Origin of the sequence: Pseudoalteromonas sp. SWXJZ10B, from assembly GCF_015864475.1 — a bacterium.
In the GTDB taxonomy this organism is placed as follows: Bacteria; Pseudomonadota; Gammaproteobacteria; order Enterobacterales; family Alteromonadaceae; genus Pseudoalteromonas; species Pseudoalteromonas arctica.
Genome location: NZ_JADYXD010000029.1, coordinates 1 through 49,004 on the forward strand (window position 1 = coordinate 1; position 49,004 = coordinate 49,004).

The window sequence follows — 49,004 nt, forward strand, 5'->3', positions numbered from 1 at the left end:
AGTTAGTTTCCTAACTACGGATTTTGCATGATCGTTTGGATCGGTCAACCGGTCATTTTCTTAACTGATCGGCATTAAGCGCATGCGCTCCTTTTTGCTTTTAATATAGTTTTATAAATTAACTACTTCTGACATCTACTTTAAGTTTTAGCTTTTGGCCAGGTTGTAAGTATTTTTGACCGGCTAAATTATTCCACTTAATAATTTCGTTAACGCTTAGATTAAACTTAGACGCAATACGTGCAAGTGAGTCACCACGGCGTACTTTGTATGTAATAGTACGGTTGGTGCTTGCCGTTGCTTGTGGTTTATTAGCTGACTTATACACAGTTAGTTTTTGATTTAGGCGCAATACAGAGTTTTTCTTTAGTTTATTCCATTTAGCTAACTCATCCATAGTTACGTCATATTCACGGCTAATATCCCATAACGTGTCGCCACTTTTAACTGTGTGCGAAAGCTTTGTGCGAGTTGCTTTATTAGCAGCTAAACGCATCTGCTTTGGTAAATGCTCGCTATTTATAGCGCCATCAGTAAGCGGGACTAATAACTCTTGGCCTACATTAATCGTATTTGATTTGAGTTTATTAAGCGATCGGATTGCACTTGAGCTAGTTGTAAACTTTTTGGCAATTACTGATAAGCTGTCACCTCGAGCCACAATATAACGTTGCCAGCGTAATCTGTTTTTAACATCGGTGTTGGCTAGTTTTTGGCTAAATTGCTCTGCTTTGTCAACGGGCAATAATAAAGAGTGTGGTCCGTTAGGATCAGTTGCCCAGCGGTTAAAACCAGGGTTTAATCTGTATAGCTCTGTAAGCGTCATATCAGCCATGTCAGCGGCAAGCGCTAAATCTATTTGAGAGCCTACATCAACCACTTCAACCACTTGTGCATTAATTACTGGTTGCCATGTAACGTTAAAGTCATCTGAGCGCTTTAATAAATCGGCAAGCGCTAATAACTTTGGTACGTAGGCTGTTGTTTCGCTTGGTAAATCAAGAGACCAAAAATCTGTAGGTAAATGCTTTTTACGATTATTTTTAATCGCGCGCATTAAACGCCCTTCACCTGAGTTGTAAGCCGCAATTGCATTTAGCCAATCGCCGTCAAGTGTTTTATGTAAATACGACAAGTAATCAAGTGCTGCACGAGTCGACTGCACTATGTCGCGACGACCGTCATACCACCAGTTTTGTTTTAAATCGAATCGCTCACCGGTTGCTGGCATAAATTGCCAAATTCCCGATGCGCTGCGATTAGAATAACCAAATGGGTCAAATGCGCTTTCTACAATAGGGAGTAGGGCAATTTCTATTGGCATTTCGCGTTTTTCTACTTCTTCAACAATAAAGTGTAAGTAAGGTTCTGCACGTTTAGAAATACGATCTAAGTAACTTTGGTGGCGAGCGTAATAATTACGCTCGGTAACAACAGGGCGGTTTTGTGGTATTTCGATAGAAAGTTGGTAGCGAATTCGCTCCCATACATCGTCAAATACAGGGGCTTCTTGCTCGTCAGGGTCAACTTGTTGATATTGTGCGTTTACCATCAATGCATTGTTAATGTCGTTTGGACTTGCGCCTTCGAGTTGTTGATTTGCTTGCGTGGCGACTTGAGAATCTGAGTCTAGAGTTGTCATAGTTTGACAACCACTTAGCGCTAACGCCAAGGCTACTAATAGGGAAGATTTATTCATAAATACCAATACATCGGGTAAAAAACTCGGCGAATACTACCTGTTATGAGTTAACATTGCCACTTAATGACTTTTTTAAACGCAGGGATAGAATCATCACTTTAATTTAAGTTAATGATTCTAATTGATTTTTAAACCTATGTCTTAAAAATTGTCTTTGAACTGTCTCAGACTAGCAAAGTTTCCCCAAGGTTCATTGTTTTTTGTAACCGAGATAAATTTCTCCGGGACTAGTTCTGTAATGGTTGGCAAGTCGCTACGCATAAATGGATTTATTTTTAGCTCTTGTCCAATAGAGGTAGGTAATGAGATTTGATCATTACTGCGTAATTCATCTACTTTTTTACTGTACGCGAGTAACTCAGGATTACGTGGTTCAACTGCTTTTGCAAAAGCAAGGTTAGCTTGTGTGTATTCGTGAGTGCAATACACAACACAGCTTGCAGGCAGCTCTCTTAGTTTATTAAAAGATTTCCACATTTGCTCCGGCGTGCCTTCAAATAAGCGCCCACAGCCACCGCTAAACAATGTATCGCCTGTAAAAGCAAGTTCATTATTTGTATAACAAATATGATCAAGCGTGTGCCCAGGAGTTGCTAAAATAGTAAAGTTTACATTAAGTACGTTAATGCTCTGACCATCAGTAAGTGAATGAGTGATACCTTTAAATGGGCTATTAGCAGGGCCATAAACCAATATATTTGGATAAGCGTCAACTAATGCAGCTACGCCATCGGTATGATCGTAGTGATGATGCGTAATTAAAATACCTCCGAGCGTTAGGTTATGCTCAGCTAAATGCGTTAATACGTTCTGTGCTTGGCCAGGATCGACTACCCATGCTTGGTTACTGTTATCGGTAGTTAAACACCAAATGTAATTATCAGAAAAGGCTTTAATTGCTTTGACTTGCACCATGGTAAATTGCTCTATAAAGTGACAGTTAACGCATAGTATAACGAGCTCAAAAAATGAAACCAGCCCTTAGTTTTCAAGAAGGACCCAAACCACTGTCGTGGCAGCAGTTTCCTCATGGGGATTATTTGCGCACAGACATCGAACGAAAGATGGAGCAATGGCTGCCGCGTATGTTTGGCTATCATATGCTTAAATTGGGTAATTTAAGTGGTGAATTAAACACAAGTATAAGTACGATTAAACATCAAGTGTGTGTTGCAGAGCCTGGGCCTTATACAGGCGTAGTGGCTGACATAGATGAATTGCCATTTTACGAACACAGTATTGATGCCTGCATACTAAGTCACTGCTTAGAGTATCATTCAGACCCACACCATATTTTACGCGAAGCGCATCGCACGCTCATTCCGGGTGGCTATATAGTAGTGACTGGCTTTAATCCGTTTAGTTTGTGCGGACTTGCACAAATGTTGCCCTTTAGTGGTCAGAAATTACCATGGACGGGGCGCTTTTTTACACCCGCACGGGTTAAAGATTGGCTAAATTTATTGGGTTTTGAAATTGTAAGTGATGAACGTTTTATTTATTCATCACTGGCAAGAGGTAATAGGCTATCAAGGTTTGAGTTTTGGCGTACCTTTGCTAAACAGTATTTAAAACCGATGGGCAGTGTTTATATGCTGGTGGCACGAAAAAGAGTTGCGCCACTTACGCCAATAAAACCTAAGTGGCATGCAAGGCCGCAGTTTGCACCAGTAAAAGGGGCAGGGCTTAGACAAACCTCTAAGCAGCATTACAAAACGTGCGACCAAGAAAATAATCGTTAAGGCTGATAGCCTACATCTTCTAGTAAATCTTTACTGCCAGCGGCATCGCGTGCTAAATCGTCAACTATTTCGTTGTACTTATGGCCGCTATGCCCTTTAACCCATTTCCAGGTTACATTGTGCTCGCTACAGGCTTTATCTAGGCGTTTCCATAAATCGACGTTTTTAACCGGCTTTTTAGCTGATGTTAGCCAGCCACGTTTTTTCCAGTTAGTGATCCACGATTCAATACCTTGCTTAACATATTGGCTATCGGTTGTTAGGTTTACTTCGCATTCTCGAGTGAGTGATTCTAGGGCTACAATAGCCGCGAGCATTTCCATTCGGTTATTCGTTGTGAGTTTATAACCTTGGCTCATTTCTTTTTCGTGGCCGTTATAAATCATAAAAATACCATAACCGCCGGGGCCTGGATTACCTAAACATGAGCCATCGGTGTAAATCTCTACGGTTTTTTGCACTGTTTTACCTTGATCTTATGTACAATAAAGTGATTATAGAAAGATACCAGAATCAGGCTAAATTCGATATGGCACGTAGACAAATAGTTTTAGATACAGAAACCACCGGCATAGACCCTAAACAAGGGCACCGTATTATAGAAATTGGGTGTGTGGAGTTAGTAAATCGCCGTTTAACAGGCAATAACTTTCACGTTTATATAAATCCACAACGGCCAAGTGAAGAAGAAGCAATAGACGTTCACGGTATCACTAACGAATTTTTACGTGATAAACCGTTGTTTCATCAAATTGCCCAAGAGTTTTTCGACTATATTGAAGGGGCAGAGTTAGTTATTCATAACGCGCCGTTCGATATAGGCCATATGGATAACGAATTTGCGCTACTTAATCAGGGCTTTCCTAAAACAGATACTTTTTGTCAAGTTCTCGACACGCTTAAAATGGCGCGTGACTTGCATCCAGGTCAAAAGAACAATCTTGATGCATTATGTCGTCGTTACGATGTAGATAACGGTAAACGAACGCTTCACGGCGCGCTACTGGATTCTGAAATTTTAGCCGATGTTTACCTTGCCATGACGGGCGGTCAAACAAAGCTAAACTTGAATCAAAATAAAGATGACGGCAGCGAGCAACAGAAGGGCGGTATAAAGCGTTTAAATAGTGATAGAGCCCCATTAGTTGTTCTGCGAGCAAGCGACGCTGAGCAAAGCGCACACGAAGCACGATTAGATCTTGTAAACAAAGAAGGCGGCCAATGTATATGGCGCGCTGAATAAGGCGATTTAATGAAAACGATGTATTTTGTAACAGCGTTATGTGCAGCTAGTTTATTTACTGGCAATGCATATGGCGTAAAACAAGTAGAAGTGCTCAAGCGCGATGGGCATCAAAATGAGATCCCTTTACTTGATAATCGTTTTCGCATAGATAGCAAAATTGATGAAATAACACTGCTCTTTTTTAGAAAGTCAGGCGCACCTGCTGTTATTTTAGTGCGGCCCGATGGCAGTAAGTACTTTGCTACTGACTCAGTTAAAAACCCTAACTTAGATTGGTTTGACGAACTCAGCTACGATTTAGTCACCATAAAAAAACCAATGGCAGGTCCTTGGCAAGTCATAGGCAGTATTTTACCCGACAGTAGAATAGTTGTATTAGGCGAAATATCTCTTGAGGCAGAGCCTCTTCCTTCAATGTTGTTTAGAGGGGAGACAATAAAAATCACTGGTAAAATACTCAATGACGGTGAGCCAATTAATACAAACTTATTTAGAGATGTTGTTAGCCTTAATGTTGACTTTGTAAGCACCAACAACGAAAGCTTTGCTAACTTTGGCGCAGGCACTCAAGAAGTCGCTGAATTTAAAGACGATGGACGCGGATTTGACGAGCGTCCTAAAGATGGTGTGTTTACCGGCGAGTTTACTTTAGATTTTCCTGCAGGTGAATGGACACCAGAGCTTTACGTTGCAACTCCGCTGCTACAGCGCCGTATTGTGCAAAATACAATAGAAGTGCACGAACCGCCTTTTGTAACCGAGGTCGCGTTAGCAGAGCAAGACACTGACGATCATTTACTGACTATAAATATAGATCCCAATATTGTTAAGCCAGAAACAGTCATCATTCAGGGAAAAATTTATTACCCTAATAACGAAGAGCAAATGTTTACTATAGATGCTGCAGCTAAAGACTCACGCCAGCTTAGTGTTAAGAATTATGATTGGGGTAGGTATAGCGTTGAGTTGTCTGTTTTTGGCACTAATATTAATGGCCGCGAATTTATGGCAACGCTACCAACGTATAAATTTGAGATAGAACGACCTATAGAAGCAGTGCCCGAAATTGATCCTGCAACGATTATTACCCCAGATAAAATGATTGAGAGTGAACCGGTTGAAGAAAAAATGGCCACATCTACAATTATTAGTTTAATTGTAGGCTGCAATACGCTCATTTTATTACTAGGTTGGTTAGCAATTCGTATTTTTGTGCAGAAAAAGCCGATTAAATTTAAAGTGAAGCTACCTTTTTTAAAGAAAAAGAAAACAAGTGAGGGTGATGCTGCCGACACAGAAAAAAATCAAGTCGGTAAAAATGGCTCAAAAAATGACAAATCAGGTGAAATTTTAAACCTTTCGATGACAGATGACTAAAAAACCTATAAAAAAACAAAAAAGCCCTTGACGAAATAGGGGTTGGTTCGTATTATTCACGCCGCTGTCAGGGAGACCTAAACAGCAACGAAAATATGGAGTGGTAGTTCAGTTGGTTAGAATACCGGCCTGTCACGCCGGGGGTCGCGGGTTCGAGTCCCGTCCACTCCGCCACTTGTTATTTCCTCAATAATAAGTTTATAAAATTCTTGATTAAAAAATTTAGTAAAACATTCTGCGGCTATCAGCTATCAGCTATCAGCTATCAGCTATCAGCTATCAGCTATCAGCTATCAGCTATCAGCTATCAGCTATCAGCTATCAGCTATCAGCTATCAGCTATCAGCTATCAGCTCTGACCCCGATGAAGTAGGAATAGGGTTTTAGGCCAGTATAAAAAAAGCCTGCACTTTTTAATTCAAGCGCAGACCTTTTATTTTTACTTTGTGAGCCAAATAGCTACTTTAAGTATGTGTCTAAAAAGTTTAAATAAGCGTTAGAAGCACTGATACGGTTTTCTTTTTTAGTAAAGCCGTGGCCTTCATCGTCAAACAATACATACTCTACAGGCACGCCATTGGCTTTTACCGCAGCAACCAGTTCATCACTTTCTACTTGTAAAACGCGCGGATCGTTTGCACCTTGGATCACCATTAATGGTTTTGTAATGTTTTTAGCATGAAATAAAGGTGATATAGCACGATGGCGCTCACCGTCTGTTGCAGGGTCGCCCATTTCATCGTATAGGGCTTTTTTAAAACTTTCCCACCATGGTGGAATAGAGTTGAGCGTTCTTACCCAGTTAGTAACCCCAAAAATATTAATACCTACTTTGAATTCTTCTGGCTCAAAAGCAAGTGCAGCAGCAGTCATAAACCCGCCGTAACTACCGCCCATAATGCCAATTTTGTCACTATCGACCCAATCTAAGCTTTGAAGATGCTTTTTACCGTACACAATATCTTGTAAGTCATCAGTGCCATGCTTTTTGTCATCCAAGTGAAAAAAGGTTTTGCCATATCCTGAGCTACCACGATTATTAACTGCAAAAATTGCATAGCCATGATTCACTAAGTGTTGCTGCGCAGCACTGTAGCCAGTGCGACTTTGCCCACCAGGGCCGCCATGCACCCAAATTAGTGCTGCTACTTTATTTGTACTACTCGCTTGTTTAGGCTTATACAGAACACCTGGTATCTCTAACCCATCAAAACTTTTAAAGCGTACAATTGTACTTTCTACCAAGTCATTTTGATTTATTTCTTTGCTAAGTGAATTAGTTAATTGCTTGGCGCTAATATCACCCACTTGCCATACAAATAAATTGCTTGGGGATGTGTCAGAGTTTAAATAAAACGCCATGGTTTTCTCGTCACTTGAGAAGTTTACACTGCGTAAATTACCATTGGGTAGGGTGGGCATAGCTACGTTTTTATCTGTACGAGTATCTAAAATAGTTACTTTAGTACTGGCATCTGCATTTACTCCACTTACCTGATAGCGTCCAGATTTAGAAAAATAAATAAAGTTCACGTCCCAGTCATCTTCTAAAGCTGTACTATGGTTACCCGTTGCTAACTCATAGCGCCACACTTGCGAAAACTCGCCTTTTGCGTCTGTAGAGTAATATAAATATTTACCATCAGCAGAGAAGGTTTCAGGCGTATATTGTGCGGGATTGTCGTGCTTTGATATAAGTTGTGGTTTGAGGGTTTTTTTATAAGTGTCGAGAATGTAAGTATCACTGTCTCTATTCGTATTATTTTTAGATAAAGCAATAAAGCGACCATCAGGACTAATGGCGCCGACATCTAATCCGAGCTCATTTTGATAAACCGAGGACACTTTATAGTTGTCACTATCTACGCTATATAAATCCATAAATTTGGCGTCGCGTTGATTACTTGTGATAAAAAATTGGCTGCCGTCCTTTGTAAAACCAGCAAAGCTGGCTCGTGTTTCATCCCCCGGTGTTAAGTCTTTCATTGAGCCATCAAGTTGTTTTACATAAATGTGGTATCGCTCGTTACCGCCAGAATCTTTAGTAAATAGTGCGCGTCCATCATTAGGGAAGTAGCGTACAGGGTAGGTACTGTCTTTAAAATTAGTGAGTTGAGTTTTATCGCCTGTATTTATATCAATTTCATACAGGTTATAAATGCCGCTTTCATCGCTACTTACTAAAACTTTATCACCGCTTGGTGCAAAACTATTGCCCATAATTGATGTAGTATCAAAGAAAGTTTTAGCGCTGTATGTTTCAGCTGTTTGTGCTTTTATGGTTGATTTATTACCAATATCAGTTGTATTGCTTGATTGGCTACAGCCTGCCAACGCAAGTGTGATTGCACATGCCAGTGCGCCAAAATTAAGTGTTTTATTCATTAATACAGTCCTTGGAATATAGTTAGCGTTTTCAAGTGTTGATCGTACGTTTTTTAAACGCAAGTTTTGGGCTTAAAGATGAGATAATAAAGTGTTACAAAGCATGTGCTCTATTACTGATTGGGAAGTAAGTTTTTTAAAGTGGTGGTGGGATTTATAGTTCAAGCAGTAGCTAATTGGTAAAAAACACACAAAAAAGCCAGCGCATTAGGCGCTGGCTTTTAGTATTCAAATGCTTACTTAGTTAATTAAGCGGCATCAGCTTCTTTTTTAACGCTATTACGTGCGGCTTTGCCTGCAAGTAAATCAGCAGGGTCAAAGTCATCAACGTTAATAACATCTAAACGAGATTGCTCAACAGCAGCTAGTTTATCAGCCTCTGCTTGGCTTAATATGCCGGCTTCAAGACCCATTTGCGCTACTTTATCAAGCTGGAAGAATGGCAGTTTAAGACCTTTTTCTTTGCATACACGGTCAAATAATGGCTCAACAGCAAGTACGTCTTTAAGCGTTTGCTCTTGACGACCTACAAGGTTAAGCGGCTCATTTGTTAAGTATACATAGCTTGCTAAACGGTTACGCGTTTCACTAGGTACTTGTAGTAGTTGCGCAAGTTTATGCTCAAGTTGGTCAGTTGGTTTACGAACCGGGCGACCAAACGGGAATAACAATACTTTTAACACGGCACGTAGTGGAGCCGAAGGCATGTTATTAATTAAATCAGCAAGTGCACGTTGGCAATGGTAAAGGTGATCTTGGCAACTCCATTTTACTAGAGCAAAATCTTCTTTTTTACGGCCTTCATCGTTGTAACGCTTAAGCGTTGCAGACACTAAGTATAAGTAACTAAGTAAGTCACCTAAACGTGCTGAAATACGTTCTTTACGTTTTAGTGAACCACCAAATACTGCCATGCTAATGTCTGACATAAGAGCAAGTGATGCACTAAAGCGTGACGCTATACGGTAAAACTCAGCGGTTTCGTCGTTGTACGGCACACTTGTAAAACGAGCGCCGGTAAGAGCAAGCCATTTAGTACGTACAAGGTTCGACATAGTAAAACCAATGTGACCCATTAGCGCTTTATCAAATACATTAAGCGCTTCTTCGCGGTCTTCTATTTCACATGCACCAAGCTCTGTTAGTACAAATGGATGACAGCGAATTGCACCTTGACCATAAATAATCATATTACGGGTCAAGATGTTTGCACCTTCAACGGTAATGGCAATAGGTGCACCTTGATAGCCACGACCTAAATAGTTATTTGGCCCAAGCATGATGCCCTTACCGCCAAGTACATCCATTGCATGAATAGTTGCATCGCGCATTTGCTCTGTCAGGTGGTATTTAATAATGGCAGAAACAACCGATGGCTTTTCGCCTAAATCAACCGCACCCGTAGACATACTAACCGCAGCATCAGAGCTGTAAGCGTAACCAGCTAATTTAGCTAGTGACTCTTCAACACCTTCCATTTTACCAATAGGTAAACGGAACTGACGACGAATGCGGCTATACGCACCTGTCGCAATAGCAATCATTTTGATACCACCGGCAGAGTTTGACGGCAATGTAATTGCACGACCAACCGATAAACATTCAACCAGCATACGCCAGCCTTGACCAGCCATATCTGGACCACCAATAATGTAATCAAGTGGTACAAAAATGTCTTTACCGCGAGTTGGACCATTTTGAAATGGTACGTTCAGCGGGAAATGTCGACGACCAATTTCAACTCCAGGCGTATCCGTTGGAATAAGTGCACAGGTAATGCCTGGCTCTTTATTGTCGCCAATTAAGCCATCTGGATCTTGTAACTTAAACGCAAGACCAAGTACGGTAGCAACTGGGGCAAGTGTAATGTAACGCTTATTCCACGTTAAACTAACACCCACAACTTCTTCACCATTCCATTGCCCTTTACATACCACACCGTAGTCAGGAATTGAGCTTGCATCAGAACCCGCTTCTGGCGAAGTTAACGCAAAACATGGAATTTCTTGACCGCTCGCTAGGCGCGGTAAGTAATGATCTTTTTGTTCTTTTGTACCATAGTGCTGTAATAATTCACCTGGGCCTAAAGAGTTCGGTACACCAACAATTGACGAAAGTAATGTTGATTTACTTGTTAGTTTTTGAAGTACACATGACTGTGCAAATGCAGAAAACTCTAAACCGCCATATTCTTTTTTGATGATCATGGCAAAGAATTTATTATCTTTTAGATATTGCCATACATCTTGAGGAAGGTCGGTTAGTTCGTGCGTTGCTTCCCAATCGTCCAACATGCTACATACTACTTCAACAGGGCCATCAACAAAGGCTTGCTCTTCAATAGTAAGTTTAGGAACTGGGTATTGATGAAGTTTTTTCCAATCTGGGTTACCACAAAATAAATCAGCTTCCCACCACGTTGTACCGGCATCAATAGCTGATTTTTCAGTATCAGACATGCTTGGCGTTACTTTTTTAAACATAGCAAAAATTGGCTTGATAATATATTGCTGACGAATGCCAGTAACAGAAAGAGGAACCGCGATGATCAAAAAGATCAACCAGCTAATTAAACCAAAAGCACCCGCAAAGGTACCAATTAATAAAGTTATAGCTGAAACACCAAGTGCTGTGTTCCAACTTGCTCTGTGGTAAATCGCAGTGCAAAGCAACGCGATTAAAACCAGTGTAAATATGAGTGTCATTTTTATTCCTTAATAGAGGTCAGACCACCTCACTTAGAGTAGCGCTAGTAACAGTAATTTTCAAGTACATAACGATGTTAAATTGTAGTAGAAAGTAACTTAAATACGATATTTAATTACCCGACAGAGGAACGCTTAATTACTATCGTATAGTCAAAGCGTTAGCTGCAAGTATTGTTAACGTAAAAATAAATAAATCTAATAGCAAAATGACACTTTTTAAGTAAGTATAGTAATTATAGTGGGCTGTAAATTAGTGTACGCCTAATGTAAAAATATAACGCTATTTATTTTTAATGTATGGTTTTTAAGGGTTATTTTATTAATGTGTGAATTACTTGGCATGTCAGCCAACGTGCCTACCGATATTTGTTTTAGTTTTTCAGGCCTTTTAGAGCGTGGTGGAAATACCGGCCCACATAAAGATGGGTGGGGTATTACGTTTTACGAAGGTAAAGGCTGTAGAACCTTTAAAGATCCTGAGCCGAGTTATCAATCTGAAATAGCAAAGCTCGTTAAAGCATACCCAATTAAAAGTGTCTCGGTTATTAGCCATATTCGCCAAGGGAACCGCGGTAGAGTGTGCCTTGAGAACACCCATCCGTTTACACGAGAGTTGTGGGGGCGCGAGCTCACCTATGCACACAACGGGCAACTATCAAATTATCATGATTTAAAAACAGAATATTATCGCCCTGTGGGGAACACCGATAGCGAACTCGCTTTTTGTTGGTTGCTTGATAAAATTCGCGAAAAATATCCAAAACGTCCAAGTAATATGGCGTCAGTTTTTAGATACGCGGCTAAGCTCTCGCATACGTTGCGTGAAAAAGGGGTGTTTAATATGCTATTGACCGATGGGGTGTTTGTTTTAGCGTATTGCACTAATAACTTACATTACATAACGCGCCGTGCGCCATTTGGTAAAGCAACGTTGATTGATGCCGACATGGTGGTTGATTTTCAACAAGAGACCACACCAAACGATGTAGTAACAGTAATAGCCACTAGGCCATTAACTAATGACGAGCGCTGGCAAAAAATGGAGCCGGGGGAATTTGCATTGTTTAAAATGGGTGAGCTAATTTAGCCCACCTATTTTATTACTGATTTATTTAAAGCTAGTTAGCTTCTTGAGGTTGTTGTGCTGTAGCAGGCGCAACAGCTGTAGGTGCAGTAACAGTAAAAGAATTCATTTGAACTTCAAACTGCTCCATACCTTTCTCGCCTTTCCACATACGTACCAGCATGTAATCCATTTCTGGCGCAAACCATGCAATTGCTTGGCGTTTATCGTTATCGTATAAACGCTTTACTTTAATAGCTTCTACATTACCGATGGGTAGGGAGATCATCTCTTTTTCAACAACTTCAAAGTTGTAGTCGCGTCGGTTACCTTTTTTATCAATAAGCGGGAATGAAAAGCTTGTTTCGCCTTTTTTCAATCCTTCGCGCACTTGCACTTGGTACGAAATAGCATCCTGAAAGTCATCAGTCCATTCGCATTTAAGTGGGTATTCGCTAGCGCTGCTAGTCACTACTTTGTTTGTTGTGTCAAAATCAATTTTATAATCTTTATCTGGGCCTGTACCGGTGCGGATCATATTGTAATGATGCGGGGTAACCTTGCCATCTTTAAAGGTAAACTTTGATGTTTCTTCACGAGAATCAGAGAAAATCATCCACTCAATATTGCTGTGGTATGTTAGTTCATAAGTATCGTCGCCCATTTTTTTGAGCTCACGAACAGCCTCACCATGATTTTTACCTTTGCGTAAAATATCGTAGTTAGCTTGATATTGGGTCAATTCGCCTGCAATTAGGCTAGTTGGAAGTAAAGCGCCCGCACATAACAGCAGGGCACTTATTTTTTTATTGTGGGTAGTGCGCGCCGTGTGCAGGAAGTTGTTTTTTGTCAAGAACTGCATAATCTGCTTCCATAGTAAGTCTGTGTTCACTGAACCACTTGACCACCAAAGGATAAATTATATGCTCTTGCTCATGCACGCGTTTTGCTAATGTCTCTGCTGTATCATCCTTGAGTACAGGTATTTGCGCCTGAAGAATAACGGGACCGCCGTCTAATTCCTCAGTAACAAAGTGAACACTTACGCCATGAACATCGTCTTTTGCATCAATTGCTCTTTGGTGGGTATTCAGCCCCTGATACTTAGGCAACAAAGATGGATGAATGTTCAACATTTTTCCAACATATTTTTGCACTAAGCCAGGAGTAAGAATACGCATAAACCCAGCTAATACAACTAGATTTGGCATAAAAGAGTCGATAACGTTCATTAATTGCGCATCGTACGCTTCGCGCGAGTCAAAATCTTTATGACTGAGCACTTTTGTAGCAATACCGGCTTGCTTTGCACGCTCTAGGCCATAAGCGTCTGCTTTATTACTAATAACAGCCGCTATATGTCCGTTTATCTCGCCACGTTCGCAGGCATCTATGATGGCTTGTAAATTAGAGCCACTACCAGAGATTAAAACTACCAGACGAGTGGGTGCCATTACTTAGCACCACCTACAATTTCAACTTGCTCTTCGCCAGCTGCTGCATCTTGAATTTCACCAAGGTGCCATGCATTTTCGCCCAAGTCTTTTAGCATTGTTAAGCTTTGCTCAAGTTTGTCTGCAGGTACAACTAAAACCATACCTACACCACAGTTAAATGTACGGTACATTTCGTGGGTAGTAATATTACCGTTTTCTTGTAACCAGTTAAAAATTGGTGGCCACTGCCAGCTATCACCTTTAACTACTGCTTTTGCAGACTCTGGTAATACGCGTGGAATGTTTTCCCAAAAACCGCCGCCAGTAATATGCGAAAGTGCATGCACGTCAACGTTTTTGAATAACTCAAGTAAAGGTTTTACGTAAATACGCGTAGGCTCAAGTAAAGTTTCGCCTAATGTTTTACCTTCAAAGTCAGCGCTGGTATCAGCTTTTGACACTTCAAGTACTTTACGAATTAAAGAGAAGCCATTTGAATGAGGACCGCTTGAAGCAAGTGCAATAAGCTGATCGCCTGCTGCTACTTTTGTGCCATCAATAATTTTTGATTTTTCTACAACGCCTGTACAAAAGCCTGCCATGTCGTAGTCTTCACCATCATACATACCTGGCATTTCAGCTGTTTCGCCACCAATTAGGGCACAACCTGAAATTTCACAACCTTTGCCAATACCTGTAACTACGTCAGCTGCTGTGTCTACATCTAGTTTACCAGTTGCATAGTAATCTAGAAAAAACAGGGGTTCAGCACCTTGAACAATTAAGTCGTTTACACACATTGCAACCAAATCAATACCAACCGTATCGTGTTTTTTTAAGTCGATTGCTAAACGTAGTTTAGTACCAACGCCATCTGTGCCTGCAACTAAGACTGGTTGCTTGTAGCCTTCAGGAATTTCGCAAAGTGCGCCAAAACCACCAATTCCGCCCATTACTTCAGGACGACGAGTTTTTTTAACTACGCCTTTAATACGCTCAACAAGTGCATTACCAGCGTCGATATCTACGCCCGCGTCTTTATAGCTTAGAGACTGTTTTTGTTCGCTCACAGGTTTTCCTCAAAATAGTTGTTTTGGGTTGCTTAGAAACGCGCGTATTTTACAACAATTGCAAGGTCGCGGCTAGCGCAAATGTAATTTTGAAATAATTAACAAGGACACTTGTCCGCTGTCTGTTGTTTAAATAAACAAAAAAACGCCAGCAGGCGTTTTTTTAGTAATTAAAGACGTTAAATTAACAGCTATGCTTTTGCGGTTAATATGGCTCGAAGTGGAGCGGGGTAGCCTTCAATTGTTTTACTTGTATCGTTTGGATCTAAAAAGTCTATTAACGACTCGTTTTCCATCCAGTCGGTTTTGCGTTGCTCTTCAAGCGTGGTAATAGCGCAATCTTTTATTTGTACATCTTTAAAGCCAACGCGTTCCATCCACAGTTTTAATGCTGCAGTACTTGGAATAAACCACACGTTGCGCATTTTAGCGTAGCGATCAGTAGGGACTAGCACTGTATTTTCGTCGCCTTCAATTACTAGCGTTTCAAGTACGAGTTCGCCGCCTGGGCGAAGCTGCGCTTTTAACTGTGCTAAAAAGTCGATAGGTGAGCGACGATGATAAAGTACGCCCATCGAAAAAACCGTATCAAACGCTTTAAGTTCGGGTAATGCTTCAACGCCTAGTGGCAGTAAATGTACGTTTTCGTCTGGGTTGTAGTGTTTAATTGCCTGAAACTGACATAAAAATAAATCAGACGGATCAATACCCACTACAAACTCTGCACCTTCACCGCGCATACGCCATAAATGATAACCAGAGCCACAACCAATATCTAATACGGTGCGGCCTTTTAATGGCTCAATATGAGGCAGGAGTCTGTCCCACTTCCAATCACTGCGCCACTCTGTGTCTATTTCAATACCGTGCACACTAAATGGGCCTTTGCGCCATGGCATCATGCGTTTTAATAAATGCATGGCTTGCTTTTGCTCGCCATCACTCATCTCCCCTGGGGCGCCAATTTCTACCTTAGTAGAAATATCAACGTGCGAAGTTGCCACCTCTGGTAAGTTTTTAAGTACTTTTTGCCATTTAGGTAAATCGCCATGGCTAGCCTCGTTTTGCCAATGTTTTAATTGTGCAGGCAAGGTTTCTAGCCAGTGACTAAGTGGGCTTTGTGCGATAGATGCGTAAAATTGATTAAACCATTGAGACATGGATGACTCTCTTTATTTAATTGCTACCATTGAGCAAAAATTAAAACATTGATACCACACTTGAGTTTGGCTAAAACCAATATCTTGTAAGCGAGTAAAGTGAGCGCTTAGTGTATCTGGGCGCATAACGTTTTCGATGGCGGTACGCTTTTGGCTTATTTCAAGCTCAGAGTAACCATTGTGTCGTTTAAAGTCGTGGTGCAAATCAATCAATAAATTGTCGCATTGCTCGTTTTCAGCTTTAATTTTTTCGCTTAACAGTAATACGCCGCCAGGTTTTAAATTAGCGTATATTTTTTCAAGTACGGCTTGGCGCTGCGCGTGTGGAATAAACTGCAGCGTAAAGTTCATTGCTACTACTGAGGCGTTTTGAATCTCAAGCTCGTTAATATCGCCCAAAGTAACAGTAACAGGCACATCTGATTTAAAACCTTGTAAATGTACCTTACAACGCTCAACCATAGCTTGAGAATTATCTACCGCTATTATATGGCAGTTATCGGTGCGAATATTTCGTCGCATGCTAAGCGTTACTGCACCCAGTGAGCAGCCTAAATCATAAAGATTTGAGTTACTTTGCGCGTATTCACCCGCAAGTTTACCCATTGTACTTACAATAGTTGCGTAGCCAGGCACAGAGCGCTGGATCATATCTGGAAAAACTTCGACTACATTTTGGTCAAAGCTAAAATCTTTTACTTGTTGCTCAGAGGCATAAATACTGTCTTTTATGGTCACGAAGGCAGTCTCTTTGTAAATAATGGCGCTATTTTAACATTTTATACTGGATAGTCAGTGATAAATTCAGTAGCTTGACTAGAATTATGAATAATAAGTATAAAAGAGAAGATTAAATGAGCAAAAGTAAGGTCATCAGCACAGACGATATATTAGCAACCCTTTGTCATTCAGTGACAGGCGTACTCACATCAGCCAGCGGTAATGGTATTAGCTACTCAGCCATGGTGCAAAAAATAACACGTACATGTATGCGACCAGATATTGGCTGCTTTGTTTTATTTGACGGCGGTTTTACCGGTCTTGTAATTACCAACTTTACTTCGCAAGCGGCGATGGAAATTTATGGCGATTACATGCGCAACATGGGAATGCCAGAGAATGAAATAGCGCATAGCCATTTATCAGACGACGTATCAAATGTATTAGGCGAGCTGATGAACCAAATTGTTGGCGACTTTACGTCTAAAGTGCGTGAGCAGCTTCATACTTCTATTACGCAAAACCAGCCAAAAATGATGGCCATTAACAAGCAAGTGCAAATATCGGTAGATACCACGATGGATCGCCCACAAGCACGCCGCGTAACATTCACCACAAGTAAACAAAATATCTTTTACTTGGAATTAGCGATGGATAAAACAGAGTTTATTAAATTACACGACTTTGATATTGCAGAAGCGCTAGACCCAGACGACATAATTGAAAACGAAGCACGTAAAAAAGCGGATAAAGAAAAAGCATCTACCGCAGTAGAGCAAGATGATGCAGATGACGACTTTATGGCAGGCTTAGGACTTTAAGTTTATTACGTAGGTTGGTTTGAGTGAAACGAAACCCAACGTTTGCTCAGCTATCAATTTTCAGTTATCAGCCTTCAGTAGGTTGATACGACTGCATAAAAACGCGATTTGATATCGCGTTTTTTTATTCATAAAAATTAAAATTTAAGGGAAAGGGCGATTACATGGCAGTTATCGATAAGAAAAATAATAAAATTTTTAAGGGGGTTTTGATTTCCCTAATTGTATTAGCAATAGCTTCAATGGTTGGCATATTTACACTTTGGTTCAAAGGTTTAGGTGTAGGGTACGGAGGGACTTCAGAGACTTGGTCACACTTTGGTAGTTTTTTTGGTGGAGTGCTCGGTCCGATACTTTCTTTTTTATCTTTTACTGCGATTATATATACCGTTTATCTTCAATCGGATAGTAATAAAGTTCAAGCTCTAGCAAATAAACAGGCAGCAGAGGATAGGCTTGCTTCTGAAAAGTTAGCTATTGAGTCTCAAAAAGACCAACGTGATGCATTCCAAAAGCGCATAAAGCATGAAAAACAGCAACAGTTGCTATCATTTTTCATTAATACTTTTGATGAACTTGAATCACTAGGTTGCGAAGCTGTTCAGGATTTAACAGAAAAAAATGAAGTTGGGCTAGCTACCTTATCATATAGAACCACTTCTTACGCTTGGAAAGCACACTCTACGTCGCTAGTTTTAAAGAGATACCTTGATAAATTTGATAGTGAAAGTGCAGAATTTATTCATATATACGCAACTAAATGCTCAGGACAGATAAATAACTTTAAAGAGAATATCGAAATATATCGAGCTTGCTTGAACAATAGTGCTGAAGAATTAGCTAGGATGTTAAGTGAATCGCAAGAAACACATCGAAGATTTGAAGATTCTCTACAAATTTTGAAGGATAAATACATTTCAATCTGGGAAGAGAAGTAACAATGGAAACTGATCTGAGATTACAAGCCATACGGATTCTCTCCCATCGCCACTACCACACAAAATATCCTTAAATCTAATTCCAATTGGTGGTAACTCGGTTCCATGTGGCAGCAAAGTTGGTAAAAGCCTTTGTTATGGTCTTTCTCTTTAAAATGGGCGAGCTCGTGAACTACTAATGCTTTCAGTAGTAGCTCGGGGGCGCGCAGCAAGTCGCTGTTAATCGCTAAATCGTGCTTACGGGTTTTACCTTGCATACGGTAAGTGTGCGTACCTAATGCATTGGTGACCATGTCGCCTTGTTTTTTAAATGCAGCGCGACCAAACGGCGGGGCGTTTTTTAAATATTGTTTTTTAAGTTCGGTGGCGTAGCTATAAAGTAGCTTATCGCTGGTTATGGTATGCGCTTGCGGGTATTTTTTAAGTAAGTAGTTACTTACCTTTTTGTTGTTGATTAGGCTTAATACCTGCTCAACAATGTTTGCAGGGTAGCCGGTAAAGTAACGTGCGTATTCACTCATTTATATTCTCTAATTTTATTGTTTAAAAAAGTGCCGGCTGGTGGGCTTCTTTTTCGCCAGTAAAGGGGTTTAATGCTTTGTGATTATAACCTAGGTCCTGGCAAAACTGGCGAGCTAATAACGGCGCTTCTCGGTTATCGGCGGTATGAAAAAACACATACGGTGTTTTACCTTCATCAAGCCATTGTTTTACTTTGCTCAGCCACGGCTTATAAAAGGGTTTATAGTCGTTTTGCAAATTGGCTATTACAAAGCGTGCCATAGGCTGCGAGCCTGTAGCAATAGCGTGCACTGGTAAATGAGGTTTTTTTTGCTGTGCATCTATTAGCGCTTCGGTTGTTGGTTTTACGGCAAATAGAGCGCGTGTATCCATTGATATGCGATTTATATTGTTCGCCATTAATAGCTGATTAAGCGCTATTTCGGCTTCACCTTTTTTGAAAAATGCAGTATGACGTACCTCTACACCGTAATTAATCTCTTTTGGTAACAGGCTAATAAACTGTGCGAGTTTGGGTAAATCGTTTGGGCCAAAGGCTTTTGGCAATTGCAGCATGATTTGCCCCGTTTTTTCTAAAATAGGGGAGAACAAGTTAAGCCAATCAGTAAGCTCGGTTTGTATATTAGTAAGGTGTAGTTCATGGCTAAAGCGACGATTAAACTTAAAAGTAAATTTAAAATCGTCGGGTACGCTATTTCCCCAGCGCAATACGGTGCTTGGCGATGGATCGGCGTAAAAGCTGGTGTTGCCTTCAACAGAATTAAAATGTTGGGCGTATTGGCTAAGCATATCGGCGTTTTTACATTGGCTTGAAAATAAATTGCCTTTCCATGCATTACTCGACCACTGCGGGCATCCAATATATAACATACAAACTAGCGCCTTATTATAAAGTGGCGATAGTGTAGCAAATAACAAAACGAGCTGCTGTAAATTCAGGGGTAAAAGCCGTACACGCCCTAGCATCTTAATGTTAGTTGAGTATAATGCAGGGCTTAATTTGATTATTTTTAGATTGCTAGCGGCTTTATTTGTATTGTGGTGACCTGTTTTTTAAATCACACGCCTTAAAACAAATAACTTTAACCGTTTAAGCCTTTTATCTGACAGGAAAACTATGCGCTCTATATATTGCGGACAGCTAAATAAAACTCACGTAGATCAAGAAGTAGAACTATGTGGCTGGATCAACAAACGACGTGACCTTGGTGGACTTATCTTTGTCGATTTACGCGATAGAGAAGGTTTAGTACAAGTTGTATTCGACTCTGACATTGAAGAGTTAATGAGTTCGGCTAACACACTTCGCCAAGAATTTTGTGTTCAGTTAAAAGGTGTTGTTCGCGCACGCCCAGACAGCCAAGTAAATAAAGACATGGCAACTGGAGAGATCGAAATTTTAGGTAAAGAGCTTAATATTATTAACCGCTCTGAGCCATTACCACTTGATTTTAACCAAGTAAACTCAGAAGAGCGTCGTTTAAAGTACCGTTACTTAGATTTACGTCGTCTAGAAATGAGTGACCGTATTAAATTACGCGCTAAAGCAAGCAGCTTTGTTCGTCGCTTTTTAGATGAAAACGGCTTTTTAGACATCGAAACGCCAGTACTTACTAAAGCAACGCCAGAAGGCGCGCGCGATTACTTAGTACCGAGCCGTGTTCATAAAGGTAGCTTTTACGCATTACCGCAGTCGCCGCAGTTGTTTAAGCAATTGTTGATGATGTCTGGTTTTGACCGTTACTACCAAATTGTTAAATGTTTCCGTGATGAAGATTTACGTGCGGATCGCCAACCAGAATTTACCCAAATAGATATAGAAACCTCGTTCATGAGCTCTGATCAAGTACGTGGTATGACTGAAAAAATGATCCGTGAGATGTGGCAAACATTGTTAAACGTTGATTTAGGCGATTTCCCAATCATGCCTTACAGCGAGGCAATGAGCCTTTACGGTTCTGATAAGCCTGATTTACGTAACCCAATGAAATTAGTTGATATTGCTGATTTAGTAAAAGACGTAGAGTTTAATGTTTTTTCAGGTCCGGCTAACGACGAAAAAGGCCGTGTTGCTGTATTAACAGTACCGGGTGGCGCTAAGCTTTCTCGTAAACAGCTTGACGATTACACTAAGTTTATTGGTATTTACGGCGCTAAAGGCATGGCGTGGATGAAAGTAAACGACCACACTGCAGGCGCTGAAGGCGTTCAATCACCAGTGGCTAAGTTTTTAAACGAAGACGTAATTACTAAATTGCTTGAGCGTACTAATGCACAGTCGGGCGATATTATTTTATTCGGTGCCGATAAGCGCAACACAGTAAATGAAGCTATGGGCGCACTGCGCGTTAAGATTGGTGTTGATTTAGAAATCACTAACCTTAATAGCTGGGCACCACTTTGGGTTGTAGATTTCCCAATGTTTGAAGAAGATGACGAAGGCACATTACATGCTGTACATCATCCATTCACTGCACCAAAAGATATTACTGCAAGTGAGCTTGAAGCAAACCCAGCAGCAGCAATTTCAGATGCCTACGACATGGTATTAAACGGCTACGAAGTGGGTGGCGGTTCGGTGCGTATTCATAATGCAGATATGCAAGAAACCGCATTTAGAATTTTAGGTATTAACGAGCAAGAGCAACAAGACAAGTTTGGCTTTTTACTTGATGCACTTAAATACGGCACACCACCACATGCAGGTTTAGCATTTGGTCTTGACCGTTTAGCAATGCTTTTATGTGGTACCGATAACATTCGTGACGTTATTGCTTTCCCTAAAACAACACAAGCATCGTGTTTATTAACTAACGCGCCAAGTAAACCTAACCTCGATTCGTTAGCTGAGCTTGCAATTAGTGTTGTAGAAAAAGAAGTATCAAGCGAAGAGTAATTTTTGCTTAGCTTTTAAGCTAAATTTAAAAACCCTTAAGTTATATGCTTAAGGGTTTTTTTGTGGTTAAATTTAAAGCAGTTTAAAGGTTTGTGCCGATTGCTATTATCCATATTGAAAAGGAGTTCTTATGTCGTTTCATCTAACCTTATTTGGTGAGTTTTTAGCTTTTTTTATTATATTATGCATCCCTATTTTTGCTGTAATTAGCTACAAAATAGGTAAGCGTAAAAGTACTATGCCAGGTGTTTTAGCGTTTGTGGGTGGCTGTTTTGCGCTATTTCCATTGTTTGGTTTAATTTTTATTGCAGTGCTTGCTCTTAAAAAAGATTTACCTAAAAATAATGGCTACGCAGGTTAAATCTAATAGGTAAATTGTGTTGTTAAGTAACAATAAACAGTATTTTGATGAGCAATTTAATGCTTTGCAGTACGCAGAGCAGCTAACTGAAAACTCTGAGTTTGAAGAATGTATATTTATCGATTGCGACTTTTCAGGGGGGCAGTTTAAAAATTGCCGATTTATAGAATGTAGTTTTAAAAACTGTAATTTATCGTCACTTAAATGGAACTACAGTTCGCTTGAAAATGTAAGTTTTAGCCACTGTAAATTAAATAGTTTGCAATGGGCTGATGTAGATTGGCCAGCGCTTAGTATTAACGCACCGGTGAGTTTTAATTATTGTGAGCTCAGTAATAGCTCTTTTTTTGAATTAACCCTCAAAGCCCTCAAACTAACACACTGCTTTGCCAAAAATGTTGATTTTAGACACGCTGATTTAAGCAGTAGTGAATTTACAGGAACAGATTTTCGCGATAGTGAGTTTTTTCAAACTAACTTAACAAAATGTGATTTTGTAGGTGCTACAGCGTTTAATATAGATTTGAATAATAATATCTTAGCGAATGCTAAGTTTGATCGCTTCGAAGCACTTAATTTGCTTACCAGCCTTAATATAGAACTATGTGATTAATTTAGTTTAATATAATTACATATCTAGAAGCGACAGCTTGGCTGGGCTTCTAGATACTGCGTGACTGGGTAATTAACGGCTTGGGCCATTTTTATTACGTGCACTGGCAAGCTGTCTTGCGATTTCTAATAACGCAGGTGAAATATCTTCAGCGCCATCTTTAATTAGTTTTGTAACGTCACCTGATGAAAACAAACCGTCACGTGGTGATTTAATACCTAACTCACGTACAAAATCCTTCGTTTTACCAGTGCTGCCTGTTTCAATAAACTTAAAAATAATACGTTCATTGTTATTTTTAGCAGGTGCTTTTAGTGTTTCGATTTCGTCATGTATTGCAGTTAGTTTGTCTTCTAGGATTTCTATACGTTCTTGAATGCTATTGTATGATTTCATTTATTGGATCTTTTACTAAATATATTAAAACAATGGCGACTATTATCGCATAGTTTGACAATAGAGAATGCAAACCTATAAAGTAAAAGTTATTTTTAATTAAAAACAATAATTTATATAAGTTTAAATATGCAAAAAGCACTTAAAAAGCTTTTTATGTTAAGCGCACTCACCTTAACTACATCAATAATAAGCACTACAAGCTATGCAACCGACGACGTTATAACCGATAAAAGCCGCAATCGCACTATTCCTATCAATATTACATTACCAAGTAACAATGCTAAGTGTACAGAGCAAGCAAAGTGCCCTGTGGCATTTATTAATGCGGGCTACGGTATTAGTCATAACAAGTATACGTTTGCCAGTAATGCGTTTAATCAACGCGGATACTTAACAGTAGCCGTTGCACATGAACTAAAAACCGACCCTTACCTAAACCGTGAACAGCCTTACTTAACCACTCGTATGGAAAACTGGCATCGTGGTGTTAACGCTTAAGTTTTTAGTTAATGAGTTATCGAGTAAATACCCAGCGTACGACTTTACAAAACTCGCCTTATTTGGGCATTCAAACGGCGGTGATATTTCGGTATTATACGGCTCTATTTACCCCAATGAAGTAAGCACTATTATTACGATCGATCATCGTCGTATGTTGATCCCTCGTAATAAAAACATTCGCGTGTTTACACTACGTGGTAGTGATTACCCAGCTGATGCGAATGTGTTGTTAAACGATTCAGAGCTGGATAAGTTTCCTGTTACACAAACACTAATAGAAAAATCTCGTCATAACGATATGTATGATGGCGGGCCAAAATGGCTGGTGGATAGAATGAGTAAAGAAGTAAAAGAATTTTTAGATAGTAAATAGTTAGTTTTGTTAAAGCATAGCGCAGTGTTAGCTGCGCTATATTGCTTGTATGCTAGTTACTTTACCAGTTCACTTACAATAACAGGGTTGTTATGTAGTGTTTTATGCACAGGGCATTTGTCGGCTATTTCGAGCAAACGCTGGCGTTGCTCTTGTGTTAAATCACCGACTAGAGTGATTTTACGGGTAATGGCTTCTAGGTTACCGGTTTGCTCACAATCGTCGCAATCTTTGTTGTAATCGCGAGTGTGATCAAGCTCTACTTTAACATGCTCTAGCGCTAAATCTTTACGTGTAGCGTACATACGTAGTGTCATTGCTGTACAAGCACCAAGCCCCGCTAATAAGTGATGATACGGATCGGGGCCTAAGTTTTTACCGCCTACCTTTATTGGCTCATCTGCAAGCCAAGTATGATCTTTAGTGCTTACGTGCTGAGTAAATACATGGTCTTTTTCTTCAACAAGTACATTGCCACCCGTTAAACTTGCGGCGTATTTAGTTTTGTCATATTTGACGTAGCGATTAGCCCACGTTGCAATGATTTCTGCAGCGTAGTCGGCATCGTTTTTATTAGTAAGTAAGTGATCGGCGTTATCTAGGCTAATAAAACTTTTAGGATGCTTAGCTGATGCGTAAATTTTTTCGGCTTCACTAATATTTACCGTCGCATCAATAGGGGAGTGCATTACTAACAATGCGCGCTTAAGTTTACTAATGTGGCTTTTATCGTACTTGGCTATATCGTCTATAAACTGTTTTTTAATGGTAAATTCTCGGCCTGCTAGGCTTACCTTTGCTTCACCGGCTGCGTTAATTTCATCAAGGTGTGCTTCAAAGTTATGCGCTACGTGCTGCGCATCTGACGGCGCGCCAATGGTTGTAATAGCCGATACTTCAGGAATGTGCTCAGCAGCAGCAAGTACCGCAGCGCCGCCTAAACTGTGGCCAATAAGTAATTGCGGCGCTGCAAAATGCTCACGCAGATGATCAGCCGCTGAAACTAAATCTTGAATGTTTGATGAAAAGTTACTGTTAGCAAAGTCGCCATCGCTATTACCTAAACCCGTAAAGTCAAAACGCAGTACGGCTATGCCTTGCTGCGTAAGTGCACGGCTTATACGTGTGGCTGCTGCTATGTCTTTTCCGCATGTGAAGCAGTGTGCAAATAGCGCATAAAACTTTATGTCGCCGGCGGGGCGTTCTAGTTGGCCGGCAAGTTCTAAATCGCCGCTTTTAAAAGATACTTTTTGTCGCATGGGGAGCCTTATTTACACAAATAAAATATATTAGGGCGTGTTGACCGTTGTGGATTGAAATTTGTTCAATCTAGGGGCGATTTAATCGCGGCGCGAGGTTTGTAACCTAGTGGACTAAGTAAAAACCGAGCAACAAAGAGTTAATCGTCCCTAGAAAGAACCCAAAGGGTAGCGCATGTTTGGCATTTATGCTGCGTTATCGCCTATTTATGGGGAACAACCACACATCACAGGCTCTGCCTTGCTTAAATACCAAACAGTCTGCTACAAATTCACCCACCAAAGGTCAGCACGCCCTAGTAGACCATATATAAGCACTAAACCTTGCAAATTCAACGTTTTTTTATAAGTTGATCTTGATCAAGCCTAATGGTGGAAACGTTACTTTGCGGACATATGTCCTTATTTTTTTGAGGTCATTTGTCTATCCTCGCACAGCGCTATAATGAAGGCTTTTCTACTTTATCTTGGCAATTTGCTACTATTAAAGCAGTTCACTTCACACAACCTATTCACTGGAACGTACAATGCAATTACCTACTGTTGATTATAAAGCTCCCGATGCGGCTGCACACTTTGTTGAATCGTTAAGAAATACTGGATTTGGCGTTTTAAAAAACCACCCAATTCCACAGTCTTTAGTTGAATCTATTTACAAAAATTGGCAAGACTTTTTTAACTCAGAGCAAAAGCAGGACTTTTTATTCTCTAAAGAAACTCAAGATGGTTATTTTCCGCCTTCAGTATCTGAAGTAGCGAAAGGCTTTACAATAAAAGACATTAAAGAGTACTTTCATGTGTATCCTAAAGGCCGTGTTCCTGCAGAGCTCGAAGCTGATGTACGTGAATACTACCGTTTAGCGAGTGAATTTGCTGGTACTTTACTAAGCTGGGTTCAGGCTGAAGCGCCAGCTGATGTTCGCGCTAAATTTTCGATTGATTTAAAAGACATGATTGCCGGTTCTGAGCAAACATTGTTACGTATCCTACATTACCCACCAATGACGGGTGATGAAGAGCCAGGTGCTATTCGCGCTGCTGCTCACGGTGATATTAATTTATTAACGGTATTACCAGCTTCTAATGAGCCTGGTTTACAAGTTCAAAAAACAGATGGCGGTTGGTTAGACGTGCCATGTGATTTTGGCAGCTTAATTATTAATATCGGCGACATGCTACAAGAAGCGTCGGGCGGGTATTTCCCATCGACAATTCATCGCGTGATTAACCCAACGGGTAAAGCATCTACTAAATCGCGTATTTCACTACCGTTATTTTTACATCCGCATCCAGATGTTGTGCTTTCAGAGCGCTACACGGCAGATAGCTACTTGCAAGAACGTTTACGCGAGTTAGGTGTTAAGTAACTCTTATACTTAAAGTAATTAAGTATAAATATAAAACGGCCTATGGCCGTTTTTTGCATTTTTAAGCAACTTGATCACCGGTTTAATTTTATTAAGCTATGCTCAATTGCCCGCAACGTAAATAATGGCATGCATTCTTAGCTACTACAGGTATAATGCGCGCAACTGGCTAACGTAGCCTAATTTAAAAGAGAGTTTATATGAGTTTTGAAGGTTTAGGTTTATCACAGTCTTTGGTTAATGCGGTTTTAGAAAAGGGCTATGAAACGCCAACGCCGATTCAGGCTCAAGCAATTCCTGCAATTATTGAACGCCGTGATGTTATGGCAGCAGCGCAAACAGGTACAGGTAAAACAGCGGGTTTTACATTACCACTTATTGAGCGTTTGTCGTCAGGCCCTAAAGCTAAAAGTAACCACGTACGTGCACTTATTTTAACGCCTACACGTGAGCTTGCTTTGCAAGTAAGCGAAAACGTTGAAGAGTACGCTAAGCATTCAGATGTGAGCTCATTTGTAGTTTACGGTGGCGTTAAAATTAACCCACAAATGCAGCGTCTTCGTAAAGGTGTTGATATTTTAGTAGCAACGCCGGGTCGTTTAATCGACTTACATAATCAAAATGCAGTTAAATTTGATAGCGTTGAAGTGCTTGTACTCGATGAAGCTGACCGCATGTTAGACATGGGCTTTATTCACGACATTAAACGCTTAATTGCTAAAATGCCTGCTAAACGTCAAAACTTGATGTTTTCGGCTACATTTTCTGACGAAATTCGTGCATTAGCAAAAGGGTTAATTAATGACCCTGTTGAAATTTCAGTTGCTGCAAAAAATACTACTGCAAAAAGTGTTACTCAGTGTGTTTATGCGGTAGATAAAACACGTAAAACAGCATTGCTAAGCCACTTGATTCGCACTAACGATTGGCAACAAGTATTAGTGTTTAGCCGCACAAAGCACGGTGCTAACCGCTTAGTTAAACAACTAGAGCGCGATGACATTGTAGGCGCGGCTATCCATGGTAATAAATCACAAGGCGCACGTGTTAAAGCACTTGATGGTTTTAAAAGTGGTGAAGTACGCGTACTAGTAGCAACAGACATTGTTGCACGTGGTTTAGACATTGTTGAATTACCGCATGTTGTTAACTACGACTTACCAAATGTATATGAAGATTACGTTCACCGTATTGGCCGTACAGGCCGTGCCGGTGCGTCGGGTCATGCGATTTCGTTTGTAACAACAGAAGATGCTGTTGATTTATACGGTATTGAGCGCTTTATTGGTGAGCTTATCCCACGTGCTGAAGAAGACGGTTTTGAGCCTATTAACCCAGTAGCAGAGCGCGCATTAGATGCTCGCCCACTGCCGTCTAAAAAGCCTAAGAAAAAGCAGCCTTTTAATAAGCCTAAATCTGATAGCAGCAAGCCTAACAGTAAAAAGCCAAATAATGGTGGTAATGGTACCGGCCCACGCCGTGGTGGTTCTAAAAAGCCAGCTGCTAAAACAGATGACAGCGCGCAAAACCCATGGGCAAAGCGTGAATCTGTTGGCGGTAGTGGCCAACGCCGTCGTCGCACAAATAACGATTAATGATCATATTGGCGTTTAATTAATTTAGAACTTGGTTAAAGGCTGATACAAAAAACGCGCTCTCTTCTTTTGAATAAATAGAAGCAGCGCGTTTTTTATTGCCTGTAATTTGTACTTACTGTATTGCCTACCTGATTAAATAGTTAATACCCAAGCCGACAAATAAAGTAACACTTACGCTAAGTAGTGTGCCGAGCATAACGTACTCGGTAAGTTTTTTATCTTTGCTTGCACTTAAATCGCCAAACCTAAACACTGACTTTGCCGCAAGTAAAAAGCCAAGCCCTGCAAATTGGTCAAGCAATATAAAGCTCAGCATAAGTACGCGCTCAAGCATACCTATGCTTTGCCCTGCAAGTGGTAAGCTACCAGTACTTGAAAAGTTACTTGTTAAGCGCTCTAACATCATTCTTATAAATACGGCGCTGGGACTTAAAATAATTAAATAACCGCATACCACCCACAGTATTTTGGGATCAGTGAGCATATTATTAATTGCTGCCATAAAGCTACTGTTATCACTTAGCCAAATACTGAGCGCAATAATAACGAGTATGTGCGCTATTTGATCTAGTAAAAAAGGCACCACGCCTTTATTAGAATACGATTTAGTTATATCAATAAAATAATGGCTGAACATAATGCCTGCCGTGGCAATTAAAACACGGCTTAGTTGCTGCCACCCAAAGGTGTATTCCCACACGGTAATGATGACTGCACTTGTTACACCATGCACGAGTACATGAAAATAAAGCTTACTGGCTTTAAAGTGACGGGTGTTTCTGTCGTTTACCCAACTCATAGGTTGCCAGTAAAAGTCAGCAAGTAAGTGGCCAATAATAAGCGCGACCAGTAAAAGTGAAAATCCCATTATTCACCTCCTTTAATTATATTTTTTATAACGTGTTGTGTGTGCTCAATAAAGCGTTCTATAAGTTGGTAGTGCGCTAAATTTAGTAGTTTGGTTACATTTTCTCGGCTTGTTTTAAGCTCTTTAGCCAGTGCCGCATGGCTGTTGTCTGGCGAGGTTAAATAAACATACAGGGCATTTGCTTGTTTTTGTGTGATTTTAGTGAGCAATACGTCAGCAAAGGCTAAATTAATATTTAAGCTTTCATCGAGCTGCTGCTCGTTAATATTAAAAACAAAGCGTTGATTACCTATTTTATCAAGGCCTTGCCCTGAAAGGGTAAAAGCAGAACCGGTTGCTGTTTTTATATCGCTGCGTGGGTTATCTATTTGCCCAAGCGCCAAGCTTTGGCGTAGCTCATAACCTGACGATTTAAGGTGCAAATATACCAATATGGCATTTTTAAAAAGATGCTCAGGATTATTAACCTGTAATTGAAAGGCGTCGCCTCGGTATATGTTCCAAAGTGTTTGCTCACCCGAAATGTTTCGCAAACTTTGCTCTAGTTGATAAAGCATGGCATCGTATTGCTGCTTAGGGATTGTTTGCGATTTAATAATATCGCCGCTGATTACACCAATCATAAAAATCTCAAAATGGTTACTTTTTAATATGTAACCAATATCGGTTACATATGGGTAAGTAACTAATTTAGGTTACTTAAATATAAATTGCAAGGTACACTTATTTTATAACGTTACTTTAATTGCTATTAATCCTCACTAGGACACTAAATGACTTTACAAAACGAGCAGCAAAGCACGAAACCACGCGTAGGCATTTTTGTTGATGTGCAAAATATTTATTACACGTGCCGCGAGAGTTACGGAAAAAACTTTGACTACAATGCGTTTTGGCGGTTAATGCAGGCGCAATACAATATTGAGTGTGCTTTTGCGTACGCTATTTATCGAGGAGATGAAAAGCAAAATCAGTTTCAAAATATTTTGCGTGCGATTGGTTTTGACGTAAAGCTAAAGCCATTTATTCAACGCCGTGATGGAAGTGCTAAAGGCGATTGGGATGTAGGTATAACAATAGACATGTTAGAGCAGGGTAAAAGCCTTGATAAGGTTATTTTGCTCTCTGGCGATGGTGACTTTGCTTTGTTACTTGGGCATTTAAAAAATCAATATAATGTACCGTGCGATGTTTACGGTGCTGACCGGTTAACTGCAGAGGTATTAAAACAAAGCGCTGAGCAATTTCATTTAATTGATAATACCTTGCTCCTTTAACAGCAAAAAATAGCTAAAGAAGTGCAAGCTAAGTGCCTGCAACATGAGAGATTTTAATACAAAGCCGTAATAGATGAATTAAGCCTTATATAGGCTTTTTTTATTACTGTAATCAATTGGGTTTGCTAAATGATTATGGTAATTTTAAAGCATAACGAGTTACCAAGGACTTACATGCTTCATTACAGCAACATGCCACTAGACAGAGGCTCAAATTTTCGTAAAGACCCATCGTGGCTTAAAGCGCAAATGTCGGCGCAAAGTAAATGGGTTTTAGTTAAAAATAATCAAACCCTATTTATTAAAGATACCCCTAAAGTAAGCTATTTAACGTATCAACAAGTGGCGCATTTAGATTTAACGAGTGCTATTTTTGTTGGTTTAAACAATGCTAAACATGGTGTGTTTGCATTGGATGTTTCTGATCTGGATGAAAGCGTACTTGCGCCTTTAATAGAGGGCGCTCAGTTTTTTGATATTCGCCAATATGGGCCTCAAGTAACCATTAAATATGCCTCAATAGCCGCCCTTGCGAGAGGGTTATGTTATTGGCATGCAACGCACCGTTTTTGTGGGCGCTGCGGTAGTAAAAACCGTTCAGTGGAAGCAGGGCATTCTCGTGTATGTGAAAACGAAAACTGTAAGCATCCTACATTCCCGCGTACCGATCCTGCGGTAATTATGGTCGTTACTAAAGTCTTTGCTGACGGAGTAGAACGCTGTTTATTAGGTCGTCAAGCTGCGTGGCCTATTGGTATGTATTCGTCGCTTGCTGGATTTGTAGACCCAGGGGAGACACTGGAACAAGCTGTTGCGCGTGAAGTTAAAGAAGAGGCAGGCATAGAGGTTGATAACGTACGTTATGTTGCATCTCAGCCATGGCCGTTCCCATCGTCAATTATGCTTGGTTTTTTTGCAGAGGCGACATCTGAGGAAATTAACGTAGATAAAGAAGAGCTAGACGATGCAAAATGGTTTAGTCGTGAAGACTTAGAGCAATTTGGTAATTGGCACGAAGAAGGGGAGCATTTAAAGCTGCCTAGAACCGACTCTATCTCTCGTTATTTAATTGAGCATTGGCGCACAAACCCTTAAGGATTAACAATGTCGAGTAAAAGTAATAAAAACACTCAGCTGGTATCATCAGGGCGCAAAAAAGCCTATACACATGGCGTAGTAAATCCCGTTGTACAGCGTGCATCTACCATTGTATTTGATACTGTAGCAGATTTAAAAGAAGCTGCTAAAACCCGTGGCGATAAAACGTTATTTTATGGACGCCGAGGCACAACAACACACTTTGCGCTACAAGAAGCGATTACAGAACTTGAAGGCGGCGAAGGCTGTGCACTATACCCTTGTGGCGCAGCGGCGATTAGCCAAGTATTTTTATCGTTTTTAAAAACCGGTGATCATATTTTAATGGTTGATAACGTGTACGAACCAACTCGCGATTTTTGCGATAAAATTTTAGTGGGACTGGGCATTACAACAACCTACTACCCGCCAACCATTGGCGCAGGTATTAAAGACTACATTCAGCCAAATACTAAAGTGTTGTTTTTAGAGTCTCCTGGTTCTATTACGATGGAAGTGCAAGATGTGCCTGCTATGGTAAAAGTAGCCAATGAGTATAGTGTAATGACCATGCTTGATAACACCTACGGTAACGGCTTGCACTATCGCCCATTAGAGCACGGTGTTGATATTAGTATTCAAGCTGCAACTAAGTATATTGTTGGCCATTCAGACGTGATGATGGGCGTAGCTGTTGCTAATAAAAAGTACTGGCCAACCTTGCGCGAAAACTCATACTTGCTAGGGCAGTGTACCAGTGCCGATGATGCGTATCTAGCGCTTAGAGGCCTTCGTACAATGGGTGTACGTTTAAACCAACATGAAAAAGCAGCAATAGAAGTGGCTAAATGGCTTGAGCAACATGAGCTTGTTGACCATATTCGCCATCCTGCATTTGAAACCTGCCCAGGGCATGAGTTTTTTAAACGCGACTTTGATGGCAGTAATGGCTTGTTTTCATTTGTAATGAAAACCGGTAATCAAACAGCGATTGATGCATTTTTAGATAGCCTTGAGCATATTAAAATGGGCTTTTCGTGGGGCGGTTTTGAAAGTTTAGTAACGGCTAATTTAACCATGAAAGGACTTCGCTCAAATACAGGTTGGGATTTAGGGCCGGTTATTCGCCTGCATATTGGCCTTGAAGATGTAGAAGATTTAATTAGCGATTTAAGCCAAGCACTTGAGGTTTATAAGCAGCATTTATAATTTATATCGCAATTTATGCTGTTACATTTAAATGTATTGTTACAAAGCTCACCATTGGTGAGCTTTTTTTTGCTGGTAATTCAAGGTGTTTACACTTAGTGTGGATAAATATACTGAAAATAAAAAGTCATTAAGGATAGTCAATGGCAACACCATTACCGATAAACGTAGGGCGATTAACGCAAATAGCGGGATTTGAGCTTGTACGTATGTTTTTAACTAAACGAGGACTTATTGCATTAGCTGCCTTTGCACTGGTGTGGCTAATAATACTGCGCTACCCAATAGGGCAAGCAGTAGGCATTGTAAGTGCGCCCGATTTTGAACAAATAGCCCGCGATATATCAGGCTCCATTGGTTTAAGTAAGTTACTTGATTGGCCTGAGGCCGAATTTGCTATGTACTGGTTAATAGCCCTGTATAGCTTTCCTGTTTTTGGTTTGTTTATTTGTAGCGACCAAACGGTAGGCGATAGAGAGCGTGGCACACTTCGGTTTTTATCACTGCGCTCAACTCGCTTTGAAATACTGTTTGGTCGTTTTTTAGGGCAATTAGCGGTATTAGCCTGCTTAGTGGGCATTACTCTTGTGGCTACGCTTGCTGTACTAGGGTTTAGAGATCCTAGTTTACTTGCTGGTGGTTTTGGCCGTGCGCTTTCTATATTTTTAATATTAGTGATTACTCTGTGCCCATTTGTAGCACTGATGACGCTAATAAATACCTTTGCTCGCTCATCGCGTTTATCTATTGTGTTGGCTATTTTATATTTTGCAGCAGGCAGTATTGTTGTGGGTATATTACAGTGGCAAATACCTGCATTAGGTCTGCTTGATTATTTATTTCCGGGTGTGCAAATAGAGTTATTAGCGGGGCAAAATTTACCATTGTTAAGCGCGGTGGCTATTCCTCTTATTCAAACAACTATTTTATTGGCTATTGCGCAACGTATTTTTGCAAGGAGCTCACTATGAGACCATTAATTACAGCTAGCGGTTTGAGTAAATCGTATGGCGCAAAATTGGCACTTAATAATGTGAACTTTGAAATTAATAAAGGCGCGCCGGTGGCGCTTGTTGGGCCAAATGGCGCGGGTAAAACAACCTTATTTAGTTTGTTATGCGGCTATATAGCGCCAAGTAAAGGCAGCCTTGAAATATTAGGGCATAAACCAGGTAGTGCTGCTTTATTTAATAAAGTAAGTGCACTACCGCAAGACGCGCAGCTTGACCCTCGCTTTAATATAGATAAGCAACTCGCCTTTTATGCAAAGCTACAAGGTATGGGCGCAAAGCAAAGCCAAACTGAGGCGCTACGTGTACTTGATTTAGTTGGCCTAAAAGAAATTGCAAAGCAGCGCGCAGGGGATTTATCGCACGGTATGCGCAAGCGCGTAACAATAGCGCAAGCACTTATCGGCTCACCACAAATTGTAATGCTTGATGAAGCAACCGCAGGGCTAGATCCGATTCATGCCAGAGAAGTACGCGAGCTGGTATCTGAATTAAGTGAGCAGGCTACGTTTATTTTAAGCTCTCACGATTTAACTGAGCTTGAGCGACTATGCTCACAGGTACTTCATTTAGATAAAGGCGTACTAAGCGAGCATCAAACAAAAACAAATAATACCGATAAGCACTTTTATACATTAATGCTAAGCGAAGCTTATCAAAATGTTGAGCAACAGCTGCAAGCAATTGCAGGTGTAAGCCGCGTGTATATGAGCCAACATAAAGAGTATGTTGTTGAGTATCAGCCAACAGGTGAGCCACTCGATATTGCACTACTGAGCTTTTGTCATCAGCACAATTGGCAGTACAGACAGTTAGTTAATGGACATACATTAGAGAATCAAATATTTAAACAGGAGAAAGTATAATGGGTTTACTAAGTGGATTAATGGGTAATGCCAGCGAAGTTGACGACTCTGATTTAGAAAAAATCCTCGCCAATACATTAATTGAGGGTGAGCAAGTAGAAAAAGCATATAAAGTAGTACGTGATATGTTTATTTTTACTAATAAGCGCTTAATCTTAATTGATAAGCAAGGTATGACCGGCTCTAAAATGGAGATGGTAAGTGTTGCTTACTCTAAAATTACCAAGTTTAGTAAAGAAAGTGCAGGCCACTTTGACTTAGATGCAGAGCTTAAAATATGGGTGGGCTCAGATCCAACACCAATTAGTAAAGAGTTTAAATCTGGCGATAATATTAACGACGTTTATCGTATTATTAGCCAACACGCGCTTTAAGCTGCGGTACATATTTAAAGTAGTTGTTGACTAAGTGTTGCAACTACTTTAATTTTACAGTTTACAACACTTCCTTACAATTAACTTAATAAATACAAATGGTTAGTTAAGTTTTCATTCAGTTTCTAAGCGTTAGCATGTGCATCGACTTTAGCAATACAGCTAGAGCATAAAAAGCAATGTACATAGGGAAGTCTAACAATGAAAAAATTAGCAGTTATTATTTCGAGCATTTTATTATCTAGCACTGCGGCTGCTGCAGACAGCTATAACTCAATTAGCAACCTTAGCTACAAAAATAGCGATAACAACGACACTGTTGCTGTAGATTCTATTTACTATTTATCACCTAAAAAAACCTTAGGTCCGTTCGATCAGTTTGAATACATCAATAAACAAACTAACGTATATGGTGGCTACGCTGATGACGACTTTGGCGATTTAACATCAGTTGGTGGTGAATACTTCATTAATGAATTTGTTGTTGGCGCATCTTACGAAAACCTAGACCCAGATTCAGGTTCTAACAGTGAGCTTTATAAACTGACGGGTGGTTACTTTTTCAACCCAGATTTACTTGCAAAAGTAACACTAGTTGAAAACAAAGACGGCGATGATTACGCATTATTTGATTTAGCTTACAACCACATGCTTAACAGCACTGATTACGTAGGTGTTACACTTACATCAGACGATGATTTTGATTACCGCGCAGTTGCAGCTAAATACTTTATTGATTTACAGCAGGGTAACTACTTAACGTTTGAAGGTAAGTATGAAAGTATTGAAGATGCAGAAAACCAATGGGTAGCAGAAACTAACTACTACTTCTCAAAGGCAACATCTGTATTTGCTAACTACAACAAGCAAGACACTTACAGCTTTGGTGCTCAACACTTCATTAATAAAAATATTGGTGTAAAAGTGGGTTACGAAAACAACGCTGATGATTCTGATAACGATGCGTACTTTGCTAACATGCGTTTTCAGTTTTAATTAAGTCCGTACTTAGTTAATCCAAAAGTAATATTAAAAAGCTCGCTTAGTTAGCGGGCTTTGTTGTTTTTATACGTTTGATCTTTTAACTATAAACTTTTACCAACCATAATTACGGCCTTTATTATGCTCATCTAAATAATCCCTTTAAGTTATAAATAGAGTCGCCATGAATGGCTAAATTGTTATTAAAGTCATTAAGTGCAGTCGATGATAATAGCTATAAAATAGTAAGTATTGGAGTTGTTTTTTGCTAGTAAAAAGTGGTTATTGGAAAAAACAGATAAAAATATGCACTGAAACAAACCTGTTTTTTATTATAAATTCAGAAATAATGAATTAAATAGAGTAATTTTTTAGAAAAATTATAAAAATATAGTGAGAGGAAATTATATTGATGAGGTTTATCGAATAGTTAAGTTGTGTTCAATTTAGCGATAGTTTGTACCTTATTTGTTGCTTTTTAAGTTTAAATGATGACATGATATTGTCCTGTAGATTTGATGGATACTTTGCATTTACATTTTCGTATAAATTATTACAATCCTATTGATTTTAATCCGACCTTTGATTCAGTTTTTATTCATTTTTTTGGCGTTAGGATGCGCCCCGACTTTGGCTAGACAGCCCAAGCATAAAAAGTAATATTTATAGGGAATTTAAAATGAAAAAATTAGCCGTTATCATTTCGAGCATTTTATTATCAAGCGCTGCAACCACTGCAATGGCAGCAGATAGCTACAAATCAATTAGCAATTTAGGTTATCAATACACTGACAGTACTAATGATGATCAATTTAAAATTGATTCTAAATATTATTTTTCTCCAAAGAAAACATTAGGTCCATACGATCAGTTTGAATACATCAATAAGCAGACTAATGTATATGGTTCTTACCTAGACAATGATGCGAGTGATGTAACATCAATTGGCGGCGAATATTTCGTAGATAGCTTCGTTGTTGGCGCATCTTACGAAAACAGTGACTTTGGTTCTAATAATGAATCTTACGCGTTTACAGCAGGTTACTTTTTCAACCCAGATTTACTTGCAAAAGTAAAATTTGTTGAAAATGATGACGACGAAAATTATGCATTATTCTCTTTAGCATATAATTACATGCTTAACGGTACTGATTACGTTGGTGTAACTGTTTCATCTGATGAAGATTTTGATAGCCGTTCAGTAGCCGCTAAATACTTTGTTGACTTACAAGAAGGTAACTTCTTAACTGTTGAAGGTACATTCAATAGTATTTCAGAAGCTGATGACCAGTGGAATCTAGAAACAAACTACTATTTCAGTAAAGCTACATCAGTATTTGCTTCTTACAATAAAGAAGATGCTTACACTTTTGGTGCACAGCACTTTTTTAACCAAAATCTTGGTTTAAAAGTAGGTTACGGTAACAATGCTGATGATTCTGATAACGATGCTTATTTTGCTAACATGCGTTACCAGTTTTAATTAGGCCCGTACCTAGTTAATACAAAAGTAATATTAAAAAGCCCGCTTAGTTAGCGGGCTTTGTTGTTTTATACAAGTGTATTACTTTATTACCAGCCGCAGTTACGGCCTTCGTTTTGCTTATCTAAATATGTTTGTAATGGTGCAAAGTAATCAAGCATGGCTGTTGCATCCATTTGCGGCTTACCTGTTACAGTTTCAAGCGCTTCTTGCCAAGGGCGAGATGAACCCATTTCAAGCATAGCGTTTAGCTTATCCCCTGCTTCTTTTGAGTTATAAATAGAGCAGCGATGAATGGCTTTATCGTTACCGGCAATTTCACATAAGCTGCGATGAAACTCAAACTGTAAAATATGTGCTAAAAAGTAACGTGTATAAGGCGTGTTACCCGGAACGTGGTACTTAGCACCCGGATCAAAGTCACTTTCGCTACGCGCGATAGGCGCTTGAACACCTTGGTATTTTTCACGTAGTTCCCACCATGCTTTATTGTAATTTTCTGGTGCTACTTCACCTGAAAATACCTGCCAGCGCCACTGATCAACCATTAAGCTAAATGGTACAAAAGCGACTTTATCAAGTGCCATTTTCATTAACAAACCGATATCTTTAGATTCATCAGGTACTTGTTCAAGTAATCCGATTTCCTTTAAGTAACCTGGCGTAACCGAAAGTGCAATAGTGTCGCCAATGGCTTCATGAAAACCATCGTTTGCACTTTCTTGATAAAATAAAGGCTGCTTGTTGTATGCACGTTGATAAAAGTTATGACCTAGCTCGTGGTGAATAACTGAAAACTCTTCGCCGGTACGTTGAATACACATTTTAATGCGTAAATCGTCTTTACTATCGATGTTCCATGCTGATGCATGACACTGCACATCTCTGTCTTTTGGTTTTACAAACAGTGAACGCTCGTAAAATGTCTCTGGTAGTGCGTCAAAACCCATTGAGGTAAAAAAGTTTTCAGCCCCTTTTACCATTTTAAGTTCGTCGTAATTATTTTGAGCTAATAACTCGGTTACGTCGTAACCCGGATCGGCGTTTTCTGGTGCAACTACATCGTAAATATTACCCCATGCTTGCGCCCACATATTACCAAGTAAGTGCGCTGGAATAGGTTGATCTTGAGGTACTTTGTCGGTGCCGTACTTTTCACCTAACTTTGCGCGAACATGGCAGTGTAGCGAGTTATACAGTGGTTTAACTTGGCCCCAAATACGGTCAAGCTCGGTGGTAAAATCGTCTGCAGGCATATCGTATTTACTGCGCCACATAGCGCCCGTATCGGCATAACCAAGCTCCTTTGCACCTTCGTTGGTCAGTACTACTTGTTGCTCGTAAAGTGAGCGCATTGGTTTTGATATTTGACGCCAACCTTGCCATAAATCAAGTAGTTCGTTGTAATCTCGGCTGTTGGCCATTTTTGAGGTCATGTCGCCAAGGCTTAAACAGCTGCCGTCTTCTTTACAGTATTTACCTTTACCGTATAGCCCGCCAAGCTTTGCGACAATTTTTGAAAGTTGCGCTGTTTTATCTGCGTCTTGTGGGGCAGGAAGCGTAAGTGCAAGTTTTAGTTTATCAAGCTTACGGCGAGCATCGTAATCAAGCTCTAGTTCGTCGTATTTTGCAGATTCATTGGCTAAACGCACGACTGTTTCGGTCATTTTACGGTTAACTTCAGCCGATAGAGCCGACGTATCATGAGTAATAAAGTTTGCGTAAATCCACTCTGCACGGCTCGATTCTAAATAAAGTGCACTTAGTTCTTTTTCTGTGTTTGTTATAAATGTATTTGCATCTTTAGCTGTTACATCTTTTTTAGTGTGTGCTGAATCGGTAGTGTCTATAGTTACTTGCGCATCGCAGGCTGTTAAAGCAAGGGTACTTGCTACCATTAAGGCGCTCATACTTAGTTTTAATCGAAAGGGGGTCATACTATTCCTTTAATTTATTGTTATTAAAACGTTGATAATAGCAGTGATGTTTAAAACAATAAAATGAATGCGTTAAGGCTCACGACTCGTCGTGCAATGATTGTATTTAAATTAAGATGGGTCATAATTAAGTTACTATTTTCATTCAATGTGTAAGGAATGTGCGCATGTTAATATTTATAATATTGCTGGTCGTGGTGGTGGTTATTTTTGCGGTTAAAGATATTCGCCTAAACTTGATTAGTCGTCCTACGTTTAAAATGTTTAAAAAGGTGCTTCCGCCATTATCGCAAACAGAGCGCGAGGCAATGGAAGCAGGTGATGTTTGGTGGGATGGTGAGTTATTTAGTGGTAACCCAGACTGGCAAAAACTGCACCGTTTTCCTAAACCAGAGCTTAGCGATAAAGAAAACGCATTTATGGCTAACCAAGTAGAAACCTTGCTGGCTATGCTTGATGATTATCAAATTGTACAAAAAGATAAAGACTTACCAAAAGAAGTGTGGGATTACCTAAAAACGGAAGGTTTTTTTGCGCTGATCATCCCAGAAAAATTTGGCGGGCGAGAGTTCTCCGCAATAGCTAATTCAACAATAGTGTCAAAAATTTCGACAAAAAGCTTAACTGCCGCAGTCACTGTAATGGTGCCTAATAGCTTAGGCCCGGGCGAGTTACTTCTCCATTATGGTACTAAAGAGCAGCAAGATCGTTGGCTGCCAAGTTTAGCAAATGGTACAGATGTTCCTTGTTTTGCATTAACGGGCCCAGAAGCGGGCTCTGATGCTGGCAGCATTCCAGATTCAGGCGTGGTGTGTATGGGGGATCACAATGGCGAGCAAGTAATGGGCCTGCGCTTAAATTGGTCAAAGCGCTACATTACGCTTGCACCTGTGGCTACTGTATTAGGTTTAGCATTTAAGATGTACGACCCAGATGCTTTGTTAGGTGATAAAAAAGAGTTGGGTATAACGTGTGCGCTTATACCAACCGATCACCCTGGTGTTGAAACAGGTGAACGTCATTATCCGCTTAATATGGCCTTTATGAATGGTACCACTTACGGGAAAGACGTATTTATTCCACTGGATTGGATTATTGGTGGGCAAGAATGCGCAGGTCGTGGTTGGAGAATGCTTGTAGAGTGTTTAAGTGCAGGGCGTGGTATATCACTACCAGCATTAAGTGCAGCAACTGGGCATTTAGCGTCTAAAATGACATCGGCATACGCCATGGTACGCCAGCAGTTTGGTGTATCTATAGGGCAATTTGAAGGTGTGCAAGAGGCACTTGCGCGTATTGGTGGTTTAACTTACACACTTGAGTCGTGTCGATTAATGACCGCAGGTGCAATCGATTTAAAATTAAGCCCGTCTGTTGTAACAGCGATTGCTAAATACCATATGACAGAAATGGGTCGTACAGTAATGAACGATGCTATGGACATTCATTCAGGTAAAGGAATTCAAGTAGGGCCTAATAACTATTTAGCGCATGGCTATATGGGTATTCCGGTATCAATTACGGTTGAAGGCGCAAATATTTTAACGCGTAATTTAATGATATTTGGCCAAGGTGCAATACGTTGTCATCCATTTGTTTTAAAAGAAATGGAAGCCGCTGCAATGGAAGATGACGACGCAGCACTTGAACAGTTTGATGGCTTATTAATGAACCACATACTATTTGCTGCAAGTAATGCAGGTATGGCATTTGTGCATGGTTTAACACGTAGTTGCTTTGCTAAAGCCCCTGTAGGTGGTGAAACTGCTGTTTATTATAAACAACTAAGCAGAATGAGCCGAGGGTTAGCTATTTGTACAGACGTTGCAATGTTAATGCTAGGCGGTGAACTTAAACGTAAAGAAATGATATCGGCACGTTTGGGTGATGTACTCAGTCATTTATATTTAGCATCAACCGTTTTAAAACGTTATGAAGACGAAGGGCGCCAACAAGCAGATTTACCATTTGTTAAGTACGCCATAGAAAACTCATTATTTGAAATTGGCCAAGCGTTTGATGGTTTTTTCAAAAACTTTTCAAATCCTGTTGTTAACTTTGTACTTAAACGTATCGTGTTCCCGCTTGGAAACCATTACCACAGACCAAGTGATGAAATAGCGCAAAGCATTTGTGAACGTATGACTCAACCTGGTGTATTTAGAAACCGCTTAACACACTTATGTTATGTAGATGAAAATGCAGGCACTGGCGTAATGGAAAATGCATTTTTAGCAATGCACGACATGCAAGCCCAGTTTAAAGATTTAAAACAATGGCAGCGCAAAGGCAAAGTGCCTGCAACGCTCGATATTGAAGGCGCGATAAATTATGCGCTTGAAAATAAGTTGTTAGAGCAAACAGATGCAGATGCAATGCATCATGCTAATAAGTTACGAAAGCAAGCCATCGCGGTTGATAACTTTCAACTAGGTGAGTTGTAGTTAGTTAATGTTAGCCACCGCTAACATTAAAAAGGCCTTACATATGTAAGGCCTTTTTATTTAAGTTTAGATTTATTTGATCTAACGAGCGTAAGGGTCTGCAATTATTTTATCTATGTACCATTTGCCTTTTTTACGAAGCATTTTAACACTACGAAAATCATCAATTTTATCGCCATTTAAATAACCGGTAAAAATAAGGTTTATTTTAGTCTTATCACCGTATTGCTCACGAACGCTCATATTAGTCATATCAACTTCAATGGTTACTTCATCGTACTGCATATTTACTAAATTGCGCGAAAATTGTTTGGCCGTCCCGTATGACTTCATTATGCGGGTAAGATTTGGTGTTGCCATAGTACTGGCTTTTTGAAGGTCTTGCTGGTTATAAAGTGCATCAAAGTAAGCGGTGGCTGTATCTCCTGGGTTATCGCCAAGTGTTTTTAGGTCATCTCCACAGCCTGCTAAAAACAGTAAAATGACAAAACTTAGTAAACTCGTAATTTTTTTCATGTTAATTATTATTAATTAATTTTTTAAAGTGTGTGGTTTATCAATGAAGATGTAAAGGTATGGTGGGTAATAAATAGATAATTGAAGAATAAATAATAAAAAAGGATGCCTAAAGCATCCTTTTAAAACGTAATAAAATTAATTATTGCACTAGTTCTTGCTCACTAAACTCTTCATCAAACATTGGGCTTGATAAATAACGCTCAGTGGCACTAGGTAGGATAACAACAATGTTTTTATCAGCATTTTCAGGCTTTTCAGCAATTCGCTTAGCGGCAACAACCGCTGCACCTGATGAAATACCAACTAAAATCCCTTCTTTTTTCATTAACTGATGCGCCATTGCAATTGCATCTTCGTTAGATACAAGCTCAGCTGCATCAATTAAGTCCATATCTAGATTACCAGGAATGAAGCCTGCACCAATACCTTGGATTTTATGAGGACCTGGTTTGATTTCTTCACCAGCAAGCGTTTGGCTAATAACTGGAGAATTAGTTGGCTCTACAGCGATAGACTTAACGTTTAAACCTTTTTCTGTTTTAAGGTAACGACTAACACCTGTAATAGTACCACCAGTGCCAACACCCGCCACAAAAAAGTCTACTTTGCCGTCAAGCGCATCGTAAATTTCTGGGCCTGTTGTTTCAAAGTGAATTTTAGGGTTTGCAGGATTTTCAAATTGTTGTAATAAAATATACTTATCAGGTGCGGTTGCTTGAATTTCTTTTGCTTTTTCAATTGCACCATTCATACCTTTAGCACCGTCGGTAAGTACTAGGTTTGCACCTAGTGCTTTTAATAGCTTGCGACGTTCTAGGCTCATAGTGTTAGGCATAGTAAGTGTTAACTTGTAACCACGTGCAGCTGCAACAAAAGCAAGTGCAATACCGGTGTTACCTGATGTTGGCTCAATAAGTTCTTTACCTTCAACAAGCTGACCTGATTTTTCAGCTTCCCAAATCATTGATGCACCAATACGGCATTTGATACTAAAGCTTGGATTACGAGATTCAACTTTAGCGTATACATTCCCACCCGTAACACGGTTAAGTTTTACTAGCGGCGTATTACCAATAGTTAGTGAGTTATCTTCAAAAATAGTAGACATAATGTTCCTTTGGATACAATCTGATCAACGTGCTAATAGCCTTTGCTACTAACTATACATACACACTTTACTGTGAGTTTAAAAAAACTAAAGTAAAGTTTGGCTATAACATATATCTATTGGGCTTATAACCTGGTGAAATAAAAATCAATTATTTACGGTGCTTTAGTTATTAAAGGTGCGGGCTAAATTCAAAATTTAAAGAGTAAGAATTCAGCTAAATTAAAAAACATGCAAAAGAGAGGTTAAATTGAACCGCATTTGTGTGTTATTTGTGCATATGAATGTAACTTGAATAGTTTTATCACACAATGTGCCTAAAACATGATAAAAACACGTATCTAAATTCAATTAAGCAATCAAAATGAAGTTAATCTTAAAATTAATTGCCGGTATTGTGGCCGGTATTTTGGTCGGACTCTACGTACCTATCACTGGTGTTGAACTTTTATTCACAGTAAAAGAGCTAATTGGTCAAATTATCTCCTTTACCATTCCTCTTATTATTTTATTTTTTATTGCATCGGGTATTGCTGGCCTTCCAAAAGGGTCTGGGCATTTACTTGGTAAAACAGTTGGCTTTGCTTACAGCTCTACCATTATTGCCGGTACGCTTGCATTTTTATTAGTGAGTGCCGTAATTCCATTTTTAAGCGGTGGTATTACGTTTGAAGCTGAAGTAGCAACCGAGATTGGTAGTTTTATTGATTTAGAAATCCCGCCACTTATGGGCGTTATGACTGCACTTGTTACTGCTTTTGTATTTGGCATAGGCATGAGCCAGCTAGAGCTTGATACGCTTAAAAAGGTGTCTGATCAGGGTCGTGATGTAGTTGATGGTTTACTTTCGAAAGTAATTATTCCAGCTTTACCATTTTACATTGCTGGCGTATTTGCCGAAATGACGGTAGCGGGCACTGTAGTCGATACATTGCAAACATTTGGTGTAGTTTTAATTGCAGCGCTTGTTATGCATTGGTTATGGCTAAGCGTTTTATATATAGCGACAGGTATATTACTAAAGCGTAATCCAATCGAATTAGTTAAAAATATGCTACCAGCGTACTTTACCGCTTTGGGCACAATGTCTAGCGCTGCAACAATTCCTGTATCGCTACAATCAAGTAAGTCGAATGGCGTAAAAGAGGACGTAGCTAACTTTACTGTACCACTTTGCGCGACTATTCATTTATCGGGCTCTACAATTACAATTGTAACCTGTGCTATGGCTGTTATGTTTTTATCGCCGAGCATGGTAGTGCCTTCATTAGTAGGTATGTTGCCGTTTATTATGATGTTAGGTGTAGTAATGATTGCAGCACCTGGTGCGCCAGGTGGCGCGGTTATGTCGGCACTTGGGCTATTAACAAGCATGCTTGGGTTTAACGAAGGCGCGGTTGCATTAATGATTGCACTTTATTTAGCACAAGATAGCTTTGGTACTGCGTGTAATGTAACAGGTGATGGTATCATTGCATTATGGGTTGACCGATTTAGCGAAAAATCGTCATCTTAAATTATTAGAGCGGGGCAATAATATTAGTTATTGTTTCGCTTTATGTATGTTACTGTGGCAAATTAATTTAATTAAATTGCATGTTGTTAGGTAAGTGAGGATGTTCCATTGATTAATGTACTTTTAGTTGATGACCATGAACTTGTACGAACAGGTATCAAGCGTATTCTTGATGACGTACGAGGGTTTAAAGTAGTAGGTGAAGCTAAAGATGGCGAGCAGGCGGTACAATTTTGTCGTCAGCACTCACCTAACATAGTACTTATGGATATGAACATGCCAGGAATGGGTGGATTAGAGGCGACTAAAAAGATTTGTCGTTACTGCCCAGATGTAAAAATTATTGTGCTTACCGTTAATTGCGAAGACCCGTTTCCAAGCAAAGTAATGCAAATTGGTGCACACGGCTTTTTAACTAAAGGTGCGGGCTCTGATGAAATGGTACGCGCTATTCGCTGCGTTCATGCGGGGCAGCGTTATATTGCACCAGAAATTGCACAACAAATAGCACTTGCGCAAGTGACAGGCCGTACAGACGAAAATCCTTTTCAGAGTTTATCTGAGCGAGAGCTGCAAATTATGCTCATGATCACCAAAGGTGAGAAAGCACAAGATATAGCAGAGCGTTTAAATCTAAGTTCTAAAACAGTAAATAGCTATCGCTACCGTATGTTTGAAAAGTTAAATGTAGGTGGTGATGTTGAGCTTACCCATTTAGCTATTCGTCATAAAATGATTGATATAGATATTTCGTACTAACCTATAATTTATGTCTGAATTTGATCACGTACATTTTCTTAAAACGCTATCAAGCGAGCCCGGTGTATACCGCATGCTTGATAGTGACAGCCAAGTTATTTATGTTGGTAAAGCCAAGCACTTAAAAAAACGTGTAAGTAGTTACTTTAGAAGTAATATTACCGATAGCAAAACACGCGTATTAGTAAATAATATTTGTGATATTGAAGTCACGCTTACCAATACCGAAACCGAAGCACTGCTGCTTGAAAATAACCTAATAAAAAAATACCAGCCTCGCTATAACATATTATTGCGCGACGATAAGTCGTATCCTTATATTTTACTGACTAATCATAAGCATCCTCGTTTAGCGTTTCATCGTGGAAGTCGTAAAATTAAAGGTGAGTACTTTGGGCCTTTCCCAAGTGCTGGTGCGGTATCTGAAAGCTTGCGCCTAATGCAAAAAATATTTCCTGTTCGCCAATGTGAAGATGCTTATTACCGTGCTAGAAGTCGTCCGTGCCTACAATATCAGCTTAAGCGTTGCTCAGCTCCGTGCGTTAATAAAGTAACGGATGATGACTACAGTGAGCAGGTTGACTATGTTCGTAAGTTTTTAACGGGTAAATCCCACGAAGTTATTGCTGATTTAATAAAAAAAATGGAAGCAGCTAGCCAGCAATTAAACTTTGAACTGGCGGCAAAAGTTCGCGATCAAATAATGCTACTTCGTAAAATGCAGGAACAACAGTCTATTTCTGGTAACTTTGCAGAAATGGATGTAGTCGGTTTTGCTCATTTAAACGGATTAAACGGCATTCATTTATTAATGATCCGCGATCATAAGGTACTTGGAAGCAAAACGTACTTCCCTAAAGTCCCTAAAGACTCAAGTGAACAAGAAATATTGACCTCATTTTTAGGGCAGTATTATTTAGCGCCGGGTGCTACAGGGCGAATTGCAAAAGAAATTATACTACCGTTTGAAATAGAAGAGAGCGAAGCATTAGGTGAGGCACTCACACAAGTAAGTGAACGCAAAGTAACATTTAAAGTAGTTACTCGTGGTGAACGCGCTCAATACTTACAATTAGCGAATAAAAATGCTTTAAACAGTATTGCCGTTAAGCAAAGTACTCAAGACTCTATTAATAAACGTTATGCACAGTTAAAAGCAACACTGCGACTTGACGATATAACCCGAATGGAGTGTTTTGATATAAGCCACACCATGGGGGAGAACACCGTCGCAAGTTGTGTTGTATTTGATTCACAAGGACCAAATACAAAAGAGTACAGGCGTTACAATGTAACGGGCATAACCGGTGGTGATGATTATGCTGCCATGGAATTTGCACTTAACAAACGCTACAACAAGTTAGTAGACGAAGACAAAATCCCTGACGTTATCTTTATTGATGGTGGTAAAGGGCAACTAGGGCGCGCTGAGCAGTACTTTTCTAATTGGCCGCATACAAAGATGCCTTTATTAGTGGGTGTTGCAAAAGGGACTAGCCGCAAACCTGGTCTTGAAACCCTGTTAATTGATGGTGGTCGAAAAACAATACCAATGGATTCCGATGCACCAGCACTTCATTTGATTCAACATATACGAGATGAGTCTCATCGTTTTGCTATAGCAGGACACCGTAACAAACGCCAAAAACAACGTACACAATCACTATTAGAAGAAATAAATGGAGTAGGTTCTACACGTCGCCAAACATTATTAAAATATTTAGGGGGCATGCAGGGAGTAAAAGCTGCTAATATAGAACAGTTAAAGAAAGTTCCTGGGATCAGCCCTGACATGGCTGAGAAGATATTTAACCATTTGCATGACAAGGGCTAGCCCTTCATGCGAATATAGCAAAAAAGACATATCCAAGTAGTTATGTGGAATATTCCAAACACACTTACAACATTTAGAATTTTTCTTATCCCCGTTTTTTTGGTGATATTTTATTTGCCTTATAGCTGGGCTTTTTTTGCTGCCGCCTTTATTTTTTGGCTTGCATCGATCACCGATATATTAGACGGTTATTTAGCAAGAAAGCTTGAGCAATCAACCCCCTTTGGTGCTTTTTTAGATCCTGTTGCTGATAAAGTAATGGTATGTGCTGCGCTTGTTGCACTAGCTGATCAGTACCAATCAATGTATATGACAATACCCGCACTTATTATTATAAGTCGTGAAATTATTATATCTGCACTTCGTGAATGGATGGCAGAGCAGGGTAAGCGTGGTAATGTTGCTGTATCAAACATGGGTAAAATAAAGACGGCTGCACAAATGTTAGCCATTATCGGTTTGATTTGGCAATACGATACCTGGATGAACTATTTAAGTTTTGCATTATTGTATATTGCGACCTTTTTAACCTTGAGTTCTATGATGCAATACTTACGTGCAGCATGGGGTGAATTGACTAAAAATTAACTCTAAATGTATAATAACGCACCGTTTTAGATAAAAAACAAGCAAACAGTTCAAAACTAGCATTTTTTGTATTGACGCGTTTAATAATCTCTGTAGAATGCGTCCGTGTTGAGAGGGCATAGCCCCCGAGATAAACGAAACGGTAATTAATCAGTTACCTGAATGTTCACATAAATCATCATGTGCTTATTCAATTAATTGATAAATAAAATGCGGTACTAGCTCAGTTGGTAGAGCGCGACCTTGCCAAGGTCGAGGTCACGAGTTCGAGCCTCGTGTACCGCTCCAATTTATCTGGACAAGGTTAGGCGGAATGGCAGAGTGGCCATGCACCGGATTGCAAATCCGTTTACCTCGGTTCGACTCCGGGTTCCGCCTCCATATAATTTACTCCACACGCTTTAATTAGCAAACTCGATGCCCGAGTGGTGGAATTGGTAGACACAAGGGATTTAAAATCCCTCGACTAACAAGTCGTGCCGGTTCAAGTCCGGCCTCGGGCACCACTTTGTGGTTTAATTGCATTACCAAGTGCAATTTATAAAATGATTAATTTAGAATTAATATGATGCGGTACTAGCTCAGTTGGTAGAGCGCGACCTTGCCAAGGTCGAGGTCACGAGTTCGAGCCTCGTGTACCGCTCCATATTAGTTTTATCCACTTGCTTTTAATAGCAAACTCGATGCCCGAGTGGTGGAATTGGTAGACACAAGGGATTTAAAATCCCTCGACTAACAAGTCGTGCCGGTTCAAGTCCGGCCTCGGGCACCACTTTAAGTTATTTTACCAAGATAATTTAAAGTTGATAAAACAGTATTTTGCGGTACTAGCTCAGTTGGTAGAGCGCGACCTTGCCAAGGTCGAGGTCACGAGTTCGAGCCTCGTGTACCGCTCCA

The 49,004-nt window shown here is 39.9% G+C and carries 43 protein-coding genes, 7 tRNA genes and 1 pseudogene; 32 read left to right on the forward strand and 19 right to left on the reverse strand.

Going from position 1 to position 49,004, the window contains the following annotated elements; translation table 11 throughout:
* Positions 1 to 118 precede the first annotated feature (118 nt).
* Together I6F54_RS18225 and gloB are read right to left on the reverse strand one after the other, a co-directional pair.
* A complete protein-coding gene (locus tag I6F54_RS18225; RefSeq protein WP_197142560.1) occupies positions 119 to 1,699 on the reverse strand; it encodes a LysM peptidoglycan-binding domain-containing protein in 1,581 nt (526 codons plus the stop codon).
* A gap of 144 nt (positions 1,700 to 1,843) precedes the next feature.
* Positions 1,844 to 2,617, reverse strand: a complete 774-nt coding sequence (gene gloB / locus I6F54_RS18230) for a hydroxyacylglutathione hydrolase (RefSeq protein WP_197142562.1) — start codon at positions 2,615 to 2,617, stop codon at positions 1,844 to 1,846.
* Positions 2,618 to 2,670: 53 nt separating this feature from the next.
* Between gloB and I6F54_RS18235 the strand changes: the two genes are divergently transcribed.
* Entirely contained in the window at positions 2,671 to 3,444 is a 774-nt protein-coding gene (locus I6F54_RS18235; RefSeq protein WP_024593678.1) for a class I SAM-dependent methyltransferase, read from the forward strand.
* Here I6F54_RS18235 and rnhA read toward each other — a convergent pair.
* Positions 3,441 to 3,905: a ribonuclease HI gene (gene rnhA / locus I6F54_RS18240; protein ID WP_007378210.1), complete on the reverse strand. Its 465-nt coding sequence runs from the start codon at positions 3,903 to 3,905 to the stop codon at positions 3,441 to 3,443. The genes I6F54_RS18235 and rnhA overlap by 4 nt on opposite strands.
* 68 nt (positions 3,906 to 3,973) lie before the next feature.
* Between rnhA and dnaQ the strand changes: the two genes are divergently transcribed.
* The 3 genes from dnaQ (at position 3,974) to I6F54_RS18255 (ending at position 6,241) form a co-directional block, all read left to right on the forward strand.
* Positions 3,974 to 4,687, forward strand: coding sequence for a DNA polymerase III subunit epsilon (dnaQ, locus tag I6F54_RS18245; protein ID WP_165728593.1), 714 nt, complete (start codon positions 3,974 to 3,976; stop codon positions 4,685 to 4,687).
* A 9-nt stretch (positions 4,688 to 4,696) separates the two neighbouring features.
* Positions 4,697 to 6,067 (forward strand): TIGR03503 family protein, encoded by a 1,371-nt coding sequence (locus I6F54_RS18250; RefSeq protein ID WP_197142564.1) that lies wholly within the window; start codon positions 4,697 to 4,699, stop codon positions 6,065 to 6,067.
* Between the two features lie 97 nt (positions 6,068 to 6,164).
* Positions 6,165 to 6,241 (forward strand) — tRNA-Asp (locus I6F54_RS18255).
* Between the two features lie 285 nt (positions 6,242 to 6,526).
* Here I6F54_RS18255 and I6F54_RS18260 read toward each other — a convergent pair.
* Together I6F54_RS18260 and fadE are read right to left on the reverse strand one after the other, a co-directional pair.
* The gene (locus I6F54_RS18260) at positions 6,527 to 8,452 is read right to left on the reverse strand and encodes a S9 family peptidase (RefSeq protein ID WP_197142566.1); all 1,926 of its coding nucleotides are present in this window, start codon (positions 8,450 to 8,452) and stop codon (positions 6,527 to 6,529) included.
* Between the two features lie 248 nt (positions 8,453 to 8,700).
* Positions 8,701 to 11,157 carry an acyl-CoA dehydrogenase FadE gene (gene fadE / locus I6F54_RS18265; RefSeq protein WP_197142568.1) on the reverse strand — a complete coding sequence of 819 codons (2,457 nt, stop codon included), beginning with the start codon at positions 11,155 to 11,157 and terminating at the stop codon, positions 8,701 to 8,703.
* A 325-nt stretch (positions 11,158 to 11,482) separates the two neighbouring features.
* Between fadE and I6F54_RS18270 the strand changes: the two genes are divergently transcribed.
* Complete coding sequence (locus I6F54_RS18270; protein ID WP_165740353.1) at positions 11,483 to 12,247, forward strand: class II glutamine amidotransferase; 765 nt, start codon at positions 11,483 to 11,485, stop codon at positions 12,245 to 12,247.
* A gap of 31 nt (positions 12,248 to 12,278) precedes the next feature.
* Here the strand turns inward: I6F54_RS18270 and I6F54_RS18275 are convergent, their stop codons facing one another.
* From I6F54_RS18275 to cmoA, 5 genes are all read right to left on the reverse strand, one after another.
* Positions 12,279 to 13,013 (reverse strand): DUF3108 domain-containing protein, encoded by a 735-nt coding sequence (locus I6F54_RS18275; RefSeq protein ID WP_165729317.1) that lies wholly within the window; start codon positions 13,011 to 13,013, stop codon positions 12,279 to 12,281.
* 16 nt (positions 13,014 to 13,029) lie between these two features.
* Positions 13,030 to 13,677, reverse strand: coding sequence for a phosphoribosylglycinamide formyltransferase (gene purN / locus I6F54_RS18280; protein ID WP_002959994.1), 648 nt, complete (start codon positions 13,675 to 13,677; stop codon positions 13,030 to 13,032).
* Positions 13,677 to 14,729, reverse strand: coding sequence for a phosphoribosylformylglycinamidine cyclo-ligase (gene purM, locus I6F54_RS18285; protein WP_165729296.1), 1,053 nt, complete (start codon positions 14,727 to 14,729; stop codon positions 13,677 to 13,679). Before purM ends, purN begins: the two co-directional genes overlap by 1 nt.
* 191 nt (positions 14,730 to 14,920) lie before the next feature.
* On the reverse strand, positions 14,921 to 15,889 hold the full coding sequence (gene cmoB / locus I6F54_RS18290; RefSeq protein WP_138488804.1) for a tRNA 5-methoxyuridine(34)/uridine 5-oxyacetic acid(34) synthase CmoB: 969 nt from the start codon (positions 15,887 to 15,889) through the stop codon (positions 14,921 to 14,923).
* 12 nt (positions 15,890 to 15,901) lie between these two features.
* Complete coding sequence (gene cmoA / locus I6F54_RS18295) at positions 15,902 to 16,627, reverse strand: carboxy-S-adenosyl-L-methionine synthase CmoA (protein ID WP_007378000.1); 726 nt, start codon at positions 16,625 to 16,627, stop codon at positions 15,902 to 15,904.
* Positions 16,628 to 16,743: 116 nt separating this feature from the next.
* Between cmoA and I6F54_RS18300 the strand changes: the two genes are divergently transcribed.
* The gene (locus tag I6F54_RS18300) at positions 16,744 to 17,430 is read left to right on the forward strand and encodes a DUF3334 family protein (protein WP_197142570.1); all 687 of its coding nucleotides are present in this window, start codon (positions 16,744 to 16,746) and stop codon (positions 17,428 to 17,430) included.
* 164 nt (positions 17,431 to 17,594) lie between these two features.
* A complete protein-coding gene (locus I6F54_RS18305; protein WP_197142572.1) occupies positions 17,595 to 18,368 on the forward strand; it encodes a hypothetical protein in 774 nt (257 codons plus the stop codon).
* 20 nt (positions 18,369 to 18,388) lie between these two features.
* On the opposite strand, the gene I6F54_RS18310 is transcribed toward I6F54_RS18305, so the two are convergent.
* The gene (locus tag I6F54_RS18310; RefSeq protein ID WP_165729300.1) at positions 18,389 to 18,889 is read right to left on the reverse strand and encodes a M48 metallopeptidase family protein; all 501 of its coding nucleotides are present in this window, start codon (positions 18,887 to 18,889) and stop codon (positions 18,389 to 18,391) included.
* A gap of 22 nt (positions 18,890 to 18,911) precedes the next feature.
* Positions 18,912 to 19,760 (reverse strand): DUF72 domain-containing protein, encoded by an 849-nt coding sequence (locus tag I6F54_RS18315; RefSeq protein ID WP_197142574.1) that lies wholly within the window; start codon positions 19,758 to 19,760, stop codon positions 18,912 to 18,914.
* Positions 19,761 to 20,007: 247 nt separating this feature from the next.
* Between I6F54_RS18315 and aspS the strand changes: the two genes are divergently transcribed.
* The 3 genes from aspS (at position 20,008) to I6F54_RS18330 (ending at position 22,760) form a co-directional block, all read left to right on the forward strand.
* Positions 20,008 to 21,786 (forward strand): aspartate--tRNA ligase, encoded by a 1,779-nt coding sequence (gene aspS / locus I6F54_RS18320; protein ID WP_197120081.1) that lies wholly within the window; start codon positions 20,008 to 20,010, stop codon positions 21,784 to 21,786.
* Between the two features lie 130 nt (positions 21,787 to 21,916).
* Positions 21,917 to 22,147 (forward strand): hypothetical protein, encoded by a 231-nt coding sequence (locus tag I6F54_RS18325; RefSeq protein WP_165729303.1) that lies wholly within the window; start codon positions 21,917 to 21,919, stop codon positions 22,145 to 22,147.
* 16 nt (positions 22,148 to 22,163) lie between these two features.
* Complete coding sequence (locus tag I6F54_RS18330; RefSeq protein ID WP_197120083.1) at positions 22,164 to 22,760, forward strand: pentapeptide repeat-containing protein; 597 nt, start codon at positions 22,164 to 22,166, stop codon at positions 22,758 to 22,760.
* Positions 22,761 to 22,832: 72 nt separating this feature from the next.
* Here the strand turns inward: I6F54_RS18330 and I6F54_RS18335 are convergent, their stop codons facing one another.
* Positions 22,833 to 23,156 carry a hypothetical protein gene (locus tag I6F54_RS18335; RefSeq protein ID WP_010555318.1) on the reverse strand — a complete coding sequence of 108 codons (324 nt, stop codon included), beginning with the start codon at positions 23,154 to 23,156 and terminating at the stop codon, positions 22,833 to 22,835.
* A gap of 129 nt (positions 23,157 to 23,285) precedes the next feature.
* Here I6F54_RS18335 and I6F54_RS18340 point away from each other — a divergent pair.
* Positions 23,286 to 24,033: pseudogene (locus tag I6F54_RS18340) on the forward strand (alpha/beta hydrolase).
* Positions 24,034 to 24,089: 56 nt separating this feature from the next.
* On the opposite strand, the gene I6F54_RS18345 reads toward I6F54_RS18340, so the two are convergent.
* Positions 24,090 to 25,292: a bifunctional alpha/beta hydrolase/OsmC family protein gene (locus I6F54_RS18345; RefSeq protein WP_197142576.1), complete on the reverse strand. Its 1,203-nt coding sequence runs from the start codon at positions 25,290 to 25,292 to the stop codon at positions 24,090 to 24,092.
* Between the two features lie 527 nt (positions 25,293 to 25,819).
* Between I6F54_RS18345 and I6F54_RS18350 the strand changes: the two genes are divergently transcribed.
* Together I6F54_RS18350 and I6F54_RS18355 are read left to right on the forward strand one after the other, a co-directional pair.
* Complete coding sequence (locus tag I6F54_RS18350) at positions 25,820 to 26,659, forward strand: isopenicillin N synthase family dioxygenase (RefSeq protein WP_024594124.1); 840 nt, start codon at positions 25,820 to 25,822, stop codon at positions 26,657 to 26,659.
* Between the two features lie 200 nt (positions 26,660 to 26,859).
* The gene (locus I6F54_RS18355) at positions 26,860 to 28,254 is read left to right on the forward strand and encodes a DEAD/DEAH box helicase (protein WP_007377987.1); all 1,395 of its coding nucleotides are present in this window, start codon (positions 26,860 to 26,862) and stop codon (positions 28,252 to 28,254) included.
* Positions 28,255 to 28,381: 127 nt separating this feature from the next.
* Here the strand turns inward: I6F54_RS18355 and I6F54_RS18360 are convergent, their stop codons facing one another.
* On the reverse strand, positions 28,382 to 29,125 hold the full coding sequence (locus I6F54_RS18360) for a DUF3307 domain-containing protein (protein WP_197142578.1): 744 nt from the start codon (positions 29,123 to 29,125) through the stop codon (positions 28,382 to 28,384).
* Positions 29,125 to 29,748 (reverse strand): hypothetical protein, encoded by a 624-nt coding sequence (locus I6F54_RS18365; RefSeq protein WP_166421520.1) that lies wholly within the window; start codon positions 29,746 to 29,748, stop codon positions 29,125 to 29,127. The genes I6F54_RS18360 and I6F54_RS18365 overlap by 1 nt, the downstream gene beginning before the upstream one ends.
* A gap of 150 nt (positions 29,749 to 29,898) precedes the next feature.
* Here I6F54_RS18365 and I6F54_RS18370 point away from each other — a divergent pair, with 150 nt between their 5' ends.
* From I6F54_RS18370 to I6F54_RS18405, 8 genes are all read left to right on the forward strand, one after another.
* The gene (locus I6F54_RS18370; protein WP_197142580.1) at positions 29,899 to 30,402 is read left to right on the forward strand and encodes a LabA-like NYN domain-containing protein; all 504 of its coding nucleotides are present in this window, start codon (positions 29,899 to 29,901) and stop codon (positions 30,400 to 30,402) included.
* A 174-nt stretch (positions 30,403 to 30,576) separates the two neighbouring features.
* Positions 30,577 to 31,497, forward strand: coding sequence for an NAD(+) diphosphatase (gene nudC / locus I6F54_RS18375; RefSeq protein WP_165740940.1), 921 nt, complete (start codon positions 30,577 to 30,579; stop codon positions 31,495 to 31,497).
* A 9-nt stretch (positions 31,498 to 31,506) separates the two neighbouring features.
* Entirely contained in the window at positions 31,507 to 32,688 is a 1,182-nt protein-coding gene (locus I6F54_RS18380) for a cystathionine beta-lyase (RefSeq protein WP_197142582.1), read from the forward strand.
* A 143-nt stretch (positions 32,689 to 32,831) separates the two neighbouring features.
* Positions 32,832 to 33,659 (forward strand): ABC transporter permease, encoded by an 828-nt coding sequence (locus tag I6F54_RS18385; RefSeq protein WP_197142584.1) that lies wholly within the window; start codon positions 32,832 to 32,834, stop codon positions 33,657 to 33,659.
* Positions 33,656 to 34,564 carry an ABC transporter ATP-binding protein gene (locus tag I6F54_RS18390; protein WP_197142587.1) on the forward strand — a complete coding sequence of 303 codons (909 nt, stop codon included), beginning with the start codon at positions 33,656 to 33,658 and terminating at the stop codon, positions 34,562 to 34,564. The genes I6F54_RS18385 and I6F54_RS18390 overlap by 4 nt, the downstream gene beginning before the upstream one ends.
* On the forward strand, positions 34,564 to 34,938 hold the full coding sequence (locus tag I6F54_RS18395) for a PH domain-containing protein (protein ID WP_197142589.1): 375 nt from the start codon (positions 34,564 to 34,566) through the stop codon (positions 34,936 to 34,938). The genes I6F54_RS18390 and I6F54_RS18395 overlap by 1 nt, the downstream gene beginning before the upstream one ends.
* A 201-nt stretch (positions 34,939 to 35,139) precedes the next feature.
* Positions 35,140 to 35,934 (forward strand): putative porin, encoded by a 795-nt coding sequence (locus tag I6F54_RS18400; protein ID WP_197142591.1) that lies wholly within the window; start codon positions 35,140 to 35,142, stop codon positions 35,932 to 35,934.
* A gap of 664 nt (positions 35,935 to 36,598) precedes the next feature.
* The gene (locus I6F54_RS18405; protein ID WP_197142593.1) at positions 36,599 to 37,402 is read left to right on the forward strand and encodes a putative porin; all 804 of its coding nucleotides are present in this window, start codon (positions 36,599 to 36,601) and stop codon (positions 37,400 to 37,402) included.
* 89 nt (positions 37,403 to 37,491) lie between these two features.
* On the opposite strand, the gene I6F54_RS18410 is transcribed toward I6F54_RS18405, so the two are convergent.
* Entirely contained in the window at positions 37,492 to 39,339 is a 1,848-nt protein-coding gene (locus tag I6F54_RS18410; protein ID WP_197142595.1) for a M2 family metallopeptidase, read from the reverse strand.
* 167 nt (positions 39,340 to 39,506) lie between these two features.
* Here I6F54_RS18410 and I6F54_RS18415 point away from each other — a divergent pair, with 167 nt between their 5' ends.
* Positions 39,507 to 41,783, forward strand: a complete 2,277-nt coding sequence (locus tag I6F54_RS18415; protein WP_197142597.1) for an acyl-CoA dehydrogenase — start codon at positions 39,507 to 39,509, stop codon at positions 41,781 to 41,783.
* 81 nt (positions 41,784 to 41,864) lie between these two features.
* Here the strand turns inward: I6F54_RS18415 and I6F54_RS18420 are convergent, their stop codons facing one another.
* Positions 41,865 to 42,299, reverse strand: coding sequence for a hypothetical protein (locus I6F54_RS18420; RefSeq protein ID WP_149594784.1), 435 nt, complete (start codon positions 42,297 to 42,299; stop codon positions 41,865 to 41,867).
* Between the two features lie 142 nt (positions 42,300 to 42,441).
* Positions 42,442 to 43,410 carry a cysteine synthase A gene (gene cysK, locus I6F54_RS18425; protein ID WP_024599813.1) on the reverse strand — a complete coding sequence of 323 codons (969 nt, stop codon included), beginning with the start codon at positions 43,408 to 43,410 and terminating at the stop codon, positions 42,442 to 42,444.
* Positions 43,411 to 43,774: 364 nt separating this feature from the next.
* Here cysK and I6F54_RS18430 point away from each other — a divergent pair, with 364 nt between their 5' ends.
* From I6F54_RS18430 to I6F54_RS18475, 10 genes are all read left to right on the forward strand, one after another.
* Positions 43,775 to 44,926 carry a dicarboxylate/amino acid:cation symporter gene (locus tag I6F54_RS18430; RefSeq protein ID WP_166421888.1) on the forward strand — a complete coding sequence of 384 codons (1,152 nt, stop codon included), beginning with the start codon at positions 43,775 to 43,777 and terminating at the stop codon, positions 44,924 to 44,926.
* Positions 44,927 to 45,034: 108 nt separating this feature from the next.
* Entirely contained in the window at positions 45,035 to 45,685 is a 651-nt protein-coding gene (gene uvrY / locus I6F54_RS18435) for a UvrY/SirA/GacA family response regulator transcription factor (protein ID WP_149594787.1), read from the forward strand.
* A 10-nt stretch (positions 45,686 to 45,695) separates the two neighbouring features.
* Positions 45,696 to 47,519 (forward strand): excinuclease ABC subunit UvrC, encoded by a 1,824-nt coding sequence (gene uvrC, locus I6F54_RS18440; RefSeq protein WP_166421889.1) that lies wholly within the window; start codon positions 45,696 to 45,698, stop codon positions 47,517 to 47,519.
* A gap of 42 nt (positions 47,520 to 47,561) precedes the next feature.
* Entirely contained in the window at positions 47,562 to 48,107 is a 546-nt protein-coding gene (gene pgsA / locus I6F54_RS18445; RefSeq protein ID WP_166421890.1) for a CDP-diacylglycerol--glycerol-3-phosphate 3-phosphatidyltransferase, read from the forward strand.
* Between the two features lie 212 nt (positions 48,108 to 48,319).
* Positions 48,320 to 48,395 (forward strand) — tRNA-Gly (locus I6F54_RS18450).
* 19 nt (positions 48,396 to 48,414) lie between these two features.
* Positions 48,415 to 48,488, forward strand: a tRNA-Cys gene (locus I6F54_RS18455).
* Positions 48,489 to 48,526: 38 nt separating this feature from the next.
* A tRNA-Leu gene (locus I6F54_RS18460) sits at positions 48,527 to 48,613 on the forward strand.
* A gap of 64 nt (positions 48,614 to 48,677) precedes the next feature.
* Positions 48,678 to 48,753: transfer RNA gene (locus tag I6F54_RS18465), tRNA-Gly, on the forward strand.
* Between the two features lie 39 nt (positions 48,754 to 48,792).
* Positions 48,793 to 48,879, forward strand: a tRNA-Leu gene (locus I6F54_RS18470).
* Positions 48,880 to 48,928: 49 nt separating this feature from the next.
* Positions 48,929 to 49,004, forward strand: a tRNA-Gly gene (locus I6F54_RS18475).

Coding starts and splice junctions, on each gene's coding strand:
- uvrC (WP_166421889.1), top strand. CDS start 45,696: ATGTCTGAATTTGATCACGTACATTTTCTTAAAACGCTATCAAGCGAG.
- gloB (WP_197142562.1), bottom strand. CDS start 2,617: ATGGTGCAAGTCAAAGCAATTAAAGCCTTTTCTGATAATTACATTTGG.
- I6F54_RS18270 (WP_165740353.1), top strand. CDS start 11,483: ATGTGTGAATTACTTGGCATGTCAGCCAACGTGCCTACCGATATTTGT.
- I6F54_RS18355 (WP_007377987.1), top strand. CDS start 26,860: ATGAGTTTTGAAGGTTTAGGTTTATCACAGTCTTTGGTTAATGCGGTT.
- I6F54_RS18365 (WP_166421520.1), bottom strand. CDS start 29,748: ATGATTGGTGTAATCAGCGGCGATATTATTAAATCGCAAACAATCCCT.
- aspS (WP_197120081.1), top strand. CDS start 20,008: ATGCGCTCTATATATTGCGGACAGCTAAATAAAACTCACGTAGATCAA.
- I6F54_RS18335 (WP_010555318.1), bottom strand. CDS start 23,156: ATGAAATCATACAATAGCATTCAAGAACGTATAGAAATCCTAGAAGAC.
- I6F54_RS18345 (WP_197142576.1), bottom strand. CDS start 25,292: ATGCGACAAAAAGTATCTTTTAAAAGCGGCGATTTAGAACTTGCCGGC.
- I6F54_RS18315 (WP_197142574.1), bottom strand. CDS start 19,760: ATGTTATATATTGGATGCCCGCAGTGGTCGAGTAATGCATGGAAAGGC.
- I6F54_RS18300 (WP_197142570.1), top strand. CDS start 16,744: ATGAGCAAAAGTAAGGTCATCAGCACAGACGATATATTAGCAACCCTT.
- I6F54_RS18310 (WP_165729300.1), bottom strand. CDS start 18,889: ATGAGTGAATACGCACGTTACTTTACCGGCTACCCTGCAAACATTGTT.
- I6F54_RS18410 (WP_197142595.1), bottom strand. CDS start 39,339: ATGACCCCCTTTCGATTAAAACTAAGTATGAGCGCCTTAATGGTAGCA.
- I6F54_RS18235 (WP_024593678.1), top strand. CDS start 2,671: ATGAAACCAGCCCTTAGTTTTCAAGAAGGACCCAAACCACTGTCGTGG.
- I6F54_RS18405 (WP_197142593.1), top strand. CDS start 36,599: ATGAAAAAATTAGCCGTTATCATTTCGAGCATTTTATTATCAAGCGCT.
- I6F54_RS18380 (WP_197142582.1), top strand. CDS start 31,507: ATGTCGAGTAAAAGTAATAAAAACACTCAGCTGGTATCATCAGGGCGC.
- I6F54_RS18390 (WP_197142587.1), top strand. CDS start 33,656: ATGAGACCATTAATTACAGCTAGCGGTTTGAGTAAATCGTATGGCGCA.
- I6F54_RS18420 (WP_149594784.1), bottom strand. CDS start 42,299: ATGAAAAAAATTACGAGTTTACTAAGTTTTGTCATTTTACTGTTTTTA.
- fadE (WP_197142568.1), bottom strand. CDS start 11,157: ATGACACTCATATTTACACTGGTTTTAATCGCGTTGCTTTGCACTGCG.
- I6F54_RS18350 (WP_024594124.1), top strand. CDS start 25,820: ATGCAATTACCTACTGTTGATTATAAAGCTCCCGATGCGGCTGCACAC.
- I6F54_RS18395 (WP_197142589.1), top strand. CDS start 34,564: ATGGGTTTACTAAGTGGATTAATGGGTAATGCCAGCGAAGTTGACGAC.
- I6F54_RS18250 (WP_197142564.1), top strand. CDS start 4,697: ATGAAAACGATGTATTTTGTAACAGCGTTATGTGCAGCTAGTTTATTT.
- purN (WP_002959994.1), bottom strand. CDS start 13,677: ATGGCACCCACTCGTCTGGTAGTTTTAATCTCTGGTAGTGGCTCTAAT.
- pgsA (WP_166421890.1), top strand. CDS start 47,562: ATGTGGAATATTCCAAACACACTTACAACATTTAGAATTTTTCTTATC.
- I6F54_RS18305 (WP_197142572.1), top strand. CDS start 17,595: ATGGCAGTTATCGATAAGAAAAATAATAAAATTTTTAAGGGGGTTTTG.
- I6F54_RS18360 (WP_197142578.1), bottom strand. CDS start 29,125: ATGGGATTTTCACTTTTACTGGTCGCGCTTATTATTGGCCACTTACTT.
- dnaQ (WP_165728593.1), top strand. CDS start 3,974: ATGGCACGTAGACAAATAGTTTTAGATACAGAAACCACCGGCATAGAC.
- cmoB (WP_138488804.1), bottom strand. CDS start 15,889: ATGTCTCAATGGTTTAATCAATTTTACGCATCTATCGCACAAAGCCCA.
- I6F54_RS18400 (WP_197142591.1), top strand. CDS start 35,140: ATGAAAAAATTAGCAGTTATTATTTCGAGCATTTTATTATCTAGCACT.
- I6F54_RS18430 (WP_166421888.1), top strand. CDS start 43,775: ATGAAGTTAATCTTAAAATTAATTGCCGGTATTGTGGCCGGTATTTTG.
- I6F54_RS18225 (WP_197142560.1), bottom strand. CDS start 1,699: ATGAATAAATCTTCCCTATTAGTAGCCTTGGCGTTAGCGCTAAGTGGT.
- nudC (WP_165740940.1), top strand. CDS start 30,577: ATGCTTCATTACAGCAACATGCCACTAGACAGAGGCTCAAATTTTCGT.
- I6F54_RS18325 (WP_165729303.1), top strand. CDS start 21,917: ATGTCGTTTCATCTAACCTTATTTGGTGAGTTTTTAGCTTTTTTTATT.
- I6F54_RS18385 (WP_197142584.1), top strand. CDS start 32,832: ATGGCAACACCATTACCGATAAACGTAGGGCGATTAACGCAAATAGCG.
- I6F54_RS18370 (WP_197142580.1), top strand. CDS start 29,899: ATGACTTTACAAAACGAGCAGCAAAGCACGAAACCACGCGTAGGCATT.
- I6F54_RS18260 (WP_197142566.1), bottom strand. CDS start 8,452: ATGAATAAAACACTTAATTTTGGCGCACTGGCATGTGCAATCACACTT.
- cysK (WP_024599813.1), bottom strand. CDS start 43,410: ATGTCTACTATTTTTGAAGATAACTCACTAACTATTGGTAATACGCCG.
- I6F54_RS18415 (WP_197142597.1), top strand. CDS start 39,507: ATGTTAATATTTATAATATTGCTGGTCGTGGTGGTGGTTATTTTTGCG.